General features: G+C 71.8%; 37 protein-coding genes and 1 pseudogene (1 of these 38 only partly in view). 37 read left to right on the forward strand and 1 reads right to left on the reverse strand.

Features of this window, described 5'->3' with window-relative positions; all coding sequences use genetic code 11:
- The 16 genes and pseudogenes from FJY74_02375 to FJY74_02450 all read left to right on the forward strand — a co-directional run.
- Nucleotides 1-57 carry the 3' portion of an ATP-dependent Clp protease ATP-binding subunit gene (locus FJY74_02375; protein MBM3307153.1) on the forward strand. The gene continues 2,403 nt to the left of window position 1, outside the view, so only the last 57 of its 2,460 coding nucleotides appear in the window; its start codon lies off the left edge, out of view; it ends in the stop codon at nucleotides 55-57.
- 36 nt (nucleotides 58-93) lie between these two features.
- Nucleotides 94-4,134, forward strand: a complete 4,041-nt coding sequence (locus FJY74_02380) for a translocation/assembly module TamB domain-containing protein (GenBank protein MBM3307154.1) — start codon at nucleotides 94-96, stop codon at nucleotides 4,132-4,134.
- A gap of 101 nt (nucleotides 4,135-4,235) precedes the next feature.
- Complete coding sequence (bamA, locus tag FJY74_02385) at nucleotides 4,236-6,659, forward strand: outer membrane protein assembly factor BamA (GenBank protein MBM3307155.1); 2,424 nt, start codon at nucleotides 4,236-4,238, stop codon at nucleotides 6,657-6,659.
- Between the two features lie 47 nt (nucleotides 6,660-6,706).
- Entirely contained in the window at nucleotides 6,707-7,234 is a 528-nt protein-coding gene (locus FJY74_02390; GenBank protein ID MBM3307156.1) for an OmpH family outer membrane protein, read from the forward strand.
- A 24-nt stretch (nucleotides 7,235-7,258) separates the two neighbouring features.
- Entirely contained in the window at nucleotides 7,259-8,305 is a 1,047-nt protein-coding gene (lpxD, locus tag FJY74_02395; GenBank protein MBM3307157.1) for a UDP-3-O-(3-hydroxymyristoyl)glucosamine N-acyltransferase, read from the forward strand.
- Nucleotides 8,302-9,615, forward strand: coding sequence for a bifunctional UDP-3-O-[3-hydroxymyristoyl] N-acetylglucosamine deacetylase/3-hydroxyacyl-ACP dehydratase (locus tag FJY74_02400; GenBank protein ID MBM3307158.1), 1,314 nt, complete (start codon nucleotides 8,302-8,304; stop codon nucleotides 9,613-9,615). Before lpxD ends, FJY74_02400 begins: the two co-directional genes overlap by 4 nt.
- The gene (gene lpxA / locus FJY74_02405; GenBank protein MBM3307159.1) at nucleotides 9,616-10,392 is read left to right on the forward strand and encodes an acyl-ACP--UDP-N-acetylglucosamine O-acyltransferase; all 777 of its coding nucleotides are present in this window, start codon (nucleotides 9,616-9,618) and stop codon (nucleotides 10,390-10,392) included. It abuts the gene before it with no gap.
- Between the two features lie 84 nt (nucleotides 10,393-10,476).
- Entirely contained in the window at nucleotides 10,477-11,496 is a 1,020-nt protein-coding gene (locus FJY74_02410; protein ID MBM3307160.1) for a Gfo/Idh/MocA family oxidoreductase, read from the forward strand.
- 17 nt (nucleotides 11,497-11,513) lie between these two features.
- Nucleotides 11,514-12,653 carry a lipid-A-disaccharide synthase gene (lpxB, locus tag FJY74_02415; GenBank protein ID MBM3307161.1) on the forward strand — a complete coding sequence of 380 codons (1,140 nt, stop codon included), beginning with the start codon at nucleotides 11,514-11,516 and terminating at the stop codon, nucleotides 12,651-12,653.
- Between the two features lie 35 nt (nucleotides 12,654-12,688).
- Nucleotides 12,689-14,713, forward strand: coding sequence for a DUF374 domain-containing protein (locus tag FJY74_02420; GenBank protein ID MBM3307162.1), 2,025 nt, complete (start codon nucleotides 12,689-12,691; stop codon nucleotides 14,711-14,713).
- The gene (gene lpxK / locus FJY74_02425) at nucleotides 14,710-15,837 is read left to right on the forward strand and encodes a tetraacyldisaccharide 4'-kinase (protein ID MBM3307163.1); all 1,128 of its coding nucleotides are present in this window, start codon (nucleotides 14,710-14,712) and stop codon (nucleotides 15,835-15,837) included. Before FJY74_02420 ends, lpxK begins: the two co-directional genes overlap by 4 nt.
- The gene (gene nadA, locus FJY74_02430; GenBank protein ID MBM3307164.1) at nucleotides 15,830-16,816 is read left to right on the forward strand and encodes a quinolinate synthase NadA; all 987 of its coding nucleotides are present in this window, start codon (nucleotides 15,830-15,832) and stop codon (nucleotides 16,814-16,816) included. Before lpxK ends, nadA begins: the two co-directional genes overlap by 8 nt.
- Nucleotides 16,813-18,408, forward strand: coding sequence for an L-aspartate oxidase (nadB, locus tag FJY74_02435; protein ID MBM3307165.1), 1,596 nt, complete (start codon nucleotides 16,813-16,815; stop codon nucleotides 18,406-18,408). The genes nadA and nadB overlap by 4 nt, the downstream gene beginning before the upstream one ends.
- Nucleotides 18,409-18,418: 10 nt before the next feature.
- Nucleotides 18,419-19,336, forward strand: a pseudogene (gene amrB / locus FJY74_02440) (AmmeMemoRadiSam system protein B).
- Nucleotides 19,337-19,958: 622 nt separating this feature from the next.
- Nucleotides 19,959-21,110: an AmmeMemoRadiSam system radical SAM enzyme gene (amrS, locus tag FJY74_02445; GenBank protein ID MBM3307166.1), complete on the forward strand. Its 1,152-nt coding sequence runs from the start codon at nucleotides 19,959-19,961 to the stop codon at nucleotides 21,108-21,110.
- Nucleotides 21,111-21,214: 104 nt separating this feature from the next.
- Nucleotides 21,215-22,210, forward strand: a complete 996-nt coding sequence (locus tag FJY74_02450; protein ID MBM3307167.1) for a right-handed parallel beta-helix repeat-containing protein — start codon at nucleotides 21,215-21,217, stop codon at nucleotides 22,208-22,210.
- Nucleotides 22,211-22,294: 84 nt separating this feature from the next.
- Here the strand turns inward: FJY74_02450 and FJY74_02455 are convergent, their stop codons facing one another.
- Entirely contained in the window at nucleotides 22,295-24,553 is a 2,259-nt protein-coding gene (locus FJY74_02455; GenBank protein ID MBM3307168.1) for a hypothetical protein, read from the reverse strand.
- A 328-nt stretch (nucleotides 24,554-24,881) separates the two neighbouring features.
- Between FJY74_02455 and FJY74_02460 the strand changes: the two genes are divergently transcribed.
- The 21 genes from FJY74_02460 to FJY74_02560 form a co-directional block, all read left to right on the forward strand.
- Nucleotides 24,882-26,021: a hypothetical protein gene (locus tag FJY74_02460; protein ID MBM3307169.1), complete on the forward strand. Its 1,140-nt coding sequence runs from the start codon at nucleotides 24,882-24,884 to the stop codon at nucleotides 26,019-26,021.
- A 9-nt stretch (nucleotides 26,022-26,030) separates the two neighbouring features.
- Nucleotides 26,031-27,908, forward strand: coding sequence for an ABC transporter ATP-binding protein (locus tag FJY74_02465; GenBank protein ID MBM3307170.1), 1,878 nt, complete (start codon nucleotides 26,031-26,033; stop codon nucleotides 27,906-27,908).
- A gap of 13 nt (nucleotides 27,909-27,921) precedes the next feature.
- Nucleotides 27,922-28,932, forward strand: coding sequence for a glycosyltransferase family 9 protein (locus tag FJY74_02470; GenBank protein ID MBM3307171.1), 1,011 nt, complete (start codon nucleotides 27,922-27,924; stop codon nucleotides 28,930-28,932).
- On the forward strand, nucleotides 28,929-29,963 hold the full coding sequence (locus tag FJY74_02475; protein ID MBM3307172.1) for a glycosyltransferase family 9 protein: 1,035 nt from the start codon (nucleotides 28,929-28,931) through the stop codon (nucleotides 29,961-29,963). The genes FJY74_02470 and FJY74_02475 overlap by 4 nt, the downstream gene beginning before the upstream one ends.
- A complete protein-coding gene (locus tag FJY74_02480; GenBank protein ID MBM3307173.1) occupies nucleotides 29,960-31,066 on the forward strand; it encodes a glycosyltransferase in 1,107 nt (368 codons plus the stop codon). The genes FJY74_02475 and FJY74_02480 overlap by 4 nt, the downstream gene beginning before the upstream one ends.
- Entirely contained in the window at nucleotides 31,063-32,169 is a 1,107-nt protein-coding gene (locus FJY74_02485) for a glycosyltransferase (protein ID MBM3307174.1), read from the forward strand. Before FJY74_02480 ends, FJY74_02485 begins: the two co-directional genes overlap by 4 nt.
- Nucleotides 32,166-33,215 carry a lipopolysaccharide heptosyltransferase II gene (gene waaF / locus FJY74_02490; protein ID MBM3307175.1) on the forward strand — a complete coding sequence of 350 codons (1,050 nt, stop codon included), beginning with the start codon at nucleotides 32,166-32,168 and terminating at the stop codon, nucleotides 33,213-33,215. Before FJY74_02485 ends, waaF begins: the two co-directional genes overlap by 4 nt.
- On the forward strand, nucleotides 33,212-34,429 hold the full coding sequence (locus FJY74_02495; GenBank protein MBM3307176.1) for a glycosyltransferase: 1,218 nt from the start codon (nucleotides 33,212-33,214) through the stop codon (nucleotides 34,427-34,429). The genes waaF and FJY74_02495 overlap by 4 nt, the downstream gene beginning before the upstream one ends.
- 202 nt (nucleotides 34,430-34,631) lie before the next feature.
- The gene (locus tag FJY74_02500) at nucleotides 34,632-35,237 is read left to right on the forward strand and encodes an HAD family hydrolase (GenBank protein ID MBM3307177.1); all 606 of its coding nucleotides are present in this window, start codon (nucleotides 34,632-34,634) and stop codon (nucleotides 35,235-35,237) included.
- Nucleotides 35,227-36,066 (forward strand): DUF3108 domain-containing protein, encoded by an 840-nt coding sequence (locus tag FJY74_02505; GenBank protein ID MBM3307178.1) that lies wholly within the window; start codon nucleotides 35,227-35,229, stop codon nucleotides 36,064-36,066. Before FJY74_02500 ends, FJY74_02505 begins: the two co-directional genes overlap by 11 nt.
- 8 nt (nucleotides 36,067-36,074) lie before the next feature.
- Complete coding sequence (locus tag FJY74_02510; GenBank protein MBM3307179.1) at nucleotides 36,075-37,043, forward strand: hypothetical protein; 969 nt, start codon at nucleotides 36,075-36,077, stop codon at nucleotides 37,041-37,043.
- 393 nt (nucleotides 37,044-37,436) lie between these two features.
- Nucleotides 37,437-38,039 (forward strand): sugar transferase, encoded by a 603-nt coding sequence (locus tag FJY74_02515; GenBank protein MBM3307180.1) that lies wholly within the window; start codon nucleotides 37,437-37,439, stop codon nucleotides 38,037-38,039.
- A gap of 213 nt (nucleotides 38,040-38,252) precedes the next feature.
- The gene (locus tag FJY74_02520) at nucleotides 38,253-39,812 is read left to right on the forward strand and encodes a glycosyltransferase family 39 protein (GenBank protein ID MBM3307181.1); all 1,560 of its coding nucleotides are present in this window, start codon (nucleotides 38,253-38,255) and stop codon (nucleotides 39,810-39,812) included.
- Between the two features lie 193 nt (nucleotides 39,813-40,005).
- Nucleotides 40,006-40,740, forward strand: coding sequence for a polysaccharide biosynthesis/export family protein (locus tag FJY74_02525; protein ID MBM3307182.1), 735 nt, complete (start codon nucleotides 40,006-40,008; stop codon nucleotides 40,738-40,740).
- 50 nt (nucleotides 40,741-40,790) lie between these two features.
- Nucleotides 40,791-42,134, forward strand: coding sequence for a hypothetical protein (locus FJY74_02530; protein ID MBM3307183.1), 1,344 nt, complete (start codon nucleotides 40,791-40,793; stop codon nucleotides 42,132-42,134).
- 6 nt (nucleotides 42,135-42,140) lie between these two features.
- Nucleotides 42,141-42,992 (forward strand): AAA family ATPase, encoded by an 852-nt coding sequence (locus FJY74_02535; protein MBM3307184.1) that lies wholly within the window; start codon nucleotides 42,141-42,143, stop codon nucleotides 42,990-42,992.
- A gap of 17 nt (nucleotides 42,993-43,009) precedes the next feature.
- Nucleotides 43,010-43,768 carry a CpsD/CapB family tyrosine-protein kinase gene (locus tag FJY74_02540; protein MBM3307185.1) on the forward strand — a complete coding sequence of 253 codons (759 nt, stop codon included), beginning with the start codon at nucleotides 43,010-43,012 and terminating at the stop codon, nucleotides 43,766-43,768.
- A 7-nt stretch (nucleotides 43,769-43,775) separates the two neighbouring features.
- Nucleotides 43,776-45,317, forward strand: coding sequence for an O-antigen ligase family protein (locus FJY74_02545; GenBank protein MBM3307186.1), 1,542 nt, complete (start codon nucleotides 43,776-43,778; stop codon nucleotides 45,315-45,317).
- Nucleotides 45,314-46,498 (forward strand): glycosyltransferase family 4 protein, encoded by a 1,185-nt coding sequence (locus FJY74_02550; GenBank protein MBM3307187.1) that lies wholly within the window; start codon nucleotides 45,314-45,316, stop codon nucleotides 46,496-46,498. Before FJY74_02545 ends, FJY74_02550 begins: the two co-directional genes overlap by 4 nt.
- A complete protein-coding gene (locus FJY74_02555; GenBank protein MBM3307188.1) occupies nucleotides 46,491-47,726 on the forward strand; it encodes a glycosyltransferase family 4 protein in 1,236 nt (411 codons plus the stop codon). The genes FJY74_02550 and FJY74_02555 overlap by 8 nt, the downstream gene beginning before the upstream one ends.
- Nucleotides 47,710-48,461: hypothetical protein (locus tag FJY74_02560; GenBank protein MBM3307189.1), on the forward strand; the 752-nt coding region annotated here is incomplete at its 3' end. The genes FJY74_02555 and FJY74_02560, both read left to right, overlap by 17 nt.

Consider the following 48,461-nt stretch of genomic DNA (forward strand, 5'->3'; position numbering starts at 1 on the left):
AAGGGCGAGGAACTGGCGTTCAGGGTGGCTTCCAGGAAGGTGAAGGCAGCCGCCTAGCCGGTCCGCCTCGCCGATCGGGCGGGAAGTTCACGCATGCGCCATCGCCGCTGGGTCCTTCTTCTCGCCTTCGTGCTCGTCGCGGTCGTGCCCCTCGTCTTCGTCGGGCTCAGGGTCGCGTCGCGCCATCCCGCCTTCCGCCGCGCCGTCGCCGAGCGGCTCATGCCGGACGCGAAGGGGCGGCTCTCCATCGGCGAGCTCGAGGTCGGTCTCGCGTCGGTGCGCGCCGCCGACGTCCGTGTCGAACTCGAGGGCGGCGGGTTCGTCGAGATACCGCGCATCGCGCTCGGCGTGAGCTGGCCGAGGCTCGTGGCCTCCGGGTTCAACCCGGCCGGGAGCCTCGGGAGCGCGGTCGTGAGCGGCCCCCGCATCGTGATCGCGCTGGGCGCCGCGGACGAGGCCGGGACCGGCGCCCGGTTTCGGCCCGCCGCCGTGTTCGATGCCATCCCCGACCGCGTGAGCGTTTCCGATGCATCCATCACGTTCATCGACACCGCCGGTTGGTCCCTCGGCGCGCACTCGCTGGACCTCGTGGCGGCGCGGGGACGCGACGGGCGCGTGGCCGGCGAGGTCTCCGGAAGCTGTCTGGGGGCGCGCGGCAATCTCACGGGGGCGTTCGCGTGGGACCGCCTCTCGCGGTCCCTGTCCGTCACGGCGAGCGTGGCCGACGGCGACCTGTCGTCGGACGGACTCGTGACGCTTCCGCGCGTCCGGGCACGCCCGCTGTCCGGCCGCGGCGAAGCAACCCTCGCGCTCACGACGGACGGCGCGTCCACCGACTGGAACGTCTCCTTCGGACTCCGCGACGCCGACCTGGCCTTCGCCGAAGGCGAGACGCTCCGGGCCGTGAGCGCCCGCGGGTCGCTCGACGGCGACGTCCTCTCGGTGACGGAAGCGACGGGCGCGTGGAGGTCGAGCGACCTCGAGGCCGACGGGGCCGTCTCTCTGGCGCGACGCGAGTTCGACGGGCTCCGCGTGACGGCGAGCGGCCTTCCGCTCGACGCGGCGTGGCGGCTCGCGCGCGGCGAGCACGGGGGCGACGACGTCGCCGTCCCCGAGGGCACCGCCGACCTCGTCGCCGCTCTCACCGGCGCGTTCGGCGCGCCGGTGCTCGATCTCTCCGTGTCCCGCGCCGACCTCACGCTCGGCCCGGTCTCGCTTTCCGGGTGCGCCGGTTCGGGGCGGCTGGGTGACGGCCGCGTCGAGGTCGACCGGTTGACCGGCGAGGCCGCGGGAGGGCGCTTCTCCGTGGCGGGGAGCGCCGGCCGGCGCGACGGGTCCACGCCGTGGACGCTGGATGTGTCCGGCGAGGCGACCGACCTTGACCTCTCCGCGCTCTGGCGCGACGCGGACCCGTCCGTCGGGGGCCGCGTCTCGCTGGGGTCGCTTCGCATCGCCGGGACCACGGAGCGCCCCAGCGCGTCCGCCGAGGTCGCGTGGCGGGCGCTGGCCGTCGCGGGCGTCCAGCTCCGCTCCGGTCGCGGCGACGTCGTCTTCGACGGCGACTCGCTTACGGTCGATCTCAGGTCCGACGCGGGCACCTACGCCGTCGTCGGCTCGGTGACGGACCTCACGACGCGTCCCGCGCTCGACGTCCATGCGACCCTGTCGGGGTTCGCCGCCGACTCGACGCTTGTGCCGCGCGGCGTTCCCCTCGCTCCGACCATCCTCGACGGAAGCCTGTCGCTTCGCGGGCCGCTCGACGGCCTGACGTTCCGCGGGGGGCTCGGCGCGCTGGGCGGCGACCTCACCGGCTTCTTCGCGCTCTCCGGGACGCTCTCGGGCGGCCCGGGCGCGAGGCGCATGGCCGCATCGTGCCGGTCCGAGGACGCGACGCTCCGCGGCGTTGCGGTCCCGCTCTCCGCCGACGTCGCCCTCGATCGCGAGGCGCTGGACATCGCGAACCTCGTCCTGGCGAATGCCGTGACGGCCCACGCCCGCATCGGCCTCAGGGGCGCCCGCGGGATCGAAGGAGAGGTCGTCGTGTCGCAGGCGGCCCTTGCGGACATCCTGCGGGCGGCGGTCGCGAAGCCCGCGCTGGGCGGGGTCGACGGCGCTCTGTCGCTGTCGGCGACGCTCGGCGGGACCGTGGACGAGCCGCGCGCCGAGATCGAGGCTGCGGCCGACGGCGTGCGGATCGGAGGCGTCGGCGGCCTGGGCGCGACGCTCTCGGCCTCCGTCGCGGGGAAGCGCGTCGCGCTGCGCGCCGCGGAGCTCCTCGACGGCGGCACTCCCGCGCTCACCGCGTCGGGGGAGGTGAGCCTCGACCGCGAGGGCGAGGTCTCCGTGTCCGTGCGCGGGAGGGACCTCCCCGGGCGGCTGCTCGGCGGGAGCGACGAGACGCGCTTCGACGTGACCGCCGGCATCGGCGGCACGCGGGGCAGGCCGAGCTTCGACGCGCTCGTGGAGTCCTCCCGCGGGGAGTTCCTCGGGATCCCGTTCGACCGTCTCGCGGCGAGGGTGACCGGCGCGGAGGGCGCTGCGCGTGTTGAGCCGCTCGCGCTCGAGCGCTCGGGGCGCTACCGTCTGAGCGCGACAGGCCTCGTCCCGTACGAGGCGCTGTTGCCGGGCGGCGAGGCGGAAGCCTCCCTCACCGTCGAGGTCGGCGGTGACCCTCTCGCGCTCCTCATGGAAGTGGTCCAGCTGGCCGATGTCGCCAGAGGGGAGGGCACGCTGAACCTCCACCTCGTGGGGAACCGCGACGGCGTGTCGGTGGCGCACGGCGAGCTCGAGGCGAGGGCCAGGAGCGCCAGGCCGCGGGCGCTCTTCGACGAGATCACGGACCTCGCCGTCTCCGTCGCCGTCGTGGACGGAGAGGTGACGTCGGGGGCGGCCGGCGGGCGCGTGGAGGGCAGGGCCGTGCGCCTCGAGAGCGTGCGGGGAGCGTCCCCCGGCGGAGAGGAGCTCCCGGCCCTCGAGGCCGCCGGGATCGACCTCGGCGCTCTGGCCCTCTTCACCGACCCGGCCGGCATCAAGCTGCGGGTCCCCGGCCTCATGCAACCCGGACACGTGGGCCACGCCGCGGCCCGCGGCCGGGACGGCGCCCCCGCGTTCCTCATCGCCGGGCCTTCCGATCAGCCCGTCCTCCGGGGGGAGATCGAGCTGTCCGACATGACCTTCACCTACCCGTTCCTCGAAGGAGGGATCGGCGTCGGCGGCGACTTCCTCTCGGACGCCGAGTGGGACGTGCGGATCATCGCCGGGAGGAACCTGTGGTATCGGCGCGCCGACGCGACGCTGCACGTGGAGCGCGGGGGCAGCCTGGACCTCGTCGGCGTGCCCTCGCAGCACACCCTGTGCGTGGCGGGTCGCGTGGCCGCGAGGCGCGGGACCGTAGGATTCGCCGGCGCCGAGTTCGACGTCCAGAAGGCTGTCGTGGAGTTCCCCGCGTTCTGCGAGCCGCCGCGGTTCACCGTCGAGGCCTTGACGCGCGTCGAGGACGGAACGAGGATCACGCTCAGCATGGACTCCGCCGAGGGGGACCTCATGCTGACCGGCGCCGGCGTGACGCTCGACGAGAGCTCGCTCGTGCTCAGGTCGGACGCTCCAGAGGACGACACGCGGGAGAAGGTCCTTTCGAGGCTGCAGTACGGCATCGGGTTCGACTTCCTCGCCGGCGAGGAGCAGGCTTCGCTGGAGAGGAAGCAGGCGCTCGACGTCGTGGGCAGCCAGATCGGCGGCCAGCTCGTGCGGCCGCTCCTCTCGCCGATCGAGGCCCGCGTGCGCAGGAACCTGCGTCTCGACCTCGTGAGGATCGAGGTCGAGTTCGTCGGGCACTTCCTGTCTCACCTCGACGAGTGGCGCGCCCACGAGGGTCGCGGCGAGTACCTGCCGTTCCTTGCGGACACGCGCGTCACGCTGGGGAAGTACGTCTCGCGTGACTGGTTGCTGTCGTACGTCGGTCGGGCGGAGGCCTTCGAGCAGGACATCGGATACCAGCGCCTCGGTCTTCGCCACGAGCTCGGCGTTGAATACGAGGTGTCTCCGCACACGTCCCTCTCCCTGCGCGTCGTCTACGACCCCCGGCTGTCCGCGTGGGACAGGGGCATCTCCATCGAGAACCGCTTCGAGTTCTGACCGCCCCACCGGCGGCGCGCGAGCGCTCCAGGATTCCGGTTTACAGCATGGAGGTGCTGTGCTAGCATGCCCGGTTGACTCGGGCACGGAGGTGTCGAACCATGTCGCTCCGCTCGCGCGTGCTTCTTGCTGTCGTTCTCTTCCTCACGCTGGTGTCTGCGCTTCCGTCCGCCGCGCAGGTCGTCAGCAGCATCGCCGTCGAGGGCAATCGCCTCGTCAGCCGCGACAGGATCCTCCTGACGCTCGGGCTCAGGATCGGCGAGGAGCCTACGGCCCAGGCCGTCCGCGAGGGCATCCGCCGCCTCTACGCGCTCGGGGACTTCTCGGACATCGTCCTCGAGGGCGAGCGGCTCGATGACGGGACGCTCAGGGTCTTCGTGATCGTTGAGGAGCGGCCGAGGATCTCCGAGGTCGTGGTGCTGGGCAACGACAAGGTGTCGGACTCCGACCTCCGCGCCGTGATCGTGCTGAAGGCCGGCTCTCCCTTCGACGAGAGCCGGCTCGAGGACTCGAAGGTGGCCGTGCGCGGGCTCCTCGAGCGCCGCGGCTTCGGCGCCGGCGCCGTCGAGGCGAAGTCGGTCCCGACGTCGGACAGCACGGTCAGAGTCGTGTTCACGATCAGCGAGGGGCAGCGCATCACGGTCAAGGAGATCGTGTTCGAGGGGAACGACTCCCTGTCGGCCGGCGAGCTCAAGAAGGTCATGAAGACGAAGGAGGACCGCTGGTGGCGCACCGACGCCTTCCTTGACACGGCGGTCCTCGAGCAGGACCTTCGCGAGATCGTCGCCCGCTACCGGGCGGCCGGGCACATCGACGCGAAGGTGGCCGGCTACGACACGAGCCACGACAGCACGGGGCGGCGCGTCACGGTGACCGTGCGCGTGGACGAGGGCGCGCAGTACAGGGTCTCCGCGGTGGAGTGGACCGGGGCGTCGGACTTCGCAGCCCCGGAACTCGACGGGTTGTCGACCGTGAAGGTCGGCGCGGTGTACGACCCCAAGTCCGTGGCCGAAACGGTCGGAGCGGTGAGGAGCTGGTACGGGGAGCGCGGGTACATCCGGGCGCGCATCGACACGACCGAGGAGGCCGAATCGGAGGGGACGCTCAGGCTCCGCTTCGCGGTCCGGGAGAACGAGCCTGCGCACATCGGGCAGATCCACATCACCGGCAACACGCGCACCAAGGAGAAGATCATCCGCCGTGAGCTCACCGTCAAGCCCGGTGACCTCTACCACACGTCCGACATCATCGCCAGCCAGCGCAGGATCGCGAACCTCGGCTTCTTCGACGACCGCTACCTGAGCGTTCACTTCTCCGACAGCAGGACCCCGGGGGATGTGGACCTCACGTTCAACGTCGCCGAGCGGCAGACGGGTCGGGCCGGCGTCGGCATCTCCACCAGTCAGAAGGGCGTCACCGGGTTTCTCGAGCTCACCGAGGGCAACCTGTTCGGCAACGGGCAGTTCCTCAACCTCAAGTGGGAGTTCGGGAAGAAGACCAACGAGATCGTGCTGGGGTTCACGGAGCCCTGGTTCCGTGACCGCGACCTCACCGTGGGCTTCGACCTCTACGATCGGGACGACAAGCGGGCCTACAGCGGGTTCAGCGACAGCTTCTACGAGAAGTACTTCGCCGACGTCGTCAGCCCGGAGGAGCTGCAGGACATCCTCGACGGCGACGACGACGGCGTCCGCTACTACGTCGTGAAGCGCGAGCGCCGCGGCGGCGACGTGAGGCTGGGCTGGCCGTTCATGGGATCGCGGAGCACGATGCTCTACGTGACGTACACGCTGGAGCAGGTCCGCCAGGCCGAGTACGTCGACGTCACCACGGACGTGAGCGATACGAGCGGCGTCGTGATCGGCACGAGCTCGCGGAAGTACGAGCGCTGGGTCCCGAAGTGGCAGTGGCGGAGCGGGCTCTCCACGACGCTGGTCCGCCGCACGACCGACCGGCGGTTCCATCCGAGATTGGGAAGCCACACGCGCCTGCGGGCGGACCTCTTCGGGGGCGCCTTCGGCGGCGACGTGGACTACCAGCGGTACGTGGTGGACTCGCGGACGCACGTCCCGGCCTTCTGGGGGACGACCCTCATGGTGCGAGGCCGGGCCGGCATCGTGACGGGCTACGGCGATCCCGGCACGGTCCCGGACGACACGAAGTTCGAGCTTGGCGGCGTGGGGGCTGACGGCATCCGTGGGTATCGGGACCTCTCGATCCTCCCGGTCGGTGAGACCCTCTACGGCGGGCGCACGATGCTCATCGGCTCGTTGGAGCTCAAGTTCCCTCTGACCAAGGAGACGAGCGACCTTCCCATCCGGGGCGTTCTCTTCATCGACGGCGGCAACACGTGGAAGAGCGTCGAGGAGACGGCGCCGGGGGCCGGGCTCTACTGGGGAGTGGGCGCGGGCGTCCGCGTGGACCTGCCCATGCTCGGCGGCATCGGCGTTGACATGGGCTACGGCCTCGACGAGATCAAGGGCGGGGACTGGATCGTGCACTTCCAGTTCGGGATGGAGTACTAGCGCAGCGGACGCGGCGGACGGGAAGCGGCGCTCTCGCGGAGGGAGAGATGAGGATGCGAGTCGTGGTGGTCCTGGCGGTCCTCGCCGTGGCGGCGCTGGCCGCGACGGCGGGCGCGGCGGACAAGTTCGGCTACGTCAACTCGGAGCAGATCCGGCTGGGGTACATGGGCGCGAAGGACGTCGACTCCCAGCTCGAGGCGAGCGTGTCCGACTGGAGGGCCAAGGCCCGCGAGATGGAGAAGGAGATCGACGCTCTCGTGTCGGAGCTCCAGAGTCAGCGGCTGCTTCTCTCCGACGATGCCGCGCGGGCGAAGGAACAGGCGATCCGGGACAAGCAGGCCGCGTTCGAGCGCTACCTCAACGAGGTCTGGGGCGTGGGCGGGCTCGTCGCGAGGCGCGAGGCGGAGCTCTGGCAGCCGGTCTTCGACAAGGCGACGGCCATCATCGACGACATCGGCGAGAGCGGCGGCTACGTGATGATCTTCGACGCCTCGCAGATGGGGATCGTGTACGCGGCCCCGTCGACCGATCTCACGCAGCAGGTCCTGGACAGGCTCAACAGCGGGGCGGAGTAGCGGGACCGCCCTCACCGGAACCTGATGAACTGGACCCTCGACGAGGTCGCGAAGCGCATAGGCGGGACGGTCGTCGGCGACGGCTCGGTCGAGCTCACCGGCGTCTCCGGGATCAGGGAGGCCCAGCCCGGGCATCTCACGTTCCTCTCCAATCCGAAGTACGCCAGGTATCTCGAGACGACGCGAGCGTCGGCGGTCATCGTCGACGCCTCGTGTGAGGGGATGGCGGCGGGCGGGCCGGCGGCCCGCCTCGTGACAGGGAACGCCTACGCCTCCTTCGCGCGGGCCGTGAGGCTCTTCACGGGGGAGGAGTTCCGGCCGCCGGTCGGCGCGCATCCGGCGGCGCACGTGGCGCCCGGCGCGATGCTCGGGCACGGCGTCGCCGTGGGGCCGCACGCCATCGTGATGGACGGCGCGCGGATCGGCGAGGGCACGGTGGTCCACGGGGGCGCCTACATCGCGCCGGGGGCCGTGATCGGGCGCGACTGCGTGATTTACCCCAACGTGACGGTGAAGTCCCCGAGCGTCATCGGCGACCGCGTGATCGTGCACGCCGGGTCCGTCATCGGCTGCGACGGCTTCGGCTTCGCGCGCGAGGGCGGCGAGCAGGTCAAGGTCCCGCAGGTTGGCAACGTCGTCATCGAGGACGACGTGGAGGTCGGGGCGAACGTCTGCATCGCCCGCGCGACCCTGGGGACCACGCGCGTCGGGCGCGGCACGAAGATCGACAACCTGGTGCAGATCGCCCACAACGTCGTCATCGGCGAAGGTTCGATCATCGTGGCGCAGGTCGGCATCTGCGGGAGCGCCGAGATCGGCGACCACGTCGTGCTGGCGGGGCAGGCGGGCATCGCCGGCCACCTGACCATCGGGGACGGGGCCGTGGTCGGCGCGCAGGCGGGCGTCACGAAGTCCGTGCCGCCCGGGGAGCGGGTGTCGGGGTATCCGGCGCGCAGGCACGCGCTGTCCAAGCGGTTGAACGCCTGCATCCAGGCGCTGCCGGACCTCCTCAGGAGGGTGCGGGAGGTCGAGCGGCGGCTCGCCGCTTCGGAGAAGGAGGGGAAGTGCTGAGGACGTGCCAGCGGACGCTCCGCGGCCCCTGCTCGTACCATGGCGTCGGCCTGCACACCGGACGGGACTCCACCGTCACCTTCAAGCCCGCGCCCCCGGGCTCCGGCATCGTCTTCGTCCGCTCGGACGTGCCTTCCGCGCCGCCCATCCAGGCATCGATCCGCAACGTCATGATGCGAGGCGAAACGCCGCGGCGCACGACGCTCTCGTCGGGCGGCGTGCAGGTGTGCACCGTCGAGCACGTCCTGGCCGCGCTTCTCGGCCTGGGCATCGACAACGTCGTCGTCGAGCTCACGTCCGACGAGCCGGCGGAGCCGACCGACGGGAGCTGCAGGCCCTTCGTGGACATCATCACGAAGGCCGGCATCGTCGAGCAGGACGCGCCGCTGCAGCACCTCGAGATCGTGGAACCCGTGAGCTACAGCGACGGCGGCGTGTCGCTCTTCGCCGCCCCGCACAACGGCTTCCGCGTCAGCTTCACGATCGACTACCCGAACCCGACGATCGGCGCGCAGTACGCGAGCTTCGAGATCGACGAGGAGACCTTCCGCAAGGAGATCGCGTCGGCCAGGACGTTCGCGCTCCAGGAGGATCTCGAGGGGCTCAAGAGGATCGGGCTCATCCGCGGCGGGAGCCTCGAGAACGCGATCGTCGTCGGCAGCGAGGGGATCGTCAACAAGGACAAGCTCAGGTTCCGCGACGAGTTCGTCCGGCACAAGGTCCTCGATCTCCTGGGGGACCTCGCGCTCGTGGGCATGCCGCTCGTCGGGCACATCTACGCCTCGAAGTCGGGGCACGCGTCCAACGTGCGCTTCGTCGAGCGGATCTGCGACTCGATCCACCAGGGGAAGGCGCGGTACCGCGAGACGTCGAGATGGGACATCGACGACATCGAGCAGGTCCTGCCGCACCGCTATCCGTTCCTTCTCGTGGACAGGATCCTCGAGCTCGACGACCGCCGCGTCGTGGGGATCAAGAACTTCACCGCCGACGAGTGGTTCTTCATGGGGCACTTCCCGGGCCACCCGATCGTGCCGGGCGTTCTCCTCATCGAGGCGATGGGCCAGGTCGGCGGGTTCCTGCTGCTCTCGAGGGTGCCGGACCGCGAGCGCAAGCTCGTGTACTTCATGGGCATCGACAACGCGCGGTTCCGCCGGCCGGTCAGGCCGGGCGACACCGTGCGGTTCGAGCTCGAGCTCGTGCGCCTCAGGCGCGGGACGTGCAAGATGCGGGGCGCCGCCTACGTGCGCGGCGAGCTCGCGGTGGACGGCGAGCTCTGGTCGCAGGTCGTCGACAGGGAGCGGAGATAGGTGAAGACGTCGGTCGACGAGAGGGCCGTCGTGGACCCCGGGGCGCAGCTCGGGGACGGCGTGACCGTGGGGCCGTTCGCGGTGGTCGGGCCGGGCGTGACCGTCGGGCGCGGTTCGCGCATCGAGTCCTCGGCGCTCATCGAGCGCGACACGACGATCGGGGACGGGTGCACCGTCGGGCACGGCGCCGTGCTCGGCACCGACCCGCAGGACCTCAAGTACCGCGGGGAGAGGACGTTTCTCACGGTCGGCGCGGGCACGAGCATCAGGGAGTACGCGACGGTCCACCGCGCGACCGGCGAGGGATCGGCGACGCTCGTCGGCGCCAACGTGCTCGTCATGGCCTACGCCCACATCGCGCACAACTGCGTCATCGGCGACTCCGTCGTCATCGCGAACAGCGTGAACCTCGGAGGGCACGTCGTCATCGAGGAGCACGCGATCGTGGGCGGCATGACGCCGGTCCACCAGTTCGTGCAGATCGGCGCGTACAGCTTCGTCGGCGGGCTCTCGCGCGTCTCGAAGGACGTCCCGCCGTACTTCAAGGTCGCCGGCGTGCCCATGCGGCCGGTGGACGTCAACACGATCGGGCTTCAGCGCCACGGCTTCTCCGCCGAGGCGAGGGCGCGGATCCGTCGGGTCTACCGGCTCCTGTATCTCTCGGGGCTCAACACCTCGCAGGCGGTCGCCCGCATCCGCGAGGAGCTTCCCCCGGCGCCCGAGGTGGAGCGCATCCTGGGCTTCATCGCGCGGTCCTCGAGGGGCATCGTGAAGTAGGCCTCGTCGCCCGCGCCCGCTCGTCTCGCGGCGCGGCCCTGCCTCCGCTCCGTCCCCGAGCATGTTCCGCGTGGAGGGCGCGCCGTGCTCAAGGTCGCCGTCATAGGGGTGGGGCACCTCGGCAGGCACCACGCCCGCGTGCTGTCCGGCCTCGGAGGATGCGAGCTCGTCGGGGTCCACGACACCGACGGCGCGCGCGCCGAGTCCATCGCGTCCCTGCACGGAACGAGGGTGTTCCCCGACCTGGACGGTCTCGTCGGCGCCGTGGACGCGGCGGTCGTCGCGGTCCCCACGAGCGCGCACCACGCGGTGGCGAGCCGGTGTCTCGACGCCGGCGTTCACGTGCTCATCGAGAAACCGATCGCCTCGACGCCCGAGGAGGCGCGCGACCTCGTCGCGCTCGCCCGCGCGAGGGGACGCCTCGTTCAGGTGGGGCACGTGGAGCGCTTCAACCCCGCGATCCGCGCCGCTCTGACCGTCCTCTCGGCCCCGAGGTTCATCGAGGCGCACAGGCTCGGCGTCTTCGCGCCGCGCGGCACCGACGTCGCGGTGGTGCTCGACCTCATGATCCACGACATCGATCTCGTCCTCGCGACGGTGCGCTCGGACGTCTCGAGGATCGAGGCCGTGGGCGTGCCGGTGCTGTCGCCCAGCGTGGACATCGCCAACGCGAGGCTCACGTTCGCCGACGGGTGCGTCGCCAACGTGACCGCAAGCCGGGTGTCCAGGGACAAGGTCAGGAAGATCCGGTTCTTCCAGCGCGACGCCTACGTCTCGGTCGACTGCTCGCGCCCCATGGCCCAGGTGTTCCGCAGAAAGGACGTTCCCCGCGAGACGCTCCTCGCGATCGCGCGCGGCGAGGTCCCGGGGGGACTTGCGGACATCGTGGACTATCGGGAGCTCCCTCTGGACCAGAGCGAGCCCCTCGCGCTCGAGCTTCGGTCGTTCGCGGACGCCGTGAGCGGCGGGCGGCGGCCCGAGGTGGACGGCGAGGACGGCCTGAGGGCTCTCGAGGTGGCGTTCGAGATCCTGCGGCAGATCGGCTCTCATCCAGGCCGCGAGGCCGGGGCACCCGAGGCGGGCGCCGCGTGCCGCCCGGCCTGAGCGGGCGGGGTTCTGCGATGATGAGACAGGGTGCCTCGGTCCTTCTCGTCGCCGCGGAGGCGTCGGCGGACCTGCACGGCGCGAAGGTCGTGCGGAGGCTCAGAGAGCTCGCCCCGGCGGTGTCCGTCTACGGCGTCGGGGGAACTCGCCTGGCCGAGGCCGGAATGGAGATCGTCCACGACGCGCGCGACTTCGCCGTCGTGGGGTTCGTCGAGGTGATCAGGCACGTCCCGCGCTTCGCGGCGGCCATGGGCGACCTCGTCCGCGCGGCCGCCGACAGGTCCACGCCTCTCGCCGTTCTCATCGACTATCCCGGTTTCAATCTGAGGCTCGCGGGGCGACTTCGCGACGCCGGCGTGCGCGTGCTCTACTACGTGAGCCCGCAGGTGTGGGCATGGGGCGAAGGGCGCGTGCGGCAGATCGCCGAGCGCGTGGACCGCATGGCGGTCGTCTTCGAGTTCGAACGCGAGTTCTACCGCCGCCGCGGCGTCGAGGTCGAGTTCGTGGGGCATCCTCTTCTCGAGGAGCCGGGTCTGTGCGCTCCCCGTCGCGCTCCGCGGTCCCCTGGCTCGCCGCGTCTTCTGGGGCTTCTTCCGGGAAGCAGGAGGCAGGAGATCGAGCGGCACCTGCCGGCGATGCTGGGCGCGGCGGAGATCCTCGCGCGCGAGGCGCCGGGGCTGTCGCTCGCGTTGGGGCGCGCTCCCGGCGTCGACGCGGAGAGGGTCGAGGCGATGGTGAAGGCGTCCGGGCTCCGCGTGGACGTGGCGGACCCCGAGCGCGCGTACGACCTCATGCGGCGCGCCGACGCGCTCCTCGTGTCGTCCGGGACGGCGACGCTCGAGGCCGCGTGCGCAGGCGCGCCGATGGTCATCGCGTACCGCATGGCGCCGCTGTCCTACGCGATCGCGCGCTCGCTCGTGAGGACGAGGCACATCGGCCTCGTGAACCTCGTTGCGGGCGAGGAGATCGTGCCCGAGCTCGTTCAGGGGCAGGTGACGCCCCGCCGCCTCGCCGAGGCCGTCCGTCCGTTCCTCACGGACGACGCTCTGGCCGGACGCGTCTCGGAGCGTCTGCTCGGCGTGCGGTCGCGGCTCGGGACGCCGGGGGCGAGCGACAGGGTGGCGCGGATGGCGCTCGAGATGCTGCGGGGGGTCTGAGCGTCGGGAACCGCTGGAAGCGCGGAGGTCGCCACGTGGCATCCGACCGCAGACGGCTCTCGGTCGTCGACCGGCTCCTGGTCGGGGTGGGAGGTCTCGTCGGTCCGCTTGCGATCCGCGCGCTCGGGTCCACGTGGCGCATGACAACGCTCGGCGTCGAGCGCGTGCCGGCGGCGCGGAGGGCGGCGGGCTCGCTGGTCTTCGCGTTCTGGCATGGGACGCTGCTGCCGCTCGAGCACGCCAACCGCGGGCGCGGCGTCTGCGTCCTCTCGTCGTGGCACCGTGACGGCGAGCTCAGCGCGCGCGTCATGGCGGGCCTCGGGTACCGCGTCGTGCGGGGCTCGACGAGCCGCGGCGGCGCGCGAGGGATCCAGATGCTCGTCCGGGCGGTCCGGGCCGGTCATGATGTCGCCGTCACCCCCGACGGTCCGCGAGGCCCGGCGCGCAGAGCGCAGGCCGGGGCGGTCTACGTGGCCGCGCGGAGCGGCGCGCCGGTCGTGCCGGTGGGGGTCGCGGCGAGCCGGGCGCTGCGCCTGGGGAGCTGGGACAGGTTCCTGGTGCCGCTTCCGTTCTCCCGCGTGGTGGTCGCGTATGGGGAGCCCCTCGCGTTCGATCCCGACGCGCCGGCGGAAGCGGGCGCGGCGGCCCTCGAGGCGGCCCTGGCGCGCGCCTCGGCCGAGGCCGAGGCCGCGCGCCGAGGGCCGCGCGTCCGCGCTTCGGGAACGCCCGCTTCGGGCGCGCGGTCGGTCCGCGCTTCGGCCGCTTCTTCGGCGGCATATCGCGCTTACCGGCTCGCGTCGTCCGCCGTCGGGTGGGCCGCCGCGCCCGTCCTGCGGTGTATCGGCGTGCCGCCGACGGAGAGGCGGGAGCGGCTGGGCGGAGTCCCGACAGCGGCGGCCGGGTGTCTGTGGGTGCACGCGGCGTCGGTGGGAGAGGTCGCGGCGGCCGAGCCTCTCGTGCGGGAGCTTCGAAGGAGCGAAGAGCGCGTGCTGCTCACCACGGTCACGCGGGGCGGTCGCAGGGCGGCCGCGAGGCTGGAGCCCCTCGGCGTTCTCGCGTCGTACGCGCCGCTCGACACCGTGGGCGCGGTGAGGCGCGCGCTCCGCAGAGCGCGCCCGCGCGCCATCCTGCTCGTTGAGACGGAGCTCTGGCCGAACCTCATCGTCGAGGCGGTCGCCGAGGGCGTGGCGGTCGGCGTCGTCAACGGCAGGATCTCCGATCGCAGCGCGCGGCGCTCCGCAAGCGCGTGGTCGCCGCTCAAGAAGCCCGCCGCGCTGCTCGCGCTGGCCGCGTGCCAGACCGGGCGAGACGCGGACCGGTTCCGCGCCCTCGGCGTGAGGCCCGACCGCGCGGCCGTCACCGGAAACACGAAGTTCGAACGCGACGCCGCGCCCCTCAGCGAGGGCGACCGCGAGCGCGTGCGCCGCTCGCTCGGGCTCCCCGAGGGCCCGGTGATCGTCTTCGGCAGCGTGCGGCCGCGCGAGGAGCGCGCCGTCGCGCGGGCGGCCGCGGAGGTCGCGCGAGCGAGCCCCGACGCCGTCCTTCTCGTGGCGCCACGCCATCTTGAGCGCGTCGGCGCGGTGGCTCGGGAACTCGAGAGGAACGGGCTGGCCGTTCGCCTGCGATCCCGGATGGATGGCCCCGAGGGCGCCGCGCGGGTGGTCGTGCTCGACACGACAGGCGAGCTTGCCGAGGCCTATGGCATCGGTGCGGCGGCGTTCGTGGGGGGGACGCTCGCTCCCTCCTACGGAGGTCACAACCCGCTGGAGCCGGCCGCGCTCGGCGTTCCCGTCGTCATCGGGCACCACGTCGCCGGCTGCCGCGACAGCGCCGGCGCCCTCTCCGAGGCCGGGGCGGCCGTTGTCGTCAGGAGCGCCGCGCAGCTCTCGTCCGCGCTCGCGCGCTTCCTCAACGACCGACCGTTCAGAGACGCCGCGTCCAATGCCGCGATCTCGGTCGTTTCGTCCGGCGGGGGAGCGCTCGACCGGACGGTGGAGCTCCTCCGGAGCGCCGGCCTGCTCGGGTCACGCGTCGGAGGGCCGACCGGAGGTGGTCAGTGAACGGGAGCGACCGGCTCATGGGCGCGCGCGAGTGGTGGAGCGCCGTTGCGCGGGGGCGGGTCAGGCCGAGCGGCGTCGGGGCGGCTCTCGAAGGCTGTCTCGTGGTGCTCTCCGTGCTCTACGGGATGGGCTCCGCGGTCTCACTCTGGGTGCGGTCGGCGCGGCCCGCGCGCGCGGGAGTGCCCGTCATCTCGGTGGGCAACCTCGTCGTCGGAGGCACGGGGAAGACCCCGCTCGTCGTCCACATCGCGAGGCTTCTCGCCGACGGCGGGCGGCGCGTCGCGGTGGTCAGCCGCGGGCACGGCCGGCGCTCGCGGGGCGTCCTCGTCGTCTCGCGCGGAGACGGTCCGATCGTCCCGTGGACGGAGGCGGGCGACGAGCCGTACCTCATCGCCTTGCTGACGAAGGGAGTCCCGGTGCTGGTGGCCGCGCGGCGGGCGGACGCTGCCCGCGCGGCGGTGGCGGACTGGGGCGCCGATGCTATACTCCTCGACGACGGCTTCCAGCACACGGCGCTCGCCAGGGACCTCGACATCGTCGCCGTGGACGCGGGCTTCCCGCTCGGCAACGGGCACGCGCTTCCCGCCGGGGCGCTCAGGGAGCATCCGCTGGGGATCGGTCGGGCCGACCTCATCGTCGCGACGCGCTGTGACAGGGCGCGCGGCGGGGCGGGGCTCGTGGCCCGGACGCTCGGTCCGCTCGCTCCGCGCGCTCCGATCGTCGAGACGCGGATGGCGCCGTCGGAGCTCTGGGACGTGCGGAGCGGCGCGACCGTCGCCGCCGGCGAGCTGCGCGGCACGCCGGCGCTGGCGCTCTGCGGCATCGCGGACCCGGAGGGGTTCGCGGCGACGGCGCGCGACGCGGGGCTGTCGGTCGTCGGCGAGATGGTCTACCCGGATCACCACGCGTACCGGAGCTCGGACCTTGCGGCCGTGGCCGAGCGCGCGCGAGAGATCGGGGCCGGCGTCATCGTCACGACCGAGAAGGACGCCGTGCGGCTGTCCGGCTGGTCGCCGCCCGCGCGCCTGATCGCGCTCGGGATCGAGCTCGAGGTGACCCGCGGGCGGGCGCTGCTCACGGAGGCGATCGAGAAGGCTCTCAGGTGGGGAGACGCGCATGGGTGATGGCAGACTCGGCGAGTTCGCCGGGCTCTCCCGCGAGGAGCTCCAGTCGGAGGTGCGGCGGCTCAAGGCCGAGCGCGGGGCGATCGTGCTCGCGCACAACTACCAGGTGCGCGAGGTGCAGGAGGTCGCCGACCGGCTGGGCGACTCGCTCAAGCTCGCCCGCGAGGCCGTGCGAACCGACGCGCGGCTCATCGTGCTCTGCGGCGTGATGTTCATGGCCGAGAGCGCGAAGATCCTGAATCCCGACAGGAAGGTGATCATCCCCGCGCTCACGGCCGGCTGCCCGATGGCCGACATGATCACCGTCGAGCAACTCCGGGGATTCAAGGCGGCGCACCCGGGCGTGCCCGTCGTCTGCTATGTCAACACGTCGGCCGCCGTGAAGGCGGAGAGCGATGTCTGCTGCACCTCGTCCAACGCCGTGACGGTCGTGAACGCGCTCGACGCCGAGGCCGTCCTCTTCGTGCCGGACCGCAATCTCGCCGCGTACGTCGCCTCGAAGACCGACAAGACCGTCATCCCCTGGCGCGGCCACTGCTACGTTCACAATCAGTTCACGCCGGAGGACGTCGAGCTCGCCCGCCGCGAGCACCCGGGCGTTCCGATCGTCGTGCATCCCGAGTGCCCGCCCGAGGTCGTCGAGGCCGCGGACCACGTGGCGTCCACGGACGGCATGGTCAGGCTCGCCGCGACGCGCGACGAGCTCGTCGTCGGCACCGAGATCGGGCTCATCGACATGCTCAACCGCGTGAACCCATCGAAGCGCTTCCACGCTCTCTCGCCGTTCGCCGTGTGCAGGAACATGAAGGAGACCACGCTGCCGAAGCTCGTCCTCGCGCTTGAGCGGGAGCAGCACGAGGTGGTGGTGCCCGCCGGCGTGCTCGAGGGCGCCGGCGGCGCGCTCCGGCGGATGCTCGAGCTCTCCGGCGAGGAGCGCGCCGGGGGCGCCGTGCCCGGCACGGGGGGAGGCGCCGCATGAGGACCGCCGAGTTCGTCGTGGTCGGCAGCGGCATCGCCGGCCTCACCTTCGCCCTGTCGGTCGCGGACCGGGGGCGCGTCGTGATCGTCACGAAGAAGGGCGACGCCGAGACGGCGACGAACACGGCGCAGGGCGGCATCGCCGCCGTGATGGACGAGACCGACTCGTTCGAGAAGCACATCGAGGACACGCTCGTCGCGGGCGTCGGGCTCTGCAACCGCGAGGCGGTCGAGGTCGCGGTGCGCCGCGGGCCCGAGGCCGTGAGGAAGCTCGCGGCCTGGGGCGCGAGCTTCTCGACGGAAGAGGGGCGCGCGGAGGCTCCCGCCTTCGCTCTCGGCAGGGAGGGCGGCCACTCGGGGAGGCGCATCGTCCACGCGGCGGACATGACTGGCCGCGAGATCGAGCAGGCGCTGCTCGCGGCCGTCGAGCGCCATCCGGACATTGAGATCCTCGAGGACCACCTCGCCGTCGACCTCGCCGTCGCAGGTCCACCCGGCGCGCGACGGTGCGTCGGCGTGCACGTGCTCGACATCCGCGGGCAGGCCGTGGACACCATCGGCGGGTCCGTGACCGTGCTCGCAACCGGCGGGTGCGGGAAGGTCTACCTCTACACGACGAACCCGGACATCGCGACGGGCGACGGGGTGGCCATGGCGCTCAGGGCGGGCGTCCCGGTGCGCAACATGGAGTTCATCCAGTTCCACCCGACGTGCCTCTATCACCCGACCGTGAAGTCGTTCCTCATCTCCGAGGCGGTGCGCGGGGAGGGGGCCGTGCTCACGACGCTGTCGGGACGGCGGATCATGGAGGGCGTCCATCCGCGGGCCGATCTGGCCCCCCGCGACATCGTGGCGCGGGCGATCGACAAGACGATGAAGACGACCGGGGACAAGCACGCGCTCCTCGACGCCACCGGCATCGGGGCCGAGCGCCTGAGGGCGCGCTTCCCGATGATCAGCGGGCGGCTCGCCGAGCTCGGCATCGACGTCGCCCGCGAGCCGATCCCCGTGGTCCCGGCCGCCCACTACCTGTGCGGCGGCGTCGCCGTGGACCTCGACGCGCGCACCGAGCTTCCGGGGCTCCTCGCGATGGGCGAGACGGCGCACACGGGGATGCACGGGGCCAATCGGCTGGCGAGCAACTCGCTCCTCGAGGCGGTCGTGTTCGGTGAGCGGGGCGCGCGCGCCGCGATCGAGGACGCCCGCTCGCTCGGGCGGCCGGGCGACGTGCCGGCCTGGAGCGGCGGGTCTCCCGGTGCGATGCCGGAGGGCGTCGTGATCGACCACAACTGGGACGTTGTCCGGCGGCTCATGTGGGACTATGTTGGCATCGTGCGGACCGAGAGGCGGCTCTCGCTCGCTCGCGAGAGGATGCTGTCCATCCGGAACGAGGTGAGCGGCTCCCTGGCCGCGCACCCACTGAGCGCCGACCTCATCGAACTCAGGAACATCTGCCTCGTGGGGGACCTCATCGTCCGAAGCGCCCTCGAGCGCAGGGAGTCGAGAGGGCTGCACTTCATCGAGGACTACCCCGACCGGGACGACGCGCGCTTCGCGCGGGACACGGTCGTGCGAGAAGGCCCCGTCGTGTGAGGGCACGGGCATGCGGTTCGTGTGGGCTGTCGTTGCGCTGCTTCTGAGCGCGTGCGGTTGCTCCGGCGAAGGAGGCGATGGCGCCGTGAGAACGGAGAGAGCGGGCGCCGCGGGCGATGTGAGGAGACCCGCGGTCGCCGGGCAGTTCTACCCCGGGGACCCGGCAGCGCTGGCGCGCGACGTGGACCGCTATCTGGCGGCCGCGCCCGCTCCGGAGCTCGGCGGCGAGGTGGTGGCTCTCGTGTCCCCGCACGCGGGGTACATGTACTCCGGGGCCGTGGCGGCCCACGGCTACGCGTGCGTCGCGGGCGCGGCGTACGACGCGGTCGTCGTGGTGGCGCCGTCCCACAGGGTGGCGTTCCGCGGCTCGTCGGTGTACGCCCGCGGCGCCTACGAGACCCCGCTCGGTCTCGTGCCCGTGGACGCGGAGCTCGCCGCCGCCATCCTCGACCCGGACGCGGGGATCGTCGACGAGCCCCGCGTGCACGTCAACGAGCACTCGCTCGAGGTCCAGATCCCCTTCCTCCAACGGGCACTCGGCGCGTTCAGGATCGTCCCCATCATGATGGGCGACCAGAGCGCGCCCGCCGTTCGCGCGCTGGGCGAGCGGATCGCGCGGGCCGTCGCGGGCGCAGGCGACCGGAAGGTCCTGCTCGTCGCCAGCACCGACCTCTCGCACTACCACGACCAGCAGACGGCGAAGGGCCTCGACGCGCGGGTGCTCGAGGCGATCGGCGCGTTCGACCCGGACCGCCTCGTCAGGCTGCTCGCGTCGGGCGACTGCGAGGCCTGCGGCGGCGGGCCGACGGCCGCGGTCATGGTGGCGGCGAGGAAGCTGGGCGCGACGGAGGCGCGCGTGCTCAGGTACGCGACGTCCGGGGACGTGACGGGCGACACGGGCCAGGTGGTGGGGTACGTCTCCGCGGTCCTCGTGCGGCCGGCCGCCGAGGCCGGGGAAGCTCCCGGCGGTTCGAACGAGTCGTCGGCCCGCGCCGCGCGCCCGGGCGGCGCGCTCCGCCCCGACGAGCGCCGCGCGCTCCTCGAGCTTGCGAGGAGCTCCATCGCGGCCGCGCTCGGGGAGAAGGTCTCCGCGGGTGTCCCGATATGCTCGGCCGTCCTCGATGAGAAGCGGGGAGCCTTCGTGACGCTCCACAGGCACGGCAGGCTTCGGGGCTGCATCGGGTACGTCCGGGCGGTGAAGTCCCTGCGCGAGACCGTCGCCGAGATGGCGGTCCAGGCGGCGCTCCACGACCCGCGCTTCTCGCCGCTCTCGAAGGACGAACTGCCCGAAGTCGACATCGAGATCTCGGTCCTTTCGCCGCTCGAGGAGGTCGCCGACGTCTCGACGATCGAGGTAGGCACCCACGGGCTCGTGGTGCAGGACGGCGCCCGGAGCGGGCTCCTCCTTCCGCAGGTCGCCGTGGAGCAGGGGTGGGACCGCGAGACGTTCCTCGACCACACGTGTCTCAAGGCGGGGCTCCCCGCCGCGTCGTGGAAGCGGAAGGGCGTCGTGATCATGGCGTTCACGGCCGAGGTGTTCGGGGAACGCGATGCGGCGGAGGACGGCTGAGATGGCTCCCCGAGCCGGCGGGCGGCGCCTCCCGCTCGCGCTCCTGGTCTTGCTGGTCGTGGGGAACGCCGCGGCGTGGCGCGCGGCGGACGGCGCGGCGCGGCAAGCCAGGGGGTACGTCGAGCCGAACGTGGCGCTGCACTGGGAGAGGCTCGACGGCAACCGCGTGCGCTGCCTTCTCTGCCCGAGGACGTGCACGGTGTCGCCGGGCGGCAGGGGCGCCTGCGGCGTCCGAGAGAACCGAGGCGGCACCTACTACACGCTCGTCTACGGCAACCCGTGCGCGGTGCACGTCGATCCCATCGAGAAGAAGCCGCTCTACCACTACCTTCCCGCGACGAAGTCGTTCTCCATCGCGACGGCCGGCTGCAACCTCGAGTGCAGGTTCTGCCAGAACTGGCAGATCTCCCAGTCGAGGCCGGAGGACCTCGTCAACCAGCGGATGTCCCCCGAGGACGTCGTCGAAGCGGCGCTGGCGAGCGGGAGTCGCACCGTCGCCTACACGTACTCCGAGCCGACGGTCTTCTACGAGTACATGCTGGACTGCGCGAAGCTCGCTCACGAGCGCGGCCTGAGGAACGTGTACCACTCGAACGGGTTCATCAACGCAGAGCCGCTCCGCGAGCTGTGCAAGCACATGGACGCGGCGAACATCGACCTCAAGGGCTTCACGGACGAGTACTACCGGGACATGGCCGGAGGTTCGCTCGCGCCCGTCCTGCGGTCTCTCAAGATCCTCAGGGAAGAGGGCGTGCACCTCGAGATCACGACGCTTCTCGTCCCGGGCGGGAACGACGATCCCGGCGACCTCCGGAGGATGTGCCGGTGGATCCGCGAGAACCTCGGACCGGCGACGCCCCTTCACTTCTCGCGGTTCCATCCGCAGTACAAGCTGACGAACGTGCCGCCGACGCCCGTGGAACGGCTGGAGCTCGCGAGGCGGATCGCCATGGAGGAAGGCCTCGAGTTCGTGTACATCGGCAACGTCCCGGGACACGAGGCCAACAGCACGTACTGCCCGGGGTGCGGGGAGCGGGTGATCGGCCGCATAGGCTACTCCGTCGACGCGGCGGGGCTTCGGGGCGGCGTGTGCCAGCGCTGCGGGACGGTCCTCCCCGGCGTGTGGGAGTGATGCGGCGTGTTGACAGCGGCGCCCGGATGACGTAGGCTCTTGCCAGGGTCTGCCGGCGAAGGGCCGGCGTCCCCGCGACCCCTGCGGCTCACGAGGAGGATATGATGCGTCTTGCCCTCGTCGCGGTACTGATGGCGGCCCTGGTCTGCTACGCCGGGGCGGCGGTGCGCACGGTCACGCCCCAGAGCGATCCGTACCCGACCATCCAGTCCGCCATGCTCGTCTCGGCTCCCGGGGACACCGTCGTGCTCTCCCCCGGCACGTACCGCGATGTCGAGAGGTTCAACACGTCGATCGGCCTGCGGACCGCCGTCTGCAAGCTCGCGAGCGGGGTGACGCTCCGCGGCATGAACAGCGCCAACTGCGTCATCGACCACACGGCCACGGAGATCGGCATCCTCTGCGCGAACATCACCGGTGGCGCCATCAGGAACCTCACGGTCAGGGGAGGCATCGGCAGGGACTCCGGACGGCAGGACGACGGCGACGGCCGCGGCCTCGTGGCGGGGATCATGTGTCTGGAGAACGCAAGCCCGACGATCGAGCGCGTGCGCATGGCCGAGAGCGCCACGGGGATCGTCGTGCGCGGGGGCTGCGCGCCGGTCATCAGGTCGTGCATCATCGCCAGGGGCAGCCACCACGGGATCTACATCTTCATGAACGGCTCCTCGCCGGTCGTCATCGATCACACGACCATCGTGCAGAACTTCGACGCGGGCGTGTACGTCTTCGCCGGCTCGGCGGCGATCTCGAGCAGCTGCATCACGCACAGCGGCAAGCCCGGCGTGTACTCATACGAGTGCCTGCCGTCGGTCACGTACTCCAACGTGTTCCAGAACGGCCGCACGCTTCCGGTGCCCGTGGAGTACGGCGGGTGGATCACAGATCAGACAGGGCAGAACGGGAACATCTCCCTGGAGCCCTTCTACTGCGACTTCACGGGGGCCCTCGGATACGACTACAGCGTGTGTATCGACTCACCGAACGTGGGCAGTGGAGAGGGCGGCACGAACATCGGGGCGCGCGGGGGCACCTGCACGCAGTGCGTGTCGCCGGTGACCCGCGCGACGTGGGGTGCGATCAAGGCACTCTACAGGTAGGCGGCAGCTTCATCTCCGCGGACATGCGATGCCCCGTCGGCGCGTCGGCGGGGCATCGTCGTGTCCGGCCGAGGAGGGCCGGTGTCACGCGCGGGCGGGGCGGGTCACCGCCACGGACAGAAGCAGCGCGGCGACCGCGGCCGCGTTCAGAAGCGACAGCGAGAGCATCGCGCGCCAGAGGCCGAGAAGCGGCAGGAGCATCACGCCGGTGACGAGCGCCCCCGCGGCCGCGCCGAGCAGATCGGCTCCGTAGAGGCGGCTGCCTGTTCGGGCGGCCCCTCCCTCCGTCGCGAGGATCCTCCCGGCGACCGGGAAGAGCATGCCCGCGAGGACCGCCGAGCCGACGACCGCGAGCGGGATGATCGCGGAGCCGAGTGCGGCCAGGCCCGGCGGCAGAGCGGCGGCGCCCTGGACGGCGGCGGCGACGCCCAGCGGGGCTGCGGCAAGCCCGCCCGCGATCGCGAGCGCGGCGCGCGGTCCCGCGCCGCGTTCGGCGGAGCGGCCGCCGAGCCAGCCGCCGAACGCCAGGCCGCCCATGAATGCCCCGACGATCACGGCGATCCTGTGGTACACGGACCCGTACAGGCTCTGAACGGCCACGAGCGCGGCGATCTCGAGACCGATCTCCGCCAGCCCGGCGACCGCCACGGCCGCCGGAAGCGCCGTCCTGAGCCCGAGGCCACCGCCGCGCCGCCGCAGCGCGAGCGCTCCGAGAGCGACCGCGAGGGCGGCCGCGACCGCCGCGACGTGCGGCATCGTCACGGCGCGCCTTGCCGCGGCGAACGGGTTCGGACCCCGCGAGAGACGCTGCGTCCACAGCACGAGCGTCAGGTAGGTGCAGGCGGGGGAGAGGTCGGTGTTGATCGGAGCGTCCTCGGCGGCGACCCGCTCCTCGAGATAGGCCACGCGCTCAGGACTCAGGCGATCGTCGAGGTAGTAGCTCCGGACGTACGCCACGTCGAGCCTTCGGCCCTCGATCCTGGACGCGAGGGTCGTCGCGTCCACGGAGAGGAAGTCCGGCGCGTCGGAAGCGACGATGTGGCACGGGTCGCCGGGGAGGAGCCGCACCTCCGCGAAGACGCTCGCCAGCGTCCCCCGCACGCATGCTAGGAGCGCCGCCTGCTCCGGCCCCACGTAGTCCTCCGACGAGGAGAGCGTGAACGCGGCCACACCGCCTGGGGAAAGCGCCTTCCGGACCTCCCGCATGAACTCCTGCGTGTAGAACCTGTTCATCTGGGCCGTGGTCGGGTCCGGCACGTTGACGATGACGGCGTCGTACGTCTCCGCCGGCGCGCGCTTCACGAAGAAGCGCGCGTCCGCGTAGTGCACGGTCACCCTCGGGTCGTCGAGCGCGGCGGTCATGGCGGTCCCGAACGCGCGCCTTGCGGCCTCGATGAGAGCCGGGTCCAGCTCGACGCAGTCGACGCGGCGCACCGTCGGGTGCTTGAGCGCTTCCTGCGCACCGCCGCCGAGCGCGCCGCCCAGCAGCAGGACGGACTCGGGGCGCGGATGCTGGAGAAGCGGGATGTGCACGGTCTCCTCGGCCGCGAGGCGGTCGGGCACCGACGCCGCGAGCACTCCGTTCTCGAAGAGGCTCTTCTGGCTTCCGCGCTCCGTGGCGACGATGAGCCCGTACCGCGAGTGCGCGTGGAGGACGACGCCCGCGTCCCGCCAGGCTGCCGCCGTGAGCCCGTCCTCCAGGAAGCCCCCGACGCGCGCCGTGCTTCCGAGAACGGCCACGGCTGCCGCGGCGACGAGCGGGACGATCCGCCGCCGTGGAGTCCCCGGCGACGCGAACGAGAGGGCGGCGATCGCTCCCGCGCACGCGAGCGCCGCGGCGAGGAAGGCGATCTGAAGCGGGGCCAACCGGTCGAAGAGCGCCAGGCTGATGATGAGCCCGGCGGCGACGGCTCCCACGGCCTCGAGAACGTACACGCGCGACATGGCCCGTCCCGCGTTCGGCTCCCAGCGGGACGACGAGGCCACGGCGAGCGCGAACGCGACGCCGGAGAGCGCCGTGAACGGCCCGACCGCCGCCGCCGTGGCCGTGATGAGCGGGCCGACGCCCGCGAGCTCCCCGGGCAGAGTGCCCATGGCGGCCCTTGCGAGCCGGGCCGTGGCGACGGACACGGGCACGAGCGCTCCGAGGGCCGCGAGGGCCCACGCGAGCGCGCTGACGGGGTTCCGGGTTCGTCTCGCCGCGACGCCGCCGAGCAGGCAGCCGCAGCCGGTGACGGCAAGCCACATGGCCAGCCCCGCGGCGATGGAGATCTCGCTGCCCTGCCACAGCACGAGGAGCTCGCGCAGGAGGAGCGCCTGCGCGGCGAGCGTGACGCAACCCATGAGAAGGAAGACCGGCCCGAGCGTCGCCGCGGCGCGGTCGGGCGGGCGAGGCGCGGGGGGCGTGCGTGTGGCTGGGGAAGGCATCGTGACAGGAGTCTACCAGACGGCGGCCGGTCGCTCGACCGAGGAACGGTGGGCGCTCAGGCGGAGGAACGGCCGCGGCGGCGGGAGAAAGCGTTTGACACTGCCTCCGGCGGTCTGCTAGCCTCCGGGCCGAAGCGGCTCCCGCGGGCCGCGCCCACCGACGGGCGGGCGTGGGTGTCGACGCGGGGCGCCTGAACCCATGCGGGCGCCCGTCGAGGCCGCCCGCCAGCGCAGGATCTGGAGCATGGCAGGGAGCGGATCAAGCGAGCGCGCAACGCCGCGAACGGCAGCGCCCGCGCCGCGAGCGGCGGAGTCCGGGTCGTCCTGGCTCGGCCGCCTGGCCGCCTGGTACCTGCGCAGGTTCAGGCCGTCCGAGCCCATCTCCTTCGGCGAGACCTTCAGCTCGGCCGAGCGGATCCTCGTGATGCCCGAGGAGGGTGTCACCGGCGCGCTCTTCGCGATGCCGACGATCCAGGCGCTCAGGCGGGGCTTCCCGAGGGGCAAGATCGCCGCGCTCGTTCGCGAGGAGGACAAGGACCTCCTCGAGGGCGTCGGCGGCCTCGACCGTGTCCTGGGCTACGACCTCCGCAAGGGCGTCCGTCGGTTTTCCGAGTTCATGTCGCTCGCGAACCTCGTGCGGTCGTACCGCTTCGACCTCGCGATCATCCTGGACCAACAGTTCAGCCTCGAGCGCGTCCTGCTCTGCTACCTCACCGGCGCCAAGATCCGCGCGGGGCTTCAGAGCCGCGAGAGCCATCCCTTCCTCAACCTCGAGGTCAGCAGGAACATCCCCGGCAAGGTCCGCGCGCAGCTCGGCATTGAGATCGCGCGCGTCATGGGCATCGACGTCTCGGGGCTCCGGCTGTCGTGGAGCGTCCCGGAGCGGGAACGACGCCTCGCGGAGCAGCTCGTGCACTTCCGGAAGCCGAGCGAGGACGAACTGCTCGTGGGCTTCGATCCGGCTCCCGGCCGCGGCGGCACGCAGATGGCGATCGCGCAGCAGGCGCGGCTCCTCGACAAGCTCTGCTCGGACTACCGCGCGCGTGCCATTCTCCTCACGCCGCCGGAGCACCACGAGTGCGCCGGGGCTCTCGAGTCCATGCTCTCCCGCGAGCCGATCGTGGTGCAGCAGCGGCGGATGCGCGACGTCGTGAGCCTGCTTGCCCAGTGCGACCTCTTCGTGGCGGGCAACACGGACCTCGTCTACTTCGCGGTGGCGCTCGGCATCCCGACGGTGTCGCTCATGACCCCGGAGGACTCGGCGGCCGCGGCGCTGCCGCAGTCCGACCGGCTCGAGGTCGTGACGCTCGTGCCGGGCGAGCGGTTTCCCATCGAGGAGTTCATCGAGCGGACCCAGGCGGTGCTCCTCGCGAGCGCTCGCTAGGGCGCGGCCATGCGAACCTTCCTCAGGCTCCTGAGCTGTGTGAGACCCTCCTGGCGCCGCCTCGTGGCGGCGCTCGTGTGCATGGCGGTCTTCGCGCTTCTGAGCAGCGTCTCCCTCGGCATGATCGTCCCCTTCGTCAACGTGCTCTTCGAGCGCGGGGAGCTCGTCGGCGCGGCTCCGGGCGGGAACGCGGGGATGACGGTCGCCGGCGTCAGGGACGCGCTGCGGGCGTGGCTCCTCTCGTTCTTCGCGTCGGACACGGCGGCGGGTTCGCTGGGCAGGATGTGCGTCGCCTTCCTCGTCGTGTTCCTCGTCAAGTCGATCTTCGGCTACCTTCAGAGCTTCCTGATGATCACCGTGGAGCAGCGCGTCATCAGGGACCTCAGGGACCGCCTCTTCGAGCACCTGTGCCGGCTCTCGCTGTCGTTCTTCCACGGAAAGCGGACGGGCCTTCTCATCTCGCGCGTCACGAACGACGTCACGCTCGTGAAGGGAGCCCTCGTCGCGAGCTTCGCGAACCTGTTCCGCGAGGGGCTTCTCGCCCTTCTCTATCTGGGCATCGCGGTCTGGATCAGCTGGAAGCTCTCGCTCATCACGTTCGTCGTGCTCCCGCCCATCCTCTTCCTCATCGTGCGCGTGGGGCAGCGCCTGAAGAAGCGCAGCGCCCGGATCCAGGAGAAGATGGCCGACATCACGGCGACGCTCCAGGAGTCCATCACGGGCGCCCGCGTCGTGAGGGCGTTCGGCATGGAGGGGCACGAGCAACGCCGGTTCTCGCGGCACACGCTCGAGTACTTCCGGACCTTCGTACGCATGGAGCTCCTCGGGACTCTCGCCGGGCCGCTCACGGAGTACCTGGGCGTCATCGGCGTCGTGGTCGTCATCTGGTACGGCGGGCGGCAGGTGCTGCTCGACGGCAGCGTGTCCCCGGACTGGTTCCTCATCTTCCTCGCGGCCACGCTGTCCACGATGCAGCCGCTCAAGAAGCTCTCCCACGCGAACAACGAGCTGCAGGTCGGCCTCGCCGCCGCCGCGCGCGTGTTCTCCCTGCTCGACACGCCCCCCTCGGTCGTGTCGAGACCGGGCGCGCCGGCGCTCGACGCGTTCCGCGACCGCATCGAGTACCGCGGCGTGCGGTTCCGCTACGACACGGGGGACGAGGTGCTGCGGGGCATCGACCTGACGATCGCGCGGGGGCAGATCGTCGCGATCGTCGGCGCGAGCGGGGCGGGGAAGTCCACACTGCTCGATCTCCTGCCGCGGTTCTACGATCCCACGGCCGGCTCGGTCGCGATCGACGGACATGACCTCAGGGACCTCGACGTGGCGTCCGTGCGCCGACTCATGGGCGTCGTGACCCAGGAGACCATCCTCTTCAACGACACGGCGCGAAACAACATCGCCTACGGCCTCGAGGACGCGAGCCGCGAGGACGTCGTCGCCGCCGCGCGGGCCGCCAACGCGCACGCGTTCATCGAGGCGCTGCCGAGCGGCTACGAGACGCCGGTGGGGGAGCGCGGCACGCGCCTCTCGGGCGGGGAGCGCCAGCGGATCGCGATCGCGCGCGCCATCCTCAAGAACCCGCCGATCCTCATCCTCGACGAGGCGACGTCCTCGCTGGACACCGAGTCCGAGCGACTCGTCCAGGAGGCCGTCGAACGCCTGCTTCGGGGGCGCACCGTGCTGGTGATCGCGCACCGGCTCTCCACCGTCAGGAACGCCGACCGCATCGTCGTCCTGGAGAAGGGCGTCGTCACCGAGGAAGGGACGCACGAGGAGCTCATGAGGCTGGGAGGGACGTATCGCTTCCTCTACGACATCCAGTTCCGGGACAGGCCCGTCGAGCCCGGCCCGCCGTCCGAGGGCGGCCGGGCGGGGGGCGCCTGACCGCGTCCTCGTCGTGCGCCTGAGCTCCCTCGGCGACATCGTCCTCACGGAGCCCGTGGTCGCCGCGCTCCACGGAGCCGACCCCCGGCGCGAGATCGGCTTCGCCGTCAAGGCGGAGTTCCGCGATCTTGTCGCCGGCGACCCGCGCGTCTCCGCCGTTCACGCCCTTCGGGGCAGCGCGATCGGCGACCTCGCGGCGCTCTGCGGCGACGTGCGCCGGAGGCGCTACTCCGCCGTGATCGACCTCCACGCGAACGCGAGGAGCGCGGTGATCGCGCGCTCGTCCGGGGCGCCGCTCGTCAGCGTGTACCGCAAGCGGGAACCGGCCGAGTGGTGGCGCGTCCGCGTCGCGCGCAGGCCGTTCCGCGCGTCGGCGAGGACGGTGGACCGCTACCTGGCGGCGCTTCGGCGGCTCGGCATCGCGGCGGTCCCCGCGCGACCGCGGCTCCACATGCCTCCCGGGCAGGAGGAGTGGGCGGACGGCTTCCTGGCTGGGCGCGGTCTTCGGGCGCGCGACTTCGTGGCGATGGCCCCCGGGGCGGTGTGGGCCACGAAGCGGTGGCCCGCAGAGCGCTACGGGGAGGTCGTTCGCGAGCTCTTCCTGAGCACGGGTCTGCCGACGGCGCTCGTGGGAAGCGCGTCCGAGCGAGGGGCGTGCGACGCCGTGATCGAGGCGGCCGGGGCGTCGTCGAAGGCGACGAACGCGGCGGGCGAGGCGACGCTCGGCGGGACCGTCGCGGCGATCTCGCAGGCGGCGCTCTTCGTGGGGAACGACAGCGGGCTCACGCACGCCGCGGTGGCGCTCGGGGTGCCGACCGTCGCGCTCTTCGGTCCGACCGACCCGGGGCAGTTCGACTTCGAGGGGCACGCGGTGGTCTACGCCGACCTCGCCTGCAGCGCGTGCTCGTTCTTCGGCGGCGAGCGGTGCCCGCTCGGTCACTGGGACTGCATGCGGCTCATCACGCCGGACGCCGTCCTCGCGTCCGCGCGAGGCGTTCTGGCGCGCGCGGGAGGGCCGCGGTGAGGTGCATCGTCATCCAGACGGCCTTCCTCGGCGACGCGCTCCTGACGCTTCCGCTCCTCGATCTCCTCAGGCGGTCGCCCGCCATCGAGTGGGTGGGTGTTCTCGCGGCGCCCGCCGGCGCGGAGGTCGTGAGACTCGCGGCCGCGGCGGACCGTGTCATCGAGTGGGACAAGCGCGCGGGTCGCGGGCCGGCCGGGACGGCGCGCGTCGTGCGCGCGCTGCGCGAGTGCCGCGCGGACGCGGCGCTCGTCCCGCACCGCTCGTTCCGGAGCGCGCTTCTTCCTCTTCTCGCGGGCGTTCGCACGCGGGTGGGGTTCGACGAGAGCGGAGGTCGCCTGCTTCTCACGGAGACGGTCCGCTACCGGGAGCGGGCGCACGAGGTCGAGAGGATCGCGATCCTCGCGGCGCGCGTGGGCGTCGAGGTTCCGGGCGGCCGCGTGCCGTACGCGCTCCGCGCGCGGAGCGAGGACCGGGACGCCGTTGAGCGGTTCCTCGGTGGCGCCGACGTCGGGCCGAGCACGCCGCTCCTCCTTGTCGCGCCGGGGAGCCGGTGGGCGACCAAACGGTGGCTCCCGGAGCGGTTCGCCGCGGCGGCGCGGGCGCTCGCCCGCGACCTCGGCGCCGCGATCGCGATCGCCGGCGGCCCGGGCGACGCCGCCCCGGGCCGCGCGGTCGCCGCCGCGCTTCCGGAGCCGCCCGTGGATGCCGTCGGGCGGCTGAGCGTCGGGGAGTGGATCGCGATCACCGAGCGGGCGGCGATCGTCCTGTCCAACGACTCGGCCGCGGCGCACGCGGCGGCGGGCCTGGGGACGCCGGTCGTCGCGGTGTTCGGACCGACCGTGCCCGCGATGGGGTTCTCGCCGTACTCGGACCGGGCCGCCGTGCTCGGAGCCGGCGTGGACTGCAGGCCGTGCGGACGGCACGGTCATGCCGTGTGTCCGCTCGGGCACCACGCGTGCATGACGGAGATCTCGGCGGACGCCGTTCTGGCCGCCGCCCGGGGGCTCCTCGCCGGGAGTCGGCCCTCATGAGGTCGCTCGTTCTCACGGACTCCACGATCTGGACGGCCGAGACGGAGTACGCCGTGTCGGTCGCGCGCGCCGAGGCGCTCGCCGGCGGCGACGTGACGTTCGCCTCGCCCGGCGCGCGGTTCGCCCGGGGGATCGACGGCGTGCGGGCGGTGGCGCTCCCGGAGGGCGTCCCGTCGCGGTCGCCCGTGGACTTCGTCGTCGGAGCGCGCTGGCTGTCGAACCTGGCGCGCCGAGAGGCGTTCGACGTGCTGCACTCGGCGCGCGCGACCGCGCACCTCATGGCGGCGTGCGGGGCCGGGCGGGCGTGCCCGATCGTCCACCTGCGCGGAACCGCCACGCCGCCCAGGGCGCACGCGGGGAACCGCTTCCTCTATCGGCGTCTGACGAGGGCCGTTGTGACGTCGTCCTCCCCCGTGATGCGTGCGGTCGTGGAGCGGCTGCGCGTCCCGCCCGCCCGCGTGCACCGGCTGCTGGCGCCGGTGGACACGGCGGTCTTCCGCCCGCGGGAGCGCGACGAGGCGCTTGCCTCGTCGCTCGGCGTGCCGACCGGAGCGAAGGTCGTGATGAACGTCGCGAGGCTCGCTCCGGTGAAGGGGCACGAGACGCTCCTCCGCGCGTGGGCGGCCGTCGCGCGAGCGCACCCGCACGCTGCGCTCGTGCTCGTGGGCGAGCCGTGGTCGGGTCAGCCGGAGGGGCTCATGGCGCTGGCGCGCTCCCTGGGCATCGAGTCCTCCGTCGCGTTCGCGGGGCGCCGCGAGGACGTGCCCGAGCTGCTCGGCGTCGCGGACGTCTGCGCGTTGTCGTCGGTCGGGAGCGAGGAGAACTCGCGCGCGGTGAGCGAGTACATGGCGGCCGGGCGGCCGGTCGTCGCCACGGCCGTCGGGGTCGTGCCGGAGCTCGTGGAGGACGGCCGCAGCGGCCTGCTCGTGACGCCGGGGGACAGCGGGGCGCTCGCCGCGGCCCTGTCGAGTGTCCTCGCCGATCCCGAGCTCGCGACGCGGATGGGCTCCGAGGGGCGCAGGCTGGCGGTCGAGCGTTTCTCGCCCGAGGCGTTCTCGGCAGGTCTGAGGGCCGCTCTGAGGGCGGCCGGGGTCGTCGCGTGAGGATCCTCTTTGCGAACTCGATGAGGGCGTTCGGGGGCGGCGAGCGCTGGGTGCTCGAGGCCGCCGACGGCCTGCGCGCGCGGGGGCACGACGTCTGCGCGGCGGCGAGGGCGGGCGGCGCGCTCGCGAGGCTGATGAGGGACGGCGGCCACGCCGTGCTGGAGCTCCCGATGTCGGGCGATCTCGATGTCGTGTCCGTCGGCAGGCTGGCCGCGTGGATGAGGCGCCGCCGCGCGGAACTCGTGTGCGTGGGGATCGAGCGGGCCGTGAGGCTGTCGTGCGCGGCGGCGAAGCTCGCGCGCGTGCGCGCCGTGGTCGAGCGGCGCGGTCTGGCGCTGCCCGTGCGACCGACGGCGCTCAACCGTGCCGTCTACGGCGCGTGCGTGACGCGCGTGGTCGTCAACTGCCGCGCGCTCGTCGAGGACGTGTCGGCCTTCGTGCCGGCCTCTCGGATCACCGTCATCCCCAACGGGATCGACCCGTCGAGGTTGACGCGGGGAGCCGGCGCCGTCTTCCGGAGCCGGTTCGGCATCCCGGAACGCGCACCCGTGCTCGCCGTCGTCGCGAGGCTCACAGCGGACAAGGGGCACCGGGAAGCGCTTGCGGCGTTCCGTGAGATCCGCGCCAGGGTCCCGGCCGCGAGGCTCCTCATCGTCGGGTCCGGCTCGCTCGAAGCGGAGCTGAGACGCGAGGCGTCGGCGCACCCCGACGGGTCCGTCGTGTTCGCAGGCCACGTCGAGGACGTCGGCCCCGCGATGGAGGCATCGCAGGTCGTGCTCGTGAGCAGCCGCAGGGAGGGCATGCCGCACGTCGTGCTCGAGGCGATGGCGCTCGGCACGCCGGTCGTGGCGACGTCCGTCGCGGGCATTCCCGAGATGATCGAAGACGGACGAGACGGCCTGCTCGTTGACCCGGGGGCACCGGACGCGCTTGCGGCGGCGGCGCTGAGGGTCCTCGGCGACCCGGCGCTGGCCCGGGACCTTGCCGCCCGCGCGAAGCGGCGCGTCGCGACGGAGTTCACGCTCGACGCCATGCTCGACAGGACCGAGGCGTGCTTCCGCGACGAGATCGTCCGTCGCGGAGGGGGAGGGCGCCCGGCGTGAGACCACGGCGCTTCCATCCTGAGAGCGTCTCGGCGGTGCTGCTCATCCGGCTCTACTTCATCGGCGACGTGCTCCTCTCAACGCCCGTGATGAACGCGCTCAAGACGGCCTTTCCGACGGCCCGTCTCTCCGTCCTGGTCAAGCGGCGCGCCACGCCGGTGCTGGAGGGCAACCCGTTCGTCGACGAGATCATCGAGTACGACGCCGTGCCGCGCTACCACAGCCCCGTGTGGCTCGCCTCGCTGGCCGCGAAGCTGCGGCGCGCGCGGTACGATCTCGCCGTGGACCTGACGGGGGACCTGAGAAGCAGCTGGCTCCTTGCGGCCGCGGACCCGGGCTTCCGCGCGGGATTCAACCACGCCGGGTGCGGCTTCCTTCTGGACCGCTCGATCCCGTACCGCGCGCAGGGTCACGTCGTGGACCACCTCCTCGACGCCGTCCGGCCGCTCGGAGCGGTTCCGTCCGACCCCGTGCCGCGGATGTACGTCGCGGACGAGGAGCGCACGCGGGCGCGCGCCGTCCTCGCGAGCGTCGGCGTCGTTGCGCGCGCGCCCTTCCTCGCGCTCTCGCCGGGCGCCGGCTGGGAGTCGCGGCGGTGGCCGGCGGCGCGGTTCGGGGCCCTGGCGCGCCTCGCCCATGAGCGGCACGGCATGCCGAGCGTCGTGACGGGTTCGCCGTCGGACGCGGCGCTCGCGGACGCCGTCGCGCGCGCGTCGGGCGGCGCCGCGGTGAGCGTCGCGGGCGCGGCCGACCTGCGCGTCTTCGCGGCGCTCGTCGGCCAGGCGCGCGCGTTCGTGGGCAACGACAGCGGGCCGATGCACGTCGCGGCGTCGCAGGGCACGCCGGTCGTCGCCCTCTTCGGCCCCGGCACGCCGGAGCGATTCGGGCCGCGGGGCGCGCCGTCGCGCGTCCTCTGGCCGCGCTACGCGTGCAGTCCGTGCTCGAGGCGGCGATGCGGGCGCCGGGACGGCTGGTGCATGGAGTCCATCTCCGTCGAGCGGGCAGGCGCCGCGCTCGACGAGCTACTCGCGGAGACGGAAGCATGAACGACGCGCGCCAGCCCGACGTGGTCTGTCTGTCGTCCAACGACTGGACGGCGCTTCCGACCAGCAAGCATCACCTCATGTCCGTTCTCTCGAGGCGTGGACGCGTGCTCTACGTGGACCCCCCCATGGACCTCGCGTCGGTCCTCGGGCGCGCAAGGAGATGGCCCAAGCTCCGGCGGCTGCGGCAGGTCGAGGGCGGGCTGTGGGTGCTCTCGGACATCTCCCTCGTGCACCCGCCCTCTCCCCGCGCCCGCGCCGAGCGCTGCCGGCGGGCGGCCGCGCGGATCGAAGGCGCGGCGCGGCGATGCGGTCTCTCGCCTCCGGTCGTGTGGGCGTTCTCGCCGGAGCACGCGGCATGCAAGGGGCTGCTGGGGGAGCGGTTGCTCGTCTACCACGCCGCCGACGACCCGGCCTCCATGAGCAGGCACCCCGAGGAGACCGCCGCGCTCGAAGAGAGCATGCTCGATGCGTGCGACCTCGTCTTCGTGTCCTCTCAGGCGCTCCTCGAGGCGCGGGGTGGCAGGGCGCCGACGCACCGTTTGCCGAACGCCGCCGACCGGGCGCACTACGCGCGAGTGCTGTGCGGCGATCCTGCGGCGACGGCGGATGCGCTCGCATCGGCCGCGGCCAGGCCGGGAGTTCGGCCGCGCGGGCTTCCGCCCGCCGGCCGGCCGGTCGTGATGTACGGAGGGGCCGCGTACGGATGGTTCGACTGGGATCTTCTGCTTCGCGTTGCGGCGATGCGACAGGACTGGGCGTTCGTGCTCGTCGGCCCCGTGTCGGCCCGCGTGCGGCCCGGCGCGCTTTCGCGGAACGTGCTGCTCGCCGGGCGGAGGCCGTACGAGGAGTTCCCGTGGCACGTTGCGGCGGCGAGCGCCATGATCCTGCCGTGGCGCGACGGCCCGTTCTCGCGGCACGCCGATCCGATCGTGCTGTACGAAGCGCTCTTGTGCGGGAAGCCCGTCGTCACGACGCCGTTCCCGGCCGCCCTGGAGCGGGGCGGGCTGGTGCGGACGGCGGCGGGCCCGGAGGCGTTCGCCGCCGCGCTGGACGCGGCGGTCGCGGAGCCGCCTGGCGAGGGTCCGGCAGCGGAGAGGGTGCGGTTCGGGTTCGGCAACACCTGGGAGCATCGCGCGGCGGCGGCGCTGGCGATCATCGGATCGGCGCTCGCGAGTCGCCGGCGCCGTGGACCGACTCGCAACGGCGGCTCGTAGGGAGCGCCGACCTGCGGAACCAGGAGGCGCGGAGGCGCGCCGTCCGGATGTGGCGCGGCTGCGGGGTTTGTGGTATTGGATTGGTGCGTTCTGCCGCGCCGGCGGGGCGCCGGGGAGGGCGGTCGGCGCAGGGTCGGCGCGTCGGAGGTCGGTGCGGGCGCGCCCCGGGCGGCGCGGCCGGGAAGGACGGGAGGCAGGGAGCATGGCGGGTCGTCCCGCGGTCTTTCTCGACAGGGACGGTACCATCACGGTCGAGCGCGGGCACGTGACGCGGCCCGAGGACCTCGAGTTGCTCGCGGGCGCGGCCGAGGCGATCCGAGCCCTGAACGAGGCGGGTGTCCTCGCGGTGCTCGTCAGCAACCAGTCGGGCGTGGCGCGGGGGCTCATGACCGAAGACGATCTCTCGGTCGTTCACAGCAGACTCGAGGGCCTGCTGCATGAGCGCGGCGCGCGCCTGGACGCGGCGTACTACTGCCCGCACTTCCGCGGCGGCAGCGTGGAGCGATACACGCGGGATGAGTCGTGCAGGAAGCCCGCCGTCGGGATGGTCGAACGGGCGGCGAGGGAGCACGGGATCGACCTCTCGGCAAGCTACGTGATCGGCGACGCCCTGACGGACATCGCACTGGCGCAGCGCGCCGGGATGCTCGGCGTGCTCGTGCTGACGGGCAAGGGCGAGACGGAGCTGCGCGCGGCAGGCGAGCGCGGGATCGTCGTGGAGCGCACCGCCGGAGATCTGCGCGCGGCCGTGGAGTGGGCGCTCGCGGACTTTCGGGCGAGGAGGGATGGAGGCGCGCATGCCGGCTGAGAGCCGCCGGAGCGCGGCGGTCATCCGCGCGGTGCTCTGCGTCACCGCCGTCCTTGCGGCGCTGCTCCGGCACGTGCCGACCCGAGTCCCCGACGCGCTGGCATCCCCATACTCAGCGATCGGGCCGTCCGGCCAGGTCGCGGAGCCGCCGTTCGGAGCGGGGGAGAGGCTCACCTTCGAGATCAAGTACGGCTTCGTCACCGCCGGCACGGCCGTCATGAGCATCCCCTCGATCGTGAGGGAGCGCGGCCATCCGTGCTACCACATCGTGTCGATCGCCGAGTCGAATCCCGTCTTCGCGGCGTTCTTCACCGTCCGCGATGTGGCCGAGTCGTTCCTCGACGTCAGGCGGCTCGTGCCGCTCCGGTTCCAGAAGCAGATCAGGGAGGGCGACTTCCGTTCGGAAGACCAGGTGATCTTCGACCGAGACAGGCAGGTCGCGCTCTACCCCAGAAAGGGCCACGTCGTCCCCCTGTCGTACGAGGCGCAGGACATCCTCTCGTCGCTCTACTACGTCCGCATGATGGACCTCCGGGTCGGGAGGTCCGTGTACATCGAGAACCACGCGGACAGGAAGAACTACCCGCTCGAGATCCGCGTGCTGCGGGAGGAGCGCGTGAAGGTGCCGGCGGGCGCTTTCGACTGCATCGTCGTCGAGCCCGTCATGCGGACGACGGGCCTGTTCCGCCACAAGGGCAAGCTCACGGTGTGGCTCACGAAGGACCCCTTGCACGTCCCCGTGCTGATGAAGAGCAAGGTCGCGATCGGGTCCATCTCGGCCGTGCTCACGAAACTGGAGCCCGCCGTCGGTCGGCGGGTCGCGGGGTAGGAGGTCGCATGTCGTCTCGCTTCCGTGAGGTGGACCTGCGCAAGCTCAGGGTGGTGTCGATCGAGGAACGGGGTGGCACCGTCACCGTGGACCGCTTCGCGACGCCGCACGCCGTTGAGGCGGCCGTGGACGGGTTCCTGGAGAGCGTGCCCGACCTCTTCGCCGGGCGCGAGTTCCGGCAGGTGGCGGCCGCGGTCGTGAACGCGGCGCGGGCGAGACGGCCCGTCGTCGTGATGTTCGGCGCGCACTTCGTGAAGTGCGGGCTCTCGAGGCTGCTCATCGACCTCATGGAGCGCGGCGTCGTCACGGCGCTCGCCACGAACGGGGCGGGCGCCATCCACGACGCCGAGATCGCCATGTGGGGGAAGACGTCCGAAGACGTCCGAGATGGGCTCACCTCGGGGCTCTTTGGCGCGTGCCGCGAGACGGCCGAGCTCCTGAACGGAGCGGTCGCCCGCGGGAGTCGGGAGGGCCGGGGGTTCGGCGAGAGCGTCGGCTCGCGGCTCGCGGACGCCGGCACGCCGCATCGGGACGCGAGCATCGCGGCGCGCGCGCACGAGCTGGGCATTCCGTTGACGGTGCACGTGGCGCTCGGCACGGACATCGTCCACGAGCACGCGTCGGCCGACGGCGCGGCGATCGGGGAGACCAGCCTCAGGGACTTCCGGATCCTCGCGGACGTGGTGTGCGGTCTGGACGGCGGGGTCGTGCTGAACGTCGGGTCGGCGGTCGTGCTTCCCGAGGTCTTCCTCAAGGCGCTCGCCGTCGCCCGCAACCTCGGCCGCGCGCGCGGCCCGTTCACCACGGTGAGCCTCGATATGAACGAGCCGTACAGGGCGGGCGAGAACGTCGTGCGGAGACCGACAGCGGAACTTGGTATGGGTATTGCACTTAGAGGGCATCACGAGATCCTCTTCCCGGCGCTCTGGTGCGCGATCGTGCGCGGGCTGGGCGGAGGCGCCCGGGATGGTCGTTGACAGAGGAGACACTTTGTGATAGACTATCATTGAGTCAGGGAACGGGCATCCACGCGGAACGAGAGCGAAGGGACTCACATAGCGCCATTGCTAAGGGTTCGGGCTCGAGTCTGACAGCGCTTTGAGAGGACTGCGGTTTCGGACGCGCCGAGGCGGACGAAGCCGCGCTGGCAGCAGACCCGGGCGCACCCTTGGCGAAGGCGGCAGGCAGAACGGTACGCCGGGTGCGACCTGAGGTCGACACCCGGCTCGCGTTTGTGGTGGCGCCTCGCAGGCGAGGTTCAGGAGAGGGGGAGCGCGCTCTTGTACTTCGTGGACGAACGGTTCGGGTACGGAGCGGTCGAGGGCTTTGCAGCGAGACCGGTCGACCGTTCGGGAGTCGTGCGCGGCGTGATGTACCGCAGACTCGTCAAGCGGCCGCTGGATGCTGTCGGGAGTCTCGTCGGTCTCGTGCTGCTCTCGCCGTTGTTCCTCGTCGTCGCCCTCCTGATCAAGGCCGACTCCCGCGGCCCGGTGTTCTTCCGGCAGCAGCGCGTGGGCAAGGGCGGATCTTCCTTCGACTTCTACAAGTTCAGGTCAATGGTGCAGAACGCCGAGGAGATGAAGAAGCGGCTGCTGCACCTGAACGAGGTGGACGGTCCAGCCTTCAAGATCTCGGACGACCCGAGAGTCACCCGTCTGGGGAGATTCCTGCGCCGCACCAGCATCGACGAGCTGCCTCAGTTGTGGAACGTCCTGCGCGGCGACATGAGCTTCGTGGGTCCGCGTCCGCCGCTGCCATGCGAGGTCGAGCACTACGAAGCATGGCAGAGGGAGAAGCTGAAGGTCCTTCCCGGCATCACGTGCCTCTGGCAGATCAGCGGGCGCAGCCACATCGGGTTCACTGAGTGGATGCGTCTGGACATCGAGTACATCAGGAAGCAGTCCCTCGGGCTTGACCTCAAGATCCTGGCCCGGACCCTTCCCGCTGTGATGTCGCGGAGAGGCGCCTACTGACGTCGACGCGGGGCAGCGGCCCCGGCCCCTCAGATGATCCGGCAGCGCTCGCCGTCAAGAACCCTCACTCGCAGGGCGGCGCTGCCGGATCGGTGCGTTCAGGGGGTGCGACTGCCGGGTTGACAGAGCGCGGGGCGTTGACTACTCTTCCCCGGCGGCACCGTGTGAGCCCCGTCGGCTCATGATCGAGACGGCCGAAGCGGAGCTTGGGCGGTGGCGAGGTGTGACCTGGCGCGAGAGCACTCCACACGAGCCGACGGCGGCGCGCGCAGCGCCGGATGGGTGCTGCTGGCGCTCGTGTTCCTCGCCTTCCTGCTGCGCTTCTACCGCATCGGGCACCAGAGCCTCTGGGTGGACGAGCTCCTCACGCTGCAGGCGGCCGAGATCGGCGGGGAGATGACAGCCCGGACGTTCTTCGGGAACGTCCAGGGGCCGCTCCACGCGCTGCTGGTTCACCTCGTCGGACGGCTTTCGCTCAGCGAGGCGGCACTGAGAAGCGTGTCCGCCGTGGCGAGCGCCTCGACCGTTCCGGTGCTGTATCTGCTGGGGGCGGAGCTCGCGGGGCGCCGGAGCGGCCTCATCGCCGCCGCGCTCGGCACGCTGTCCCCCTTCAGCGTGTGGTACGGCCAGGAGGTGAGGAACTACGCGCTGCTCGTGTTCTTCGCGGCCGTGTCGACGCTCCTTCTTGCGAGACTGGTCTCGGGGCGAAGCCGCTCGTGGTCGGGCTACGTCGCCAGCGCTGTCCTGGCCGGGTACTGCAATCTCGCGGCGCTCTTCCTTCTCCTTGCGCACGGCATCTGCGCCGCGGCGCGGGCGGTGGGGGACCGGCGGTTCGCGCGGCGCTGGGTCGTCGCGTCGGTCGTGATCATCGCCCTGCTCGCGCCCGTGGCATGGGGGCTCGCGAAGTGGGCTCGGGAGGACGGTGTGGGCGGGCGCGTGGCGCTCGCGCCCGCGGCCGAAAGAGGCGAGCTGCTCAGGGGAGAGACGACCTTCACGCCGCTTGCTGTGCCGTACACGCTGTACTCGCTGGTGTACGGGTATTCCCTGGGTCCGACTCCGGTCGAGCTGCATACGCGGCCGCCGCTCGATGCGTTCCTCGAGCGGTGGTGGCTCGTCGCGCCGGCCGGGGTCGTTGCGGGACTGGCGGCGCTTCTCGGCCTGCGGGCGCTCGCCGACGACCGGCGGGCTCTGGGACTGACGCTCGCAGTGACGCTCGTTCCGCTTGCTGGGGCCTGTGTGCTTGCGCTGGCGAACGTGAAGCCCTTCAACCCGCGGTACGTGTCCGTGGCGCTGCCGGCGCTCCTCGTGCTCTGCGGAGCAGGGGTCGGTCTGCTGAGGCGCTCCCCGGCGGCGATCGTCGGGGGGCTCATGGCGATCTTCTCTCTGGTCGCGCTGGGGAACTACTACGGGCGCCCTGACTACTGGCGGGAAGACGTCCGCGGCGCGGCGAAGCACGTGGAGGCGAACGAGGAACCCGGGGACGTCGTTCTCATCCCGGTCATCAGGGACGTCTTCGAGTTCTACTACCGGGGTTCGGCCCCGCGCTTCCTGCTCTATCCGGGCCAGGCATCGTCGGATGCCGAGGTGGCCACGAGGATCGAGGACGGCGTGCGCGGCCACGAGCGGCTCTGGTTCGTGGAGGCGCGGCCGTGGCGGACAGACCCCGAGGGGCGCATCCCTGCGTTTCTCAACGAGCGCTATCGGCTGGTCGAGGAGCTGCGGCTGCCCGGGGCGAAGGTGAGCCTGTACGATCTCACGGGCAGTCCGGGATGAACGCTGCGGCGTCAGCCTTGGTGCTGGGGCACAATGGCTGAGGGGCGTTCGGCTTGACTTGGCAGCTGCCGCTATTCCGCGCCTCGTGCGGACCCCGCTATCGGACGGCCGTGGCACGGGTTATGCTGTTCGTGGGGCTCGGGTCGCGCTGCCGAGCCGGGTGTGGTCGGCCGCGCAAGGGGGAACACACCTCATGGCACGAGTTGTGAGGGCCGGCGCCTTGGCGCTTGCCGGCGCCGTGATGCTCATGGCGCCGGGATGCAGCCCGCGCCCGACCGTGCGGGCGGCGCCGCCCGTGGTCGAGACCGCGGGCACCGGAGCGGCCGCGTATCGGCTGCGCCCGGGCGACGCGGTGTGGATCGACTTCCTCACCGACGCCAGCATGAGCCTTGAGGTGCCCGTGACGCCCGCGGGCACGATCACGCTGCCGCTCGCCGGTGATCTCAAGGCGGTGGAGAAGACAACCGAGGAGCTCGCGGCGGACATCAGGGAACACATGTCCCCTTACCTCATCGACCCCGCTGTCTCGGTCGTGGTGAAGGAGCTGGGTGCGAGACCTGTGTTCGTGATCGGCGAGGTGAGGTCGCCGGGTAGGGTGGCCTCGACCGAGCCGCTCACGGTCACGCGCGCCATCGCGGCGGTGGGCGGCCTGCTCCCCACCGCTCAGCCCAGGAGCATCATGATCCTGCGCAGCGAGGGCGTGGCGGAGCCGACGGCCTACAAGGTCGACCTGACCCTGGTGCTTTCAGGCAAGGATCTTACGCACGACGTGGAGCTCGTGCCGAACGACGTCGTCTACGTCTCGCAGTCCCTCATCGGCGACGTCGGTGAGTTCGTCTCTCTCTTCTTCGAGAGCATCCTGCCGGCGCAGCTCTTCTACCTCCGTGGGTACGACATCGTGAATCCGGAGAGGCGAGGCCTGTGGTAGCGCGAGGGCAAGCAGAGACCGCTGGGCGTCCGGAGACCGGGGCATCTGCGATGCCCCAGGCGACGGCGTCCCTTGTTCGCGACCTGGTCTTCATCGTCTTCAAGCGGAAGGTGCCCCTCCTGGGTCTCCTGCTCGTTGGCACGGCGATCCTCCTCTACGGTGCGGCCACCGGAGAGCCCGAGTATGAGGCGAGCGCGCGCGTGTTCGTCAAGCGCCAGCCCGCCGGATACCAGATGCCGGCGGAGTCTCAGCACGTGCTCAGGCGCATCGAGGTCGTGAACTCGGAGATCCAGATCGTCACGAGCGCGGCGGTCGCGGCGGAGGTCGTGGACCGGGTCGGGCTGGCGAGTGCGGAAGACCGTGCTCTCGTCGTCGAACGGCTTCAGAAGAGAATCAAGGCCGAGTCGCCTACGGAGTCCGACATCATCAACATCCGATACCGTCACAAGGACCCGGAGATGGCGGCGCGCGTTGTCAACGCCGTTCTCGATGCGTACCTCGACATCCGGCGGAGCGTCGCATACAACGCCGAAGCTGCGGACTTCCTGAACCACCAGGCGGGGGTCGTCAAGGCGGAACTCGACTCCATCGCAGACGAGATCGCCAAGCTGGGCGGGGAGAAGTGGCAGCTGACAGTGGGCAGGAAGCCCGAGCAGCAGATGGGGCTGGGCGACCGGCTTCTGAACGAGCTCATCACCCTCGACACGAGGATCTCATCGAGGGAGAGGGAACTCGCGATGGTCCGGGAGTGGCTCGATACGACCGATGCCTCGCACGTCCCGACCTACAACACCTACGAGATGCCGACGGTGATCGATGCGAAGCGGAAGCTCCTGGAGATCCAGGAGGAGCTGGCCGAGGCGCGGTCGAAGTACACCGCGGACCACCCCGAGGTGCGTCGTCTGGAGCGGCAGGCTGCGCTCGCCGCCGACGTGCTGCGCGCTGAGGTGGAACAGGCGCACATGCGCCAGAGCGCACAGGTGCAGGAGTGGAAGGCGCAGCGCCGCTCGGCGTTCGACAAGTACCTCGAGCTGCAGGCGCAGAACTCGGAGATCGCCGAGAACGACATGCGCCTCCGCATCCTCGAGCACGAGCTCTCGATCCGCGCGGACCTCTACGCTGTGATCATGGACCGCAGGGAGCAGTATCGCATCACCGCGGCGACGGATCCGGGCCTGATGAACGTCGGCATCGTGTCCCGGGCGGCCGTTCCCGTGGAGCCCGCGGCGCAGGCCGTCAACATGAGATTCGTGTTCGGGCTGTTCACGATCTTCTTCGGGTTCATGCTCGTCATGGCGCTCGAGCGCATGGACCACACGCTCGAGCGACCCGAGGACGTCGAGCGGACCCTGGGGATCAAGGTCCTGGCCTGGATCCCGGAGCGGGAGGCGTAGCCGGCGATGTACACGGCGTTCTACCAGCTGAACGAGCGGCCGTTCGAGCTCACGCCGGACCTCCGGTTCCTCTACCTGTCGCCGAAGCACAGGGAGGCGCTGGCCCACCTCAGCTACGGCGTGGCCGAGCGCAAGGTGTTCGTCCAGCTGACGGGCGAGGTCGGGACCGGCAAGACGCTCATGCTCGACGCGCTGGTCCACGGGCTCGACGCGACGACGCGCGTGGCGAGGATCACGAACACGACGATCTCGAAGATGGACCTCCTCCGCGCGCTCGCCTGGGAGCTCGGGCTGTCCGGCGACGCGCGCACGAAGATGGAGATGCTGAGGGAGATCAGCGAGTGTCTCGCGCGGTGGTCCGCCGACGGGCGGAACGCGGTGTTCGTCATCGACGAGGCGCAGAACCTGGAGCCGCCGGTTCTCGAGGAGATCAGACTCCTGTCGAACCTGAGGTCGCTCGACCGCTCCACGCTGCAGATCGTGCTGGCGGGACAGCCGGAGCTCAGGGCGAAGCTGGAGGACCCGGAGCTCAGGCAGCTTCGGCAGCGCATCGGCATCCGCTACCACCTCGAGCCGCTGTCGCAGGACGAGACGGGCGAGTACATCAGGCACCGCCTGGGCGTGGCCGGCGCCAAGGACGACCGGATCTTCGACGCGAGCGCCATCGAGGCCGTGTACGAGTTCTCGCAGGGCATCCCGCGGATGATCAACATCATCTGCGACAACTCGCTCCTCGCCGGGTACGCCGACGGCAAGCGGTGGATCGGACGGCGGACGGTCCGGGAGACCGTCGAGGCGCTCGAGACGCGCGAACCCGCGCGGACCTCCGGCGGCGATCCGGACGCTGCCCGAACCTAGAAACCCGGGGGCGACGCATGGACGAGTCGAGCAAGATCTCGCGTGCCATCGCGAGGGCGCACGTCGAACAGGGGCTGCCCGCAGAGACATCCGGCGAGGCCCTGGGCCGCGGCGGCGTCTTCGTGCCCACGCGACGGGTGGCCCGGGCGGTCCGCGACGCCGAGCAGTATCACACGCTGGCGGCCGAGATCCGCATCGCGCTCCCGACGATCGACTCCAAGGTGGTCATGTTCACCGGGTCCGTGCAGGGCGAGGGCGCGAGCCTCGTGGCCCGCGAGTTCGCGCAGACGCTCGCGGCCGAGAGCGAGGTGACCACGGTGCTCGTGGACCTCAACTTCCGGGCGCCGTCGGCCGCCGAGGCGTTCCGCGTGCCCCGCGATCCCGGGTTCGTGGACTTCGTTCTGTCCGAGCTCCCGCTGTCGCAGTGCCTCCGTTCCACCGATACGCCCCGGCTGAGCGTGCTCCCGGCGGGACGGCCCGTCGCCTCCCCGGCGCGGGTCCTCGCCGACCCGAGGGTCGAACTCGCCGTCGCCGAGCTGAGACGGCGCTTCGGCTTCGTCGTGATCGACATGGCGCCCATCGTGCCGTTCTCGGAGGGCGTGCAGTTCTCGCGCGCGGTCGACGGCGTCGTGCTGGTGGTCCGCTCCGGCAACACCAAGCGCGAGCTCGTGCAGCGAGCCATGGAGCTGCTCGGCGACGCCGGCGCGAGGGTGCTCGGAACCGTTCTGAACCGACGGAGGTTCTACGTGCCGCGGTTCATCTACGAGCGGCTCTGAGCTCTCTATGAACGGACTTGCACGCAGAACAGGCGAGCTCTACGGGCAGAGCGAGCACGTGCTCGGCCGCTCGTGGCCTCTGTGGGTCGTCGCGCTCGTCTTCTACGCCGGGGCGGCGTTCGTCGTCCTCACCCGGGTCCGCCTGCCCACCCCGCTCCACCTCGTGGTCTTCCTCATGGCGGCCGTCATCCTCCTGCTGACGCTGATCAGGGTCGAGTGGGCGGTCATGGCGTTGGCGCTCATGATCCCGTTCGCCAGGCCGGGATTCACGCTCGGCAGCGCGAAGGCGTTTCACGTGAGCGGATTCAACGTGGCCGTCGCGGGCGTGTGGATCGTCTACACGTTCAGGTACCTTCTCGAGCGCGGGTCCGCCGGTCGGGGCCCTTTCATACGCCGCACGCCGCTTGACCTCCTGATCGGCGCCTTCGTCTTCCTTGTCGCGGCCTCGACCTTCGTCGGGCTTTCGAACATGCAGGACCCGTTCGGGCGCGGCGCGATCCTGCTCACGCTCAAGGAGACGCTCTTCTACTTCGCCTGGCTCTACCTCGTGTGCACGTTGATCCGCAACCCTGTCGATCTCCGGCGCTTCGCGATCTGCTTCGCGATGTCGGGCGTTCTCGTCGCGGTGCTCGGCCTTGCAGCCAGGATGCAGAGCGCGGCCATCTCCCTCGGCGTGTCGGAGGCCGAGGTCGAGGGGGGAGTCGTCGGGGGCCGGACCGAGGGCGGCTGGTTCGGCCTGATTCACCCCAACCTGTTCGGGGCGTTCCTCGCCGTATCGATGCCCCTCTGCTTCTTCGCGGTCGATCACCTCCGACGAGCGCTGCACAGAGCCCTGATCAACGCGGCAACACTCGCTGGCTTCGTCGGGCTCCTCTTCACCTACTCGCGGAGCGCGTGGATCGGCATCCTCGCAGGACTTGCGAGCCAAGCAGCGCTCCATCGGCCGACGCTCCGCCGCATGGCCCAATTCGCTGTGCTTTTTGCCGTGGTCGCCCAGGTCCTTGCCCTCGTCACGACGGGCCATGGATTCGTTGACCTCATCCAGATCCGGTTCGAGCAGCTCCAGCGCAGCGGCTACTCGATGCGACCGATGATCTTCGCGTCGTCGCTCCAGGTGATGAGGCGCAGCCCCCTCGTCGGCGTCGGAGGCGGGGCGTTCTCCCGGTACTCCGCGGAGGCGTGGGAGGGGCAACCGCTCGCGCACGCCCACAACGTCCTCATGACGTTCGCGTGTGAGTTCGGCATTCCGGCCGCGGCCGTCTACACCCTGCTGCTCGTCGTCGTGATCGTGATCGCGTCCAGGAACGTGAAGCGTCTCGTGCGCGTGCCGGGTTACGGCTTCCTTGCGCAAGGGAGTCTGGCGGGGCTCATCGCCGTCTACATGCTCGCCCAGTTCGAGCACGTCTTCTTCAGCCGGGACGTGGGGTACGCGTTCTACGGCGTCGTGGCCATTGTCCTCGTGCTCGAGAGACTCTACAACGAAGGCGCGCTTCCGCCTCGCGCCGACGGCGCCGGCGAGGAGAAGCCCGGGCCCTGGAGGGGAGCATGAGCGCACCCGGGTCGGCCGGCGGGGCGGGCGCACGGAGGGTGGCGTTCTACACCGACGCCCAGGCATGGCCCGGGGGCGCCGAGATGTACCTGACCGGGCTCATGCGATGGCTGAGGTCCGCGGGGTGGGAGCCGTGCCTCTTCGCGTCCGACCGCGCGGAGACGGGGGAGTGGCGGGCCATGCTCGGTGCGGAGGGGTTCGCCGTGACGGCCTTCCGCCCCACGCGCGAGCTCGACGCGCGGGGCGCGGCGGAGGCGGCACGGATGCTCGAGGGCTTCCCCCTGGTCCACTTCAACAAGACGCACCCGAGGACCTGCCTGCCGGCCATCGGCGCCGCGAGGCGCGCCGGCGCGCGGGTCGTCGTGTCAACCGAGCACGTGACGGGCCGCATCAGGTCGCGCTATCCGCTCGGCTCGGCGGTCGCCGCGGCGCTGACGCGCGCCGCCAATCGTTCCCTCGACCGGATCATCGTCGTGTCCGAGGCCAGCAGACGGGAGTACGCGAGGAACTTCCGCTGCGCGCCGGAGCAGCTCGTCGCGATCCGTGGCGGCGTGGATCCCGGGCGGTTCGAGCGGCTTCCCGACCGGGGTGCGGCCCGACGCGGGCTCGGGATCGCGCCGGACGCGACGGTCGTCGTGACGGTCGGACGGCTCTGCGAGGGCAAGGGGCAGGACGCGGCCGTCGAGGCGGTAGCGCTGGCCCGCGGACGGATCGAAGGACTCATGCTCCTGCTCGTCGGCGACGGGCCCGCGCGCGGGAGGCTGGAGGCGCTGGCGCGAGAGCGCGGCGTGTCGGATCGCGTCGTCTTCGCCGGCGCCCGCGGCGACATCGAGACCGTGCTCGCGAGCGCCGACGCGATGATCCTCTCGTCCGAGGCGGAGAGCCTTCCGCTCTCGGTGCTCGAAGCGATGGCGGCCGGGCTCCCTGTGGTTTCTACTGACGTCGGTGGCATCTCTGAGGCCGTTGTGGACCGCGTGACAGGTCGTGTGGTCCCGCGCCGGGACCCGGACGCCCTCGCCGACGCGACGGCCGAGGTGCTCGGCCGGCCGGACCACGGGGCTGCCCTGGGACGGGCCGGGCGCGCGAGGGTGGAGGCCGAGTTCGACGTCCGCCAGAGCTACGCGAAGACGGCCGCCCTGTATGCCGACCTGCTCGCGGCGGCGGAGGCGCGCGGTGCCTAGGCCGCTGAGGATCCTCTGCATCAGCCAGTTCCTGTTCCCCGACAGCTTCGCCGGCGTCGAGCGCGTGGCGCACGAGACGATGAAGCGGCTCGTCGCGCGCGGGCACCGCATCGACATGGTGGGGCTCCGCACGAAGGAGGGAACGCCCGACGTCGAGTCGGTGGACGGGATCACCGTGCGCCGCTTCGGCGACGCGGCGAGGGGGCGGCGGTTCGGCGGGCGCACGGCGGACGCGCTCATCGGGCCGCGGAGGCTCCTTCGGAGGCTCCTCGACGAGAACCGCTACGACGCCGTGCTGCCGCACCACTACTTCCCCTACTACGCCTTCACGCGAGTGAGCCGCCGCAAGGCCGCGCCCGAGATCATGACCTTCCACGCGTCGTTCTGGCAGGAGCTCAGGCTCGAGGGCGCCGACCGCGACATCGGGAAGCCCCTGGAGTCGCTGCTCTTCGGGGGGCTCGCGCGACGCACGGAGCGGGCGTGCCTCAAGCGGGCCGACCGCATCGTGGTGCTCAGCGACTTCTCGAGGGAGCAGCTTCTCAGCCACTACCCGTTCGCGGCCGGGAAGATCCGCAAGATCCCCGGCGGCGTGGACCTCGAGCGGTTCAGGCCGGCGGAGGACCGGGCGGCGCTGCGGCGCGCTCTGTCGCTTCCGGAGGACCGTCCGGTGCTCTTCACGGCGCGGAGGCTCGTGCCGCGCATGGGGCTCGAGAACCTCATCGAGGCCGTCGCATCGGTCAAGGAGTCGTTCCCGCGCGTCCTGCTCGTCGTCGCGGGGCGGGGGAGGCTCGAGGGGGAACTGAGGGCGCTGGCCGCCGCGAAGGGGCTGTCGGACACCGTCTCGTTCGCGGGCTTCGTGGACGACGAGACGCTCGTGCGGCACCACCAGGCGGCCGACCTCTTCGTTCTGCCGTCCATCGCGTTCGAGGGATTCGGGATGGTGACGCTCGAGGCGCTGGCCTGCGGCACGCCGTCGGTGGGGACGCCCATCGGGGCGACGCCCGAGATCCTGAGGCCGCTCGCGCCGCAGCTCGTGCTCGACGGGGCGGAGCCCGTGGCCATCCGGCGCGGGCTCGCCGCCGTGCTCGAGTGGCTGTCGGACCGCGCCGCCGCCGAGCGGCTCAGAGCGCAGTGTCGGGAGTACGTCGCGACGCGGTACGGATGGGACCGCGCGGTGGACGCGCTCGAGGGGCTCCTGCAGGAGGTCGTCGATGCCGACCGGGCGTAGCGCGGAGCGCGCGGCCTGGGTGATCGGCCGTCTCCTGGCCATGAGCCCGGCCGAGGTCGGGCTCCGGGCGGTGAGGTCTGCGAGGACGCTCGGCGCCCGGAGGGCGAGGCCGCGGCCGCAGGCCGAGGTCGTCGCGCGGGCGCGCGCGCTGCGCGGCCTCGACGGGGGCGCCGTCCTCGCGGCGCTCGCCGAGGGGCGCGGCACGGTGCTCGCCGGCGCCCGCGACGAGGCCGCGCTCCGAGCCGCCCTCGGGCGGCTCGGCGTCGCCGAGGGCGACTGCGCGCGCGCCGCCGACGAGGCGCTCGAGGGCTCCGTGCCGGCCTTCGGGTGGACGACGATCGACGCCGGGCGGCCGGTGGACTGGCTGCGCGACCCCGTGACGGGCGCGCAATGGCCTCTCGTCCACTGGGCGGCGTTGGACTACCGCCATCTCCACGAGCTGGGAGACCCGAGGTGTGTGTGGGAGCTCAACCGCTGCCACCATCTCGTGACGATGGGGCGCGCGTTCGCCGTGACGCGGGACGCGAAGTATGGCAGAGCGGTCTGGGACGCGATCGGGTCGTGGATCGCGGCGAATCCGCCGCACTTCGGGATCAACTGGGCGAGTCCTCTCGAGACTGCGATCAGGCTGATTTCGTGGGCCATGGCGCTCGACCTCGTCGGAGCCGAGGGCGGCGACGAGGGGCGCGCCGCGGATCTGGCGGCCAGCGTGTGGTTGCAGGCGCGGCACGTGTC

Source organism: Candidatus Effluviviaceae Genus I sp. (assembly GCA_016867725.1).
In the GTDB taxonomy this organism is placed as follows: domain Bacteria; phylum Joyebacterota; class Joyebacteria; order Joyebacterales; family Joyebacteraceae; genus VGIX01.

Excerpts from the sequence above, each read along its gene's own strand:
- FJY74_02380 (MBM3307154.1), top strand. The coding sequence starts at position 94 with ATGCGCCATCGCCGCTGGGTCCTTCTTCTCGCCTTCGTGCTCGTCGCG.
- bamA (MBM3307155.1), top strand. The coding sequence starts at position 4,236 with ATGTCGCTCCGCTCGCGCGTGCTTCTTGCTGTCGTTCTCTTCCTCACG.
- FJY74_02390 (MBM3307156.1), top strand. The coding sequence starts at position 6,707 with ATGAGGATGCGAGTCGTGGTGGTCCTGGCGGTCCTCGCCGTGGCGGCG.
- lpxD (MBM3307157.1), top strand. The coding sequence starts at position 7,259 with ATGAACTGGACCCTCGACGAGGTCGCGAAGCGCATAGGCGGGACGGTC.
- lpxB (MBM3307161.1), top strand. The coding sequence starts at position 11,514 with ATGATGAGACAGGGTGCCTCGGTCCTTCTCGTCGCCGCGGAGGCGTCG.
- nadA (MBM3307164.1), top strand. The coding sequence starts at position 15,830 with ATGGGTGATGGCAGACTCGGCGAGTTCGCCGGGCTCTCCCGCGAGGAG.
- nadB (MBM3307165.1), top strand. The coding sequence starts at position 16,813 with ATGAGGACCGCCGAGTTCGTCGTGGTCGGCAGCGGCATCGCCGGCCTC.
- amrS (MBM3307166.1), top strand. The coding sequence starts at position 19,959 with ATGCGGCGGAGGACGGCTGAGATGGCTCCCCGAGCCGGCGGGCGGCGC.
- FJY74_02450 (MBM3307167.1), top strand. The coding sequence starts at position 21,215 with ATGCGTCTTGCCCTCGTCGCGGTACTGATGGCGGCCCTGGTCTGCTAC.
- FJY74_02455 (MBM3307168.1), bottom strand. The coding sequence starts at position 24,553 with ATGGGTTGCGTCACGCTCGCCGCGCAGGCGCTCCTCCTGCGCGAGCTC.
- FJY74_02460 (MBM3307169.1), top strand. The coding sequence starts at position 24,882 with ATGGCAGGGAGCGGATCAAGCGAGCGCGCAACGCCGCGAACGGCAGCG.
- FJY74_02465 (MBM3307170.1), top strand. The coding sequence starts at position 26,031 with ATGCGAACCTTCCTCAGGCTCCTGAGCTGTGTGAGACCCTCCTGGCGC.
- FJY74_02480 (MBM3307173.1), top strand. The coding sequence starts at position 29,960 with ATGAGGTCGCTCGTTCTCACGGACTCCACGATCTGGACGGCCGAGACG.
- FJY74_02495 (MBM3307176.1), top strand. The coding sequence starts at position 33,212 with ATGAACGACGCGCGCCAGCCCGACGTGGTCTGTCTGTCGTCCAACGAC.
- FJY74_02500 (MBM3307177.1), top strand. The coding sequence starts at position 34,632 with ATGGCGGGTCGTCCCGCGGTCTTTCTCGACAGGGACGGTACCATCACG.
- FJY74_02505 (MBM3307178.1), top strand. The coding sequence starts at position 35,227 with ATGCCGGCTGAGAGCCGCCGGAGCGCGGCGGTCATCCGCGCGGTGCTC.
- FJY74_02510 (MBM3307179.1), top strand. The coding sequence starts at position 36,075 with ATGTCGTCTCGCTTCCGTGAGGTGGACCTGCGCAAGCTCAGGGTGGTG.
- FJY74_02515 (MBM3307180.1), top strand. The coding sequence starts at position 37,437 with ATGTACCGCAGACTCGTCAAGCGGCCGCTGGATGCTGTCGGGAGTCTC.
- FJY74_02525 (MBM3307182.1), top strand. The coding sequence starts at position 40,006 with ATGGCACGAGTTGTGAGGGCCGGCGCCTTGGCGCTTGCCGGCGCCGTG.
- FJY74_02530 (MBM3307183.1), top strand. The coding sequence starts at position 40,791 with ATGCCCCAGGCGACGGCGTCCCTTGTTCGCGACCTGGTCTTCATCGTC.
- FJY74_02535 (MBM3307184.1), top strand. The coding sequence starts at position 42,141 with ATGTACACGGCGTTCTACCAGCTGAACGAGCGGCCGTTCGAGCTCACG.
- FJY74_02540 (MBM3307185.1), top strand. The coding sequence starts at position 43,010 with ATGGACGAGTCGAGCAAGATCTCGCGTGCCATCGCGAGGGCGCACGTC.
- FJY74_02545 (MBM3307186.1), top strand. The coding sequence starts at position 43,776 with ATGAACGGACTTGCACGCAGAACAGGCGAGCTCTACGGGCAGAGCGAG.
- FJY74_02550 (MBM3307187.1), top strand. The coding sequence starts at position 45,314 with ATGAGCGCACCCGGGTCGGCCGGCGGGGCGGGCGCACGGAGGGTGGCG.